Source organism: Chryseobacterium sp. R2A-55 (assembly GCF_021401085.1).
Taxonomy (GTDB): domain Bacteria; phylum Bacteroidota; class Bacteroidia; order Flavobacteriales; family Weeksellaceae; genus Kaistella.
Genome location: NZ_JACBFP010000004.1, coordinates 115,344 through 173,014, shown reverse-complemented (window position 1 = coordinate 173,014; position 57,671 = coordinate 115,344). Strand labels below are relative to the sequence as shown.

General features: G+C 39.9%; 47 protein-coding genes (2 of these 47 cut by a window edge). 16 read left to right on the top strand and 31 right to left on the bottom strand.

Features of this window, described 5'->3' with window-relative positions; all coding sequences use genetic code 11:
* Together L0951_RS07020 and L0951_RS07015 are read left to right on the top strand one after the other, a co-directional pair.
* Positions 1–125: the final stretch of a LytR/AlgR family response regulator transcription factor gene (locus L0951_RS07020; RefSeq protein ID WP_234110519.1), read on the top strand. Its footprint begins 607 nt before the window's first position; the window shows 125 of its 732 coding nt (coding positions 608–732); its start codon lies beyond the left edge, outside the window; the stop codon is at positions 123–125.
* Positions 126–135: 10 nt separating this feature from the next.
* Positions 136–2,016, top strand: a complete 1,881-nt coding sequence (locus L0951_RS07015; RefSeq protein WP_234110518.1) for a tetratricopeptide repeat protein — start codon at positions 136–138, stop codon at positions 2,014–2,016.
* A 47-nt stretch (positions 2,017–2,063) separates the two neighbouring features.
* On the opposite strand, the gene atpG is transcribed toward L0951_RS07015, so the two are convergent.
* The 8 genes from atpG to L0951_RS06975 all read right to left on the bottom strand — a co-directional run bounded on the left by atpG (position 2,064) and on the right by L0951_RS06975 (position 8,534).
* The gene (gene atpG / locus L0951_RS07010; RefSeq protein WP_234110517.1) at positions 2,064–2,921 is read right to left on the bottom strand and encodes an ATP synthase F1 subunit gamma; all 858 of its coding nucleotides are present in this window, start codon (positions 2,919–2,921) and stop codon (positions 2,064–2,066) included.
* 89 nt (positions 2,922–3,010) lie between these two features.
* Positions 3,011–4,588 carry a F0F1 ATP synthase subunit alpha gene (gene atpA, locus L0951_RS07005; RefSeq protein WP_234110516.1) on the bottom strand — a complete coding sequence of 526 codons (1,578 nt, stop codon included), beginning with the start codon at positions 4,586–4,588 and terminating at the stop codon, positions 3,011–3,013.
* Positions 4,589–4,606: 18 nt separating this feature from the next.
* Complete coding sequence (atpH, locus tag L0951_RS07000) at positions 4,607–5,146, bottom strand: ATP synthase F1 subunit delta (RefSeq protein WP_234110515.1); 540 nt, start codon at positions 5,144–5,146, stop codon at positions 4,607–4,609.
* 2 nt (positions 5,147–5,148) lie between these two features.
* Positions 5,149–5,646, bottom strand: a complete 498-nt coding sequence (atpF, locus tag L0951_RS06995) for a F0F1 ATP synthase subunit B (protein WP_234110514.1) — start codon at positions 5,644–5,646, stop codon at positions 5,149–5,151.
* A 95-nt stretch (positions 5,647–5,741) separates the two neighbouring features.
* A complete protein-coding gene (atpE, locus tag L0951_RS06990; protein ID WP_048498244.1) occupies positions 5,742–5,936 on the bottom strand; it encodes an ATP synthase F0 subunit C in 195 nt (64 codons plus the stop codon).
* 62 nt (positions 5,937–5,998) lie between these two features.
* Entirely contained in the window at positions 5,999–7,156 is a 1,158-nt protein-coding gene (gene atpB, locus L0951_RS06985; protein WP_234110513.1) for a F0F1 ATP synthase subunit A, read from the bottom strand.
* Between the two features lie 705 nt (positions 7,157–7,861).
* Entirely contained in the window at positions 7,862–8,275 is a 414-nt protein-coding gene (locus L0951_RS06980) for a hypothetical protein (protein WP_234110512.1), read from the bottom strand.
* Positions 8,259–8,534 carry an AtpZ/AtpI family protein gene (locus L0951_RS06975; protein WP_234110511.1) on the bottom strand — a complete coding sequence of 92 codons (276 nt, stop codon included), beginning with the start codon at positions 8,532–8,534 and terminating at the stop codon, positions 8,259–8,261. Before L0951_RS06975 ends, L0951_RS06980 begins: the two co-directional genes overlap by 17 nt.
* Positions 8,535–8,949: 415 nt before the next feature.
* Here L0951_RS06975 and ffh point away from each other — a divergent pair, with 415 nt between their 5' ends.
* A complete protein-coding gene (gene ffh / locus L0951_RS06970) occupies positions 8,950–10,317 on the top strand; it encodes a signal recognition particle protein (RefSeq protein ID WP_234110510.1) in 1,368 nt (455 codons plus the stop codon).
* 80 nt (positions 10,318–10,397) lie between these two features.
* Here the strand turns inward: ffh and L0951_RS06965 are convergent, their stop codons facing one another.
* The 3 genes from L0951_RS06965 to L0951_RS06955 all read right to left on the bottom strand — a co-directional run bounded on the left by L0951_RS06965 (position 10,398) and on the right by L0951_RS06955 (position 12,817).
* Complete coding sequence (locus L0951_RS06965) at positions 10,398–11,009, bottom strand: OmpW family outer membrane protein (RefSeq protein ID WP_234110509.1); 612 nt, start codon at positions 11,007–11,009, stop codon at positions 10,398–10,400.
* Positions 11,010–11,152: 143 nt separating this feature from the next.
* Positions 11,153–11,710 (bottom strand): porin family protein, encoded by a 558-nt coding sequence (locus L0951_RS06960; protein ID WP_234110508.1) that lies wholly within the window; start codon positions 11,708–11,710, stop codon positions 11,153–11,155.
* A 147-nt stretch (positions 11,711–11,857) separates the two neighbouring features.
* A complete protein-coding gene (locus L0951_RS06955) occupies positions 11,858–12,817 on the bottom strand; it encodes a PhoH family protein (protein ID WP_234110507.1) in 960 nt (319 codons plus the stop codon).
* A gap of 127 nt (positions 12,818–12,944) precedes the next feature.
* On the opposite strand from L0951_RS06955, the gene L0951_RS06950 reads away from it, so the two are divergent.
* On the top strand, positions 12,945–13,772 hold the full coding sequence (locus L0951_RS06950) for an S-adenosyl-l-methionine hydroxide adenosyltransferase family protein (RefSeq protein WP_234110506.1): 828 nt from the start codon (positions 12,945–12,947) through the stop codon (positions 13,770–13,772).
* 74 nt (positions 13,773–13,846) lie between these two features.
* On the opposite strand, the gene L0951_RS06945 is transcribed toward L0951_RS06950, so the two are convergent.
* Together L0951_RS06945 and L0951_RS06940 are read right to left on the bottom strand one after the other, a co-directional pair.
* Complete coding sequence (locus L0951_RS06945; RefSeq protein ID WP_234110505.1) at positions 13,847–16,006, bottom strand: M12 family metallo-peptidase; 2,160 nt, start codon at positions 16,004–16,006, stop codon at positions 13,847–13,849.
* Positions 16,007–16,160: 154 nt separating this feature from the next.
* Positions 16,161–18,314 carry a M12 family metallo-peptidase gene (locus tag L0951_RS06940; RefSeq protein ID WP_234110504.1) on the bottom strand — a complete coding sequence of 718 codons (2,154 nt, stop codon included), beginning with the start codon at positions 18,312–18,314 and terminating at the stop codon, positions 16,161–16,163.
* Between the two features lie 162 nt (positions 18,315–18,476).
* Between L0951_RS06940 and L0951_RS06935 the strand changes: the two genes are divergently transcribed.
* From L0951_RS06935 to gldG, 3 genes are read left to right on the top strand one after another with little or no spacing between them, the layout of a single operon-like run.
* On the top strand, positions 18,477–19,022 hold the full coding sequence (locus L0951_RS06935; protein WP_234110503.1) for a CopD family protein: 546 nt from the start codon (positions 18,477–18,479) through the stop codon (positions 19,020–19,022).
* Positions 19,023–19,076: 54 nt separating this feature from the next.
* Positions 19,077–19,805: an ABC transporter permease subunit gene (locus L0951_RS06930; RefSeq protein ID WP_234110502.1), complete on the top strand. Its 729-nt coding sequence runs from the start codon at positions 19,077–19,079 to the stop codon at positions 19,803–19,805.
* Between the two features lie 11 nt (positions 19,806–19,816).
* A complete protein-coding gene (gene gldG, locus L0951_RS06925) occupies positions 19,817–21,472 on the top strand; it encodes a gliding motility-associated ABC transporter substrate-binding protein GldG (RefSeq protein WP_234110501.1) in 1,656 nt (551 codons plus the stop codon).
* A gap of 92 nt (positions 21,473–21,564) precedes the next feature.
* Here gldG and L0951_RS06920 read toward each other — a convergent pair whose 3' ends face one another.
* The 11 genes from L0951_RS06920 to L0951_RS06870 all read right to left on the bottom strand — a co-directional run bounded on the left by L0951_RS06920 (position 21,565) and on the right by L0951_RS06870 (position 38,442).
* Positions 21,565–21,993 (bottom strand): DUF4268 domain-containing protein, encoded by a 429-nt coding sequence (locus L0951_RS06920; protein WP_234110500.1) that lies wholly within the window; start codon positions 21,991–21,993, stop codon positions 21,565–21,567.
* A 149-nt stretch (positions 21,994–22,142) separates the two neighbouring features.
* On the bottom strand, positions 22,143–25,004 hold the full coding sequence (gene polA / locus L0951_RS06915) for a DNA polymerase I (protein WP_234110499.1): 2,862 nt from the start codon (positions 25,002–25,004) through the stop codon (positions 22,143–22,145).
* A 201-nt stretch (positions 25,005–25,205) separates the two neighbouring features.
* Positions 25,206–25,784 (bottom strand): phosphatase PAP2 family protein, encoded by a 579-nt coding sequence (locus L0951_RS06910; RefSeq protein ID WP_234110498.1) that lies wholly within the window; start codon positions 25,782–25,784, stop codon positions 25,206–25,208.
* Between the two features lies 1 nt (position 25,785).
* Positions 25,786–26,106, bottom strand: a complete 321-nt coding sequence (locus L0951_RS06905) for a twin-arginine translocase TatA/TatE family subunit (RefSeq protein WP_234110497.1) — start codon at positions 26,104–26,106, stop codon at positions 25,786–25,788.
* 44 nt (positions 26,107–26,150) lie between these two features.
* Complete coding sequence (locus tag L0951_RS06900) at positions 26,151–28,646, bottom strand: cation-translocating P-type ATPase (RefSeq protein WP_234110496.1); 2,496 nt, start codon at positions 28,644–28,646, stop codon at positions 26,151–26,153.
* A 107-nt stretch (positions 28,647–28,753) separates the two neighbouring features.
* Positions 28,754–29,977 carry a TCR/Tet family MFS transporter gene (locus L0951_RS06895; RefSeq protein ID WP_234110495.1) on the bottom strand — a complete coding sequence of 408 codons (1,224 nt, stop codon included), beginning with the start codon at positions 29,975–29,977 and terminating at the stop codon, positions 28,754–28,756.
* Between the two features lie 99 nt (positions 29,978–30,076).
* A complete protein-coding gene (gene secD, locus L0951_RS06890; RefSeq protein ID WP_234110494.1) occupies positions 30,077–33,004 on the bottom strand; it encodes a protein translocase subunit SecD in 2,928 nt (975 codons plus the stop codon).
* Between the two features lie 278 nt (positions 33,005–33,282).
* Positions 33,283–34,053: a LuxR C-terminal-related transcriptional regulator gene (locus tag L0951_RS06885; protein ID WP_234110493.1), complete on the bottom strand. Its 771-nt coding sequence runs from the start codon at positions 34,051–34,053 to the stop codon at positions 33,283–33,285.
* 148 nt (positions 34,054–34,201) lie between these two features.
* Positions 34,202–35,563, bottom strand: coding sequence for an oxygen-independent coproporphyrinogen III oxidase (gene hemN, locus L0951_RS06880; protein WP_234110492.1), 1,362 nt, complete (start codon positions 35,561–35,563; stop codon positions 34,202–34,204).
* A 90-nt stretch (positions 35,564–35,653) separates the two neighbouring features.
* Positions 35,654–36,685: a WD40/YVTN/BNR-like repeat-containing protein gene (locus tag L0951_RS06875; protein ID WP_234110491.1), complete on the bottom strand. Its 1,032-nt coding sequence runs from the start codon at positions 36,683–36,685 to the stop codon at positions 35,654–35,656.
* 71 nt (positions 36,686–36,756) lie between these two features.
* Positions 36,757–38,442 carry an amino acid permease gene (locus tag L0951_RS06870; RefSeq protein ID WP_234110490.1) on the bottom strand — a complete coding sequence of 562 codons (1,686 nt, stop codon included), beginning with the start codon at positions 38,440–38,442 and terminating at the stop codon, positions 36,757–36,759.
* Positions 38,443–38,656: 214 nt separating this feature from the next.
* Between L0951_RS06870 and L0951_RS06865 the strand changes: the two genes are divergently transcribed.
* The 7 genes from L0951_RS06865 to L0951_RS06835 all read left to right on the top strand — a co-directional run bounded on the left by L0951_RS06865 (position 38,657) and on the right by L0951_RS06835 (position 45,585).
* Positions 38,657–39,265, top strand: coding sequence for a Crp/Fnr family transcriptional regulator (locus tag L0951_RS06865; RefSeq protein ID WP_234110489.1), 609 nt, complete (start codon positions 38,657–38,659; stop codon positions 39,263–39,265).
* A 72-nt stretch (positions 39,266–39,337) separates the two neighbouring features.
* Positions 39,338–39,649 carry a rhodanese-like domain-containing protein gene (locus L0951_RS06860; RefSeq protein ID WP_234110488.1) on the top strand — a complete coding sequence of 104 codons (312 nt, stop codon included), beginning with the start codon at positions 39,338–39,340 and terminating at the stop codon, positions 39,647–39,649.
* Between the two features lie 5 nt (positions 39,650–39,654).
* Positions 39,655–40,089 carry an OsmC family protein gene (locus L0951_RS06855; RefSeq protein ID WP_234110487.1) on the top strand — a complete coding sequence of 145 codons (435 nt, stop codon included), beginning with the start codon at positions 39,655–39,657 and terminating at the stop codon, positions 40,087–40,089.
* Between the two features lie 149 nt (positions 40,090–40,238).
* Complete coding sequence (pnuC, locus tag L0951_RS06850; RefSeq protein ID WP_234110486.1) at positions 40,239–40,901, top strand: nicotinamide riboside transporter PnuC; 663 nt, start codon at positions 40,239–40,241, stop codon at positions 40,899–40,901.
* A 106-nt stretch (positions 40,902–41,007) separates the two neighbouring features.
* On the top strand, positions 41,008–41,784 hold the full coding sequence (dapF, locus tag L0951_RS06845; protein WP_234110485.1) for a diaminopimelate epimerase: 777 nt from the start codon (positions 41,008–41,010) through the stop codon (positions 41,782–41,784).
* A gap of 37 nt (positions 41,785–41,821) precedes the next feature.
* Entirely contained in the window at positions 41,822–42,859 is a 1,038-nt protein-coding gene (gene mltG / locus L0951_RS06840) for an endolytic transglycosylase MltG (RefSeq protein ID WP_234110484.1), read from the top strand.
* A gap of 179 nt (positions 42,860–43,038) precedes the next feature.
* Positions 43,039–45,585 (top strand): TonB-dependent receptor domain-containing protein, encoded by a 2,547-nt coding sequence (locus tag L0951_RS06835; RefSeq protein ID WP_234110483.1) that lies wholly within the window; start codon positions 43,039–43,041, stop codon positions 45,583–45,585.
* Between the two features lie 85 nt (positions 45,586–45,670).
* On the opposite strand, the gene L0951_RS06830 is transcribed toward L0951_RS06835, so the two are convergent.
* On the bottom strand, positions 45,671–46,837 hold the full coding sequence (locus L0951_RS06830; protein WP_234110482.1) for a proline dehydrogenase family protein: 1,167 nt from the start codon (positions 46,835–46,837) through the stop codon (positions 45,671–45,673).
* Between the two features lie 92 nt (positions 46,838–46,929).
* Between L0951_RS06830 and aroB the strand changes: the two genes are divergently transcribed.
* Together aroB and L0951_RS06820 are read left to right on the top strand one after the other, a co-directional pair.
* Positions 46,930–47,970 carry a 3-dehydroquinate synthase gene (gene aroB / locus L0951_RS06825; protein WP_234110481.1) on the top strand — a complete coding sequence of 347 codons (1,041 nt, stop codon included), beginning with the start codon at positions 46,930–46,932 and terminating at the stop codon, positions 47,968–47,970.
* A gap of 404 nt (positions 47,971–48,374) precedes the next feature.
* On the top strand, positions 48,375–49,031 hold the full coding sequence (locus L0951_RS06820) for a porin family protein (protein ID WP_234110480.1): 657 nt from the start codon (positions 48,375–48,377) through the stop codon (positions 49,029–49,031).
* Between the two features lie 52 nt (positions 49,032–49,083).
* Here the strand turns inward: L0951_RS06820 and purF are convergent, their stop codons facing one another.
* From purF to purB, 6 genes are all read right to left on the bottom strand, one after another.
* Positions 49,084–50,571: an amidophosphoribosyltransferase gene (gene purF / locus L0951_RS06815; RefSeq protein WP_234110479.1), complete on the bottom strand. Its 1,488-nt coding sequence runs from the start codon at positions 50,569–50,571 to the stop codon at positions 49,084–49,086.
* Positions 50,572–50,610: 39 nt separating this feature from the next.
* The gene (gene purC / locus L0951_RS06810; RefSeq protein WP_234110478.1) at positions 50,611–51,330 is read right to left on the bottom strand and encodes a phosphoribosylaminoimidazolesuccinocarboxamide synthase; all 720 of its coding nucleotides are present in this window, start codon (positions 51,328–51,330) and stop codon (positions 50,611–50,613) included.
* Between the two features lie 27 nt (positions 51,331–51,357).
* A complete protein-coding gene (locus L0951_RS06805) occupies positions 51,358–52,059 on the bottom strand; it encodes a DUF3307 domain-containing protein (RefSeq protein ID WP_234110477.1) in 702 nt (233 codons plus the stop codon).
* Positions 52,056–52,661 (bottom strand): SatD family protein, encoded by a 606-nt coding sequence (locus L0951_RS06800; RefSeq protein ID WP_234110476.1) that lies wholly within the window; start codon positions 52,659–52,661, stop codon positions 52,056–52,058. The genes L0951_RS06805 and L0951_RS06800 overlap by 4 nt, the downstream gene beginning before the upstream one ends.
* A gap of 135 nt (positions 52,662–52,796) precedes the next feature.
* Complete coding sequence (locus L0951_RS06795) at positions 52,797–56,489, bottom strand: phosphoribosylformylglycinamidine synthase (protein ID WP_234110475.1); 3,693 nt, start codon at positions 56,487–56,489, stop codon at positions 52,797–52,799.
* Positions 56,490–56,655: 166 nt separating this feature from the next.
* Positions 56,656–57,671: the 3' portion of an adenylosuccinate lyase gene (purB, locus tag L0951_RS06790; protein ID WP_234110474.1), read on the bottom strand. It continues 412 nt past the right edge of the window; only the last 1,016 of its 1,428 coding nucleotides appear in the window; its start codon lies off the right edge, out of view; the stop codon is at positions 56,656–56,658.

The window sequence follows — 57,671 nt, the reverse complement described above, 5'->3', positions numbered from 1 at the left end:
CTTACATTATCAATATGAACAAGGTCCTGGAATATTTGAAGAACGATTCCCACGTAATTCTATGCAACAACATTAAAATTCCAGTTTCCAGGCAGAAGAAAACAAGTTTTCTGGATCATTTCTGAATTCATTGGGATGAGAGCTTTAGCCATCACTATATTTTTTCTGATTCCTGCCTGTCTTCCTTCGCAGCAGAATATCGTGAATATTACCGCCAATTTAAAAGCAGACAATGCTTTCCTTGACAGTACCTACCAGAAAATTTCGGGTGACACGATTTCCCTTCAGAGATTCTTGTCATTAAGCCAGAAAAATAAAAATAAAACTGCCGAATCATTTTTTTTGAATAAACTCGGTGTTTTCTACCGAAATAAGTCCAATTATTCCAGAGCTTTTGACTTGCATCAAAAGGCATTGGAAATTGCTGAAGACACTAAAAATGTGGAACAAACCATTATCAGTCAGAACTTACTGGGTGTCGTTTTTAGAAGGAGGGACGATATAATTCCTGCCATAAAATATCATCAGAAAGCGTTGGAGCTTGCCGAATCTGTCAAACATCCAAACGAAACAATTTTGAGAAATATTGCCATTTCTTGCAACAGCTTGGGCAATGTTTACCTCACCATGAACCAACTAGACGATGCCCTTGAATATTTCCGAAGATCACTTGGAATAGAGGAAAAAATCAACAACCAATTGGGATTAGCCATCAATCACCAAAATATTGGTGGGATTTTCGAAAAGAAAAATGATTTGGAAACCGCGCTGAAAAACTACCGAAAATCGCTTTTTTACAATAAGAGGATCCATTCAAAATTAGGTGAGCTTATTTGCAACAATAGCATTGGAGGTATCTACCTGAAACAAGGCAGATTGGCCGAAGCAGAAAAATACATTTTGCCCACCATCAAAGAATCTGAAGAGATCCAAGATGATTTTTACACCGCACTCTCCTACATTAACACAGGCTGGCTTTTTATGCTCCAGAACAAATCCAAAGCAAAATCCACGATTTTGAAAGGATTGAAGATTTCTAAAAAAAACAACTTCACTTCTTCCACAATCGACGCCTGTGAACTGCTTTCCAAACTTTATCAGAAAGAAAATAAAGTAGATTCCGCATTGATATTCTATAAAATCTTTGCCACGGAAAAAGAAAAGCTCAATAGCGAAAATACGTTTAAAAGCATCAACGAACTTAAAAACAAATATATACTGGAAAAGCGAAAAAACGAAATCAATGAACTGAGAGAAGCGAAAGAAGAGATGATGATCAAAATGAACTCCACCAAGCTCATTTTCTACGTTTCGCTGATCGTGATTATCATGGGAATCATATTTTACTACTTCATGAGCCGGCAGAAACAATTGCGACAAGAGAGAAAAATGCTGCTGATGGAGCAAGACCTGATCAGGCTTCAGATGAATCCGCACTTTATCTTTAATGCCCTGAATTCCATTAAATCCTATATTGTGAAAAACGACACCGAAAATTCTGTGTATTACTTGAACAAATTTGCCAAAATTTTCCGCAACGTCTTAACTGGAATTCAGCAAAAGGAAACCACACTTAAAAAAGAACTTGAAAATGTGGAAAACTATCTGTCTATCGAAAACATGAGATTCGGCGGAACAATAGATTACACCATAGAGATTGATGAATCGATCAACACGGAAGCGGTGAAAGTACCGGCATTTCTCCTACAGGTTTTCGTGGAAAATGCAATTTGGCATGGTTTAGCGATCAAAAAAGACGAAAAAAAACTCAACATAAAAATTTCCAGATCTAATTCCAAAATCTCCATCGAAATCCAAGACAATGGAATTGGCAGAAAAAAATCTGAAGAAATCAACAACACCAATCCCAGTAGGAAAGAATCTCAAGGAATCCTTATTTCGGAGCGTCGGCTCGAAAGTTTTTACGCCAAAGAATACTCGCTTAAAATACTTGATTTAGTTGATGATCAGAACCGAGCAACGGGAACTTTCGTTCAGCTAAAAATCCCTCAATAAAAAAGCACCGAAAAATCCGGTGCTTTTATAGATTTCTTAACGAGTTCTTACGAGTTCTTCAACGCTTCCGCTCCACCCACGATTTCCAAAATTTCATTGGTAATCGCTGCTTGACGAGCTTTGTTGTAGAAAATTACAAGATCATTTTTCAGAGTTTGAGCGTTGTCTGTAGCTTTGTGCATCGCGGTCATTCTCGCACCGTGCTCCGATGCGATAGAATCCAAAACGGATTTGTAAACCTGCGTTTTAATGGATTTTGGAATCAAAACATCCAGGATTTCTTTTGCATTCGGCTCGAAAATATAATCGGTGTTTGCACTTTCGGTTTTTTCAGCCATTGAAATCGGTAGAACCTGCTCGGTTTTCACTTCCTGCGTTGCCGCATTGATGAATTTGTTATAAATCACGAAAACCTGGTCGAATCTTCCTTCCCGATAATCCTTCATCACGTGTTCCATAAAGTTTGAAACCGCTTCGAAACTCATGGAATCAAAAATAGCACTTTGGTTATCGTAAACCGTTCTGTTCTTTTTTACCGCTTCGAATACTTTTTTACCCACCGAAAGAATCTCCACTTCGTGCTGGGTATTTCCGATTGCTTGATTCAGTTCTTTGATTACAGAAGAGTTGAACGCTCCTGCAAGTCCTTTGTTTGAAGTCACCACAATATAGAGAATTTTTTTCACTTCTCTTTCTGCAGCATAAGTTGCCACCTCTTCCAAATCGGTGGTGGAACTCACGTTTTCAATGATTTCCTGAAGCTTTTCGGAATAGGGTCTCAACATGACAATGGCATCGGTCGCTCTCTTCAGTTTCGCTGCCGAAACCATTTTCATCGCGCTCGTAATCTGCATTGTAGAAGAGATCGAAGTAATTCTTCCTCGTATTTCCTTTAAATTTGCCATTATAAAATTTGGTTCAAAGTTTAAGGTTTGAAGTTTAAGGTTTAAAATCTCAACGAAAAAATGGAAACTTTAAACCTCAAACAAAATTTTTAATTATACTTTGACGCTAATTCAGTTGCTGCTTGTTTTAATACATCAGTTACCGAACCGTCAATTTTTCCGGACTTGATTGCAGCCATAGTTTCAGGGTGCTTGGATTTCAAGAATTCCGTGTATTCTTTCATGAATTCTTTTACCCTCTTAACCGGCACATTTCTCAAAAGGTTTTCAGTTCCAGCATAAACCATCGCTACCTGGTCTTCCACACGAAGCGGAGAGTTTACCGGCTGTTTCAGGATTTCAACGTTTTTCTCACCTTTGGAAATAACGGCAAGTGTAGAAGCATCTAGGTCTGAGCCGAATTTGGCAAAAGCTTCTAACTCTTTATATTGTGCTTGGTCAAGTTTCAATGTACCAGAAACTTTTTTCATGGATTTAATCTGTGCATTTCCTCCAACACGAGAAACAGAGATCCCCACGTTGATTGCAGGACGAACTCCGGAGTTGAACAAGTCGGATTCCAGGAAGATCTGTCCGTCTGTAATAGAAATTACGTTCGTTGGAATATATGCAGAAACGTCCCCCGCTTGGGTTTCAATGATCGGAAGTGCAGTTAAGGATCCACCACCTTTAACCAAAGGTCTTAGAGATTCTGGCAAATCGTTCATTTGAGAAGCGATCGTGTCGTCCGCAATTACTTTTGCTGCTCTTTCCAACAATCTTGAGTGAAGGTAGAAAACGTCTCCAGGATATGCTTCACGTCCCGGTGGTCTTCTCAAAAGTAGAGAAAGTTCTCGGTAAGCAACTGCCTGTTTAGACAAGTCATCATAAATAATCAAAGCCGGTCTTCCTGTATCACGGAAATACTCACCGATTGCAGCTCCTGCCATTGGTGCATAAACCTGCATTGGTGAAGGGTCAGAAGCGTTTGCAGCAACAACTACGGTGTATGCCAAAGCTCCTTTATCTGCCAAAGTCTGAACGATTTGTGCTACAGTGGAACCTTTTTGTCCAACAGCAACATATATACAGAATACAGGTTCGCCTGCATCGTAGAATTCTTTTTGGTTAAGGATCGTGTCAATTGCAACGGTGGTTTTCCCGGTTTGACGGTCACCGATGATCAACTCTCTTTGTCCTCTTCCGATTGGGATCATGGAGTCGATAGCCACGATTCCTGTTTGCAACGGCTCATTTACCGGTTGACGGAAAATTACACCCGGAGCTTTTCTTTCCAATGGCATTTCGTAAAGATCACCTGTGATTGGACCTTTTCCGTCGATTGGATTTCCGAGCGTATCTACTACTCTTCCCAACATTCCCTCTCCTACTTTGATGGAGGAAATTCTGTTGGTTCTGTTTACAGTATCACCTTCCTTCACTAATTTTGATTCACCAAGAAGGGCAACTCCCACGTTGTCTTCTGCCAGGTTCAATACGATTCCTTCAATACCGCTCTGGAATTTCACCAATTCACCGTACTGAACATTTTCTAAACCGTACACTAAAGCGATACCATCACCGATGGTCAAAACAGTTCCCACTTCTTCCACATTTGTCTGTGTATCAAAGTTTGCCAACTGCTGTTTAAGGATTGCAGATACTTCTGCCGGATTTATTTCTGCCATTTTATGGTTGTTTTTGTCTTAATTTAATTGAAATTCTTTTCTCAGTTTGTTCAGTTTGGTTCTTACTGAAGCATCCACTTGCTGATCGCCAACTCTTAAGATATAACCTCCCAAGATTTCAGGATTGATGATGGATTTCACGTCGAATTTATTGTCGTGATTCACCAAAGAGGTAGATTTAAGTATGTTATCGATGTTTTCACCGGAAAGTTTTGTGGCGGAAGTCAGCGTAATTCTCTGAACACCGTTCATATCTTCCACTTTGTTGATGAATTCCTGTGCAATCTGCTGCAATTGACTTTCTCTTCCGTGCTTGATGACCAACTGGATGAGATTCTTTGTCACAGGAGAAAACCCTTTGAAAATCTCCACTGCAACACCCAGTTTTTTCTTCACGTCGATAATGGGTGAATTGAAGAAATTCTGCAATTCCTTGGAACCCGAAATGGTTTTCAAAACGTCACCCATTTCCGTAAAAACCGAATTGGTGTTTCCCGTTTCCTGCGTGAAATTAAGCAAACCTTGAGCGTATCTTTTTGCTACTTTACCTGTAAGCATTTTCAGTTCAGATTAGTTTTGTTAAGAATATTTTCCACCAAAGCGTTTTGCGCGCCATCGTTGTCTAGCTTTTGCTTCAAGATAGACTCAGCGATGTTTACAGAAAGTGCGCCGATTTGGTTTTTGATCTCCGCCATTGCTGCAGATTTTTCAGCCTGGATGGACTGCCTTGCCTGCTCAATCATTTTGTCGCCTTCTGCTTTAGCAGCATCTTTAGCTTCACCCACAATTCTTTCCTTGATTTCTCTGGCTTCCTTCAAGATATTGTCTCTTTCCACTTTGGCTTCGCGGATGATGTTCTCGTTTTCTGCCTTTAAATTCTGAACTTCCTGCTTTGCTAATTTTGCCTGGTTCAAAGAATCCACAATCGTCACTTCTCTTTCGTTCAAAGCGTCAAGGATAGGTTTCCAAGCAAATTTTTTCAAAACTAAGATAAGCACGATGAAAATCAGCGACTGGATGATGAATAGACCTGATGAAAAATTTTCTAATAATCCCATAATGAGTTATGATAAAATATTGTAATTGTTTTTAATTTTTTAAAAAATCATCTGCCGTAACCAACCGTTCCCGGCAGATGAAAGTTTTTCACTTCTTAGTTTACAGCGAATAATGCAGCAAACGCAACCCCTTCTACAAGAGCTGCCGCGATCAACATCGCAGTTTGAAGTTTACCAAATTGTTCAGGTTGTCTAGCCATACCTTCCAAAGCAGCAGCACCGATTTTTCCGATACCGATACCTGTTCCGATTACTACTAAACCTGCACCAATGATTTTAGGCATTTCCATAATATATAATTTTAAAAAATTAGTTCGTTTCTGTTATGAGATTAACTCGTGTCTCTTGTCTGCTAATGAGTCAATCCTCCTTCTTCTCCTTCGTGTCCGTGTTCTTCATTTGCCATTCCGAAATACACTGCGGAAAGCATTGTGAAGATATAAGCTTGCAGGAATGCCACCAAAACTTCCAATAAATACAATACGAAAGTAAGGAATGGGAACGCAACTCCGGCGATTACATTTTTAAATACGTAGATCAGTCCGATCAAACTCATCACAATTAAGTGTCCTGCAGACATGTTCGCAAAGAGACGAATCAACAGTGAGAACGGTTTGATGAACATTCCGATCACCTCAATCGGCATCATGATCAGTTTCATTGGCCAGGGCAATCCCGGCATCCAGAAAATGTGTTGCCAGTAATGCCTGTTTGCAGTAAACTGCGTGATGAAGAAAGTGATAATCGCTAATGCGAAAGTAATTGCGATGTTTCCGGTAACATTAATTCCGAAAGGCATCAAACCAAATAAGTTCAAAATCAGGATGAAGAAAAACACGGTCAATAAATAACTCATGTATTTTTTATAATTATGACCGATGTTTGGTTTGGCGATATCGTCTCTGATGAATAGAACGATCGGTTCCAATAATTTTCCGGGACCTGATGGAACTAAAGATTTTTTGTAGTTTTTAGCCATAGAACTAAAAATCCAAAACATCAAAAGTGCAGTAACGATAATCATCAGAACACTTTTCGTGATTGAGAAATCCCATACTTTTTCATTGGTTGCGTGGTGATGTTCATCAAGAGTTAAAGATCCATCGGGATTAGCTTTTAGAATTCTTTCATGGAAAAGTGCGTATTTTGCACCTTTACTTTCCACAATTTCGAATTTATTTCCGTGCGCATCGGTTGTTGGCTGAAAAGCTGAACTCATCATTGTGTGAAGTCCGTTTGCTTCATCATAAAAAATTACCGGAAGCGGAAAACCGATTGGAGTTTCAGTACCGTCTGCGTTTTTCTTTGCCAAAATGGTGAAACTGTGTCCATCCAAAACGTGGTGCTGTTTGAATGCATTCACTTCTTCCATTGATTTCTCTTTTTCAGAAATCGGCGCTTTGGCTTCAGTTTCTTGCTGTGTTGCAGGTGCTTCAGCCGTTTCATGCTGTGCGTTTGCGATAGAAAATGTCGATAAAAAACCTAATACAAGTACTACTCTTTTCAGCATTGATATATCTTATTTTAAAGTTTTGCAAAAATAGGACAAATAATCATAATATGGAAATCAATTTTTGATGATTTTTTTCATTTTTGATTTTCGTAGAAACTTTGAGAATTGACGGATTAAAACTACTGTTTAAAATGTTTCACAAAACAGATTCCCAATCGCTTTCATTGCACATTTAAGACATCCCATTAATGAAAATGGTGAAATAAAAATTGGAAACATTACATATCAATTAAAAGACAGATTTTCAAGAAAATTTCTGCAATCTAAAACTGGGATATCAGAAAAATAAAAACCTGTGACATATTAGGTAATGATCATGATAAAACCTGAATTTATCGACGAATAATATTCCGTGGTCGCAATATGTATTCTTAGAAAAAGAATATCAATTTTATTTTTTGCTGAAGCGGTTCCACTCTTCTTTTCCGCAAAATAAAAAGCAATCGCCAGACAAATTGGTGAAGTGTAAACTTGGAATTTCGAATGGTCAGTTAAACTAGTAATTTTCGCTGCATCAGTAAATATGGGATAATGCCGGTTCAAATCCACAACTAAAATAATGGCATCTAAAAAGAACTTCTCCTCTTAGATTTAAAGAATTCTGATTTCAGTTTTTTCCGGGAAGAAGGTTTTCTAAATTCCGCCATCATTATGAATTTATATGATTAAGATAAAAAGTTTATCCATAAAAATACCAAAATACTAGGACATGTCTTCGGATTCAGCTTGATTATCAACCGATTCCTTGTTTGCAAACTCATTCTGAATCAATTTCACCGCATACAAAGTTTCCAGCAAAAGTGAAATCAGGTAAGGAATAATGAAGTGGACTTTGTAATTGGGAACTTCGCTCAGATGAAGTTTGTTCATTGCCAGAAACATAATCATCAACTTGAACATCACCAAACCCATGAACGCAAAACCGATGTAGGTGGGAAAAATGTTTTTAATGATGGAAAGTATAGTCACCACCGTCACAAAAAGCAGGGTCAGGAAAAGATAATACTTAATGAAAGTCGGCTCTAAACCGATTTTCAGCCATTGCCAAATCCCGAAATGCACAAAAAACATCAAAAAATACAGTATTATATATAAGGTGTTACTTTTTATCTTCATTCTGAATATTTTTCAGTTGGTTTAGTAAATTATAGAAAGCCAGTCCCATCCCAAGCAAACCGATTCCGAGCGTCAAGAGATTACTTTCAATCCCAAAATGGTCATTCAGTTTTTTCCCGCCCCAGAAAGCAAGCCCCATCGTGGCCAACATCTGGAAGACAATTCCGGAATAAACTCCGTACTGCCGCAAACTGTTGCCGGCAAATTTTTTCTCGTCTTCAGGAGTGAAATTCTCGTGACTGGAATTATGTTCGGACATTTTGCAAAAATAGGAATTTAAGTTGGTTTTACATTTTTGTCATTGTGTGAGACGAAACGCGCATTTTGAAATGAGAGTCAAACACAGGTTAAAAGCATTAATATTCTAACAACGAAAAGCACAAAAATAAATGCTTTAGAACTAGAAATACATAAAAATATGTAAGTAATAAGCGCACAAAAGTCAAGAAATCACTGTCTGCTGGCAGACAGGTCCAATTTTTTCTTTTGTGACCCATTAATCGACTTATTTTGCAGACCACTTTTTGTATTTAACTTTTGTGGTTGATTCATTCTGAAGTATTTTGGAGGGTGTGTGCTTTTTACATTTTTAATGGGCATAAGTTGAATCAAACAGCCAAATTTAAACAATTATCCAAATTTTCCCTATTTTTGCAAATCTTAAACAATAAATAATGTTCAACAGTTTACAGGACAAATTAGATAAGGCCCTACACAATATTTCCGGACGTGGAAAAATCACTGAAATCAACGTGGCCGAAACGGTCAAAGAGATTCGCCGCGCCTTGGTTGATGCCGATGTGAACTACAAAATCGCAAAAGATTTAACCAAAAGAGTTCAGGACAAAGCGTTAGGACAAAATGTTTTGACAAGTTTGACTCCCGGACAGTTAATGACCAAAATCGTTCATGATGAATTGGTCGATTTGATGGGTGGAACTCAGGAAGGAATCAATCTCTCCGGAAAACCATCGGTGGTTTTGATTGCCGGACTTCAAGGCTCAGGTAAAACTACCTTTTCCGGGAAATTGGCGAATTACCTAAAACAAAAAAGAAATAAGAAGCCGCTTTTGGTGGCGTGTGACGTTTACAGACCTGCAGCAATCGACCAGCTGAAAATTCTGGGTCAGCAAACCGGAATTCCGGTTTACACTGAAGAAGGTGCCACAAATCCTTCCGCAATTGCAGAAAATGCAGTGAAATTCGCTAAAGCGAACAATCACGATGTGGTGATCGTAGATACGGCGGGACGTTTGGCGATTGACGAACAAATGATGAACGAAATAAAATCCGTTCATTTTTTCATCAAACCAGACGAAACCCTTTTCGTGGTGGATTCCATGACCGGACAGGATGCGGTGAATACCGCGAAAGCATTCAACGAGGCTTTGAATTTCGACGGGGTAGTCTTAACGAAATTAGATGGTGATACCCGTGGTGGTGCTGCTTTGACGATTCGTTCCGTAGTTGAAAAACCAATCAAGTTCATTTCAACCGGCGAAAAAATGGAAGCACTGGACGTTTTCTATCCGGAAAGAATGGCGGACCGAATCCTGGGAATGGGAGACGTGGTTTCCCTTGTGGAAAGAGCACAGGAACAGTTCGATGAAGAAGAAGCAAAAAAACTGCAAAGAAAGATTGCTAAGAACGAATTTGGTTTTGACGATTTCTTAAAACAAATCAACCAGATCAAAAAAATGGGAAACATGAAGGATTTGATGGGAATGATTCCGGGAGTTGGAAAAGCAATAAAAGATGTGGATATTCAGGATGACGCCTTTAAACATATTGAAGCAATTATCCATTCGATGACGCCGGAGGAAAGAAGACGACCTTCCATCATCAATACCCAAAGAAAAAATAGGATTGCGAGAGGCGCCGGAAGAAAAATAGAGGATGTGAACCAACTGATGAAACAATTCGAACAGATGGGCAAAATGATGAAGATGATGCAGGGACCGCAAGGAAAACAGATGATGGAAATGATGAGCAAAGGAATGCCGAAAATCCCCGGAATGGGTGGAAACCTTTTTGGAAGATAATCAGAAGGACGAAATACGAAATACGAAAAATCCCGGATCTCGCGATTCGGGATTTTTTATGGATATTTTTTTTTGTTTCTCTATTTGAAAAACAGTGATACGCCCGCATTGACACCGAAAGTATCTACCGTAGTTTTCACTTTTACTGATTCCACGGTTTCATTGGTTGTGAAGCTGTTATATCCAACACCTAAATCAAATCCAATGCTTGAATTCAGCAAATACACCATTCCACCTTTTGCCCCCCAAAGCAGACCTCCTTTCGTAGTTTCACTGTCATTGTAAAAATCTGTTGAAGTTGCACTTCCGTAACCAACACCAGCTCCCAAATAGGGTCTTACTTTAGTTCCGGTTGCGAAGAAATAGGTTGCATTTGGCAAAACCGCAATCATAGACTGATTTTCTTCATAATTTACGCCAACCATGGAATTCTTGAAAGTTGTTTTGGTAGAAGTGTAACTAAGATCCACTCCGATAGCAAGGTTGCTTATTGCAAAATACCCCACGCTTGGTGTAATAGAAAAAGATGAAACTTTAGGACCGTCGATTGTTTGTCCCTCTGCACTGTATTTGGAGGTAGCAGAATTAAAACCGATTCCTGTTTTACCTGAAACAATCCAGCTTCCTTTTTCCATTTGAGCATTCATAGCCCCACAAAGTGCAAAAGCACCCACTAATAATAATTTCTTCATAGTTTTTTGTTAAGATTAGCGGCAAAAATAAGCAATTTACCTGAAGCGCACATGGAATAATTGAAAAAAATGATCAGGTCCCTCAGATTTAGGCAAAAAAAATACCGCCCCAGTTCTTGAGGCGGTACATTACTATTTTTTGATTATTTTCCAAATTTATAAGCTAAACCTACCTGGAAAACATTGTTTTTTCTTTTATCTCCTCCAGAATTATCTTTGTCAACTTCAGTCATACCTGCAACATATCTTGCAGTAAGCCCGATCTGTGGTGTGAAGAAATAACCCGCACCCAAGCCGATACCGAAATCAAAAGAATTAACAGAATCCTTGATATCTAGCGATTCTCCATCTCCTTTCGCTTTTGCACTAAGCAAGAAGCTGAATTCTGGTCCTGCCTCCAAATATAAATTAGGCAGTGCATTGTACTGGAACATTACGGGCACTGAAATATAATCCAATGCTGCGGTAGCTTTCATATCTTCTTCTTTTATCTTAGCACCTTTACCGCTGTATAGTACTTCCGGCTGAATACTGAAGTTCGTCGCAACAGGCATATTCATGAATGCACCAGCATTAAGGCTTATTCTTGAACCATCTCCTTTAGTAACGGAAGCAACGTTCATACCTGCTTTAAGTCCAAAGGTTTGAGCACTCATTGCTCCAAAAAGTGCCAATGCACCAGCTAAAAATAATTTTCTCATGATTAAAAAATTTTAATTTGTTTCGGCAAATATAAAATCTTTTTTTTAATCCACAAATTTTCCGCTGTTTTTTTTTCATTTTGTTCTTAATAACTATTAAAAGTATGACAAAAACATAATAATAGCTTAATGTGGAAATGTGGATAACTACTCATCTCTCAATCTCTTTTCTTCTTTTCCGTAGGCAGTAATGATTTTCCGCACCACAGGATGCCGCACCACATCTTCTTCGGTAAGGTGCACAAAGCCAATTTCTTCCACATCTTTAAGAATTCGCATGGCTTCTTTGAGTCCGGATTTCTGCTTCATCGGCAAATCCACCTGACTTGGGTCACCGGTAATAATGAATTTGGCGTTCATTCCCATTCTGGTCAGAAACATCTTCATCTGTGCATGCGTTGTATTCTGGGCTTCATCCAGAATTACAAATGCTTCATCCAGTGTTCTTCCGCGCATAAATGCGAGAGGCGCCACTTCGATGACTTTCTTTTCAATAAATCCTTCGAGTTTTTCATGCGGAAACATGTCGCGGAGTGCGTCATAAAGGGGCTGTAAATAGGGATCCAGTTTTTCCTTCAGATCTCCCGGCAAGAATCCCAGACTTTCTCCCGCTTCCACCGCAGGTCTCGTCAGAATAATTCTTTTTACTTCCCGGTCCCGCAAAGCTCTTGCCGCCAAAGCGACACTGGTATAGGTTTTTCCGGTTCCGGCAGGTCCAATTGCAAAGACCATGTCTTTTACCTGGGATTCCTTCACGAGCTTCTTCAAATTGGTGGTTTTGGCCTTGATTACTTTTCCATTCACCCCTTTCACGATGATATCCTGGTCGAAAACCAGTTGCTTTTCATTTTCATCCTTAATTTTAAGGATGTTTTCGATGTCTTTTAAAGTAATGTCGTTATTTTTTGAGATAAAACCTACAATATCGTCCAATTTGGTTTTTAGGATATCCAAAGCATCCTGATTTCCCATGGCGAAAATGAAAAGGTCTCTTCCCGTAATTTTCAGCGTTGGAAAACTGGACTTGATGAGGTTAAAATATTGATTATTGGGCCCGTAAAAGGTTTTTGAAGCAATTCCGGTGATTTCGTAATTCAGTTCAAACATCTATCTTCTGATTGTTTAATATTTTGTTAAAAGTATCAATTTTATTTTGAAATTCAAGTTTTACTTTTCCACAATGGGGGGAAAAAATATTTTTTTGGGTTAAATTTGCCCAACTTCTATTTTTTTAATGGCTATCATTACACTCACCTCTGATTACGGTCTTACTGATTACAGGGTTCCCGCTGTGAAGGGCAAGATTCTGTCTTTGAAAGAGGACATCCAGATTGTTGATATTTCACATGAGATCCAGGCATACGACCTTTTGCAAACGGCTTACATCGTAAGAAACGCCTACTCTTTTTTCCCAAAAGGCACGGTCCACATTATTTCCGTGGACAGTTTTTTTAACAAAAGCAGAAAATCTATCCTGTATAAAGCAGACGGTCACTATTTCATCGCAGCAGACAATGGCTTATTGAGCCTTATATTTTTTGATCAAAAACCAGAGGCGGTTTACGAAATCACTTTAAATAACAGGTTTGATGACGAAGTGACATTTACCTCTACTGACATCTTTGTTCCGGTTGCAGTGCATCTTCAGAATGGAGGTTTACCTGAAGTAATCGGGAGGAAGTTCAAATCTCCAAAACAATTGTCTTTTCCCAAACCGGTATTTAATGAAAACGAACGGATGATCATTGGGGAGGTGATGTATGTGGATAATTTCGGCAATGTGATTTCGAACATCAGCAAAAGCTTTTTTGAAAATTGTGGAATCGGATCCGAAAAGTTCATCATTAAATTTAGAAATTTAGCACTTTCAAAAATACACGACCGGTACACCGCTTTGGTCGGAAACTGGCAAAAAGAACATGAATACCATGGAAAATCAGCCGCGATCTTCAACAATGCCGGATTACTTGAACTTACGATCTACAAAGGAAATGCAAACAGCGGCGCGAAAACACTTTTCGGATTGAAAGTGGGCGAAAACATATTCATTGAATTCCAATAAGCTTTCCGAAGCAAAAACCAAAAACCAAAAGCCAGCTCGTTGCGAACTGGCTTTTATTTTTCTGTGCAATATTTTTATCTGATGATTTTTTTGGTAACTGTTTCTAAGGTAGTGGTTACGCTCACCAAATAGGTTCCTTTGGGATTTCGTGAAAGGTCAATTTTCTCGGAATTACCTCCTGTTTTTGCACCAGACATCATCAGCTTTCCAGAAGCATCAAATACCTGGTAAGAAATTATTCTGTCTTTTGAGGTGATGCTAAACATTCCATTCTGCTCTGTCTTGGCAATTAAAACTCCCTTGTTCAGGTCATTTTCACCAGTTGCCAAGGTCACACATTCAAAAGTAGCCTTCCAACCTGCCCCCACAACTGCCGGATCAGACAGGAACGTCACGGTGATCGCACCTGTAGCATGGGTGGACTGAAACGGACCAGGAATCGTTGTTCCGCTGATGTTACTTCCACCCGCAAATTTCGGAGATGCAGTAGAAGGTCCATCATAAACATTCATAAAGTCGTATCCTTGCTCAGTATCAAATTGGGTGAAAGTTATTTTCATTTTATCTCCTGCATTGGCCGGGTAAAAAGTTTTCGTCAAAGTCTGATTTGGAAAATAATTGGCGTCTGGACCCCCCGGATCGGTAAACATTACTCCGTTGCACCAATTGGCATCGGTCAGAAGCATTTCTTCGACTTGGAACGCTTCGGGACCTGAACAGCCTAAAGTTCCCACCATGATTTTGTAATAGGTTCCTTCCTGTAGATTGTTGACCGTAAAGACCTTATTTGTGGTGGTTCCGTTTTGGATCACCGTTCCGTCCATTTTGGCAACGCGGTATTTCCAGCTAGTTCCGATATTATCCACAATGGTGGCTGTTGCAGAGTTCGCGGTCACATTAGACAGATTAATTCCCGTCACAGTTTGCGGGCAGCTTGTGATACAATTTGTCCCCAGACAACCGCTTGCATTAACTCTACTGCGGATCAATGCCCCTGGTTGTGGTCCAAATCCATTTGCAAAATTAATTCCCACCGAACTAACCAAATGGCAATAACTCATAATCGTTCCCCCTGTCGCGGTTGGAAGCGGACCGTTGCAGCCTTCGTTATTTCCAGACGCAGGACCACATCCGTCAATTGCTGTGTTATTTCCATTCCATGCACATGCGTGGGTGTGCGGCGAACCTAAGTTATGCCCTATTTCATGGGTCATTGCTTCGATATTCCACGAATAGGTCGGAACATTTTGATAAGTTTGGTTTACTCCGGAATAGGAATATCTGTAACTGGTGCAGAGTGCATCAACCCAGGCAATACTGGTGGTAGCTGGATTTCTAAGCAGCTGTGCGACATCTCCGTCAAAGCTTGTTCTTGTATTTCGAAATTGATTCAGAATATTGGATGGTGAACCAGAATAAGGATCAGTACTCGTCCATACATAAACCTGGCTCAAAGCCACCGTAATACCATCATTGGCATAAAGGGTAGCAATGTTGTTATGCATCGCGGTTACCCAGTTCACGGTGGCGGGTATACTGCTTCCATTTTGGGTATAGGGTCCATAACCCGCTTCATAATAGATTCGGACGCAATTATCGGTTGCTTTCGTGGTCATCATATTCGGGTGGTAAACCGGCATCGATTTTTGGTTTTCTATCAGTTCATCGGCGCCGCAAACAAAAGGATTCGCACCTTTGAGCTTCTGGTCATTATAGACAACAAAATCATCAGTGTTCTTCGCTTTGGCAATCACAATGTTTCCAATATTCTTAACAGAAGTTACGCCCACAACATCGTTTTCAAAGAAAGTAACTGCAACCAACGATTCGTTGTCTCCTTTCACAATACCTTGGTAATACACTCCTGGTGAATAATTTACAAATCCCTTGTCAGTATTGACTTTAAAATCATGAGTGAAAAAACTGTTTCTGATCAAATCAACTGTAATGGTAGTTCCTTCAAACGGAAAATCCATTTGCAACGCATCTGGTCTCTCAGTTGTGATTCTTTGGATTTCTGAGCTGGAAAGCTTCATCACGGTGATATCGTCCGCAGCATTTTTATAGATCGCCAATTTCTGAGGCGACTGATCCACCGCAAACGGGCTGTACTTAACGAAGGTTTTTTTTGCCAAATGGGCATTTCTTACCTTTTGTGCGACTGGCTTCAAATCTTGCGAATATCCAAAACCAAAAAATGCCAAACTCAGGCAAATCTGTAATATTCTTTTCATGTTCTTAATTAATTGATTTAAGTATTACAAAAAAAGTAAAAAAAAACGATATCTTATGGATATTTTCCATATTTAACGTTTCCATGAAACCGAACTTCAAAATAAAATGGGCCAAAACTTTCGCTTTGGCCCATAGGAATTCTTAATAATTCTTTTATTTAAGAATCTTCTTGGTCACCGTTTCTTTTTCAGTAGAAACCGTCACCAAATAAGTTCCCGCAGGATAATTGGATAGGTCAAGTTTCTCTTGAGACATTGTGATTTTTGATGAATTTTTCAGGACTTTTCCAGACGCATCGAATACCTGATAAGACAGCAATCTATCTTTTGAAACAATCATAAACACTCCTTTTACCGACGTTTGGGCAATATGTACACCCCCCGCAAAGTTATTTTCACCTGTTCCCAAAGTCAGACATTCGAAATTTGCCTTCCAACCTGGTCTGTTGACAGTGGCGTTTGAAATAAATCTCAAAGTTATTGCACCTGTTGCATGAGTAGAAGTGAAAGGACCAGGAATGGTAGTTCCACTCCAGGTGGATCCAAATCTAGGCGAAGCAGTATTTGGTCCATTGTAAATAATCAAATAATCCGAAGAGGGTTCTGTATCAAACTCTGTAAAAGTGATTTTAAGTTTGTCGTTAGGACTAGTTGGATAAAAAGTCTTGATCCAGCTTTCGCCGTCGGTATAATTGGCATTCGGACCGCCGGAATCAGTTACCAGAACTCCTGAACACCAATCCGCATCTGTGTAAATGAACTGTTTGGATGCGTAGGCTTCCGGTCCGGTACAAGGAGCACTAACCGTGATGAAATAGAAAGTTCCCGGCTGTAAATTGGTCAAATTAATTATTTTGTTGGTCACAATGCTGGATTCTACCACTGTTCCGTCACCTTTGGTCAAAGTATATCTCCAGTTTGTTCCGGTTGGATCGGTGATGGTGGCAGTTGCCGAATTGCTCGTAATATTTGATACGGCAAATCCGGTAACTGTTTGTGCACATGAAGAAACACAATCCGTACCTAAACATCCGCTGCCATTGATTCTACCTCTGATTAAAGCTCCTGGTTGCGGTCCGAAACCATTTGCAAAATTAATTCCCACCGAGCTAACAAGGTGGCAGTAACTCATAATAGTTCCACCTGTTCCTGTTGGAAGCGGGCCGTTGCAGCCTTCATTATTTCCTGAAGCAGGACCACAACCATCAATTGCTGTGTTATTTCCGTTCCATTTGCAGGCATGCGTATGAGGAGACCCCAAGTTATGTCCAATCTCATGCGTCATTGCTTCAATATTCCACGAATAAGTCGGAACATTTGCATAGGAAAAGTTTACCCCGCAGTAGGAATAGTTAGAATTAGTACACAGTGTGTTCAAATAAGCGATACTTGTAGTTGCCGGATTTCTTAGCAATTGTGCGATATCACCATTGAAGGTAGTTCTTGTTGATCGGAACTGCCCAAGAATCACATCTGGTGCACCGGAGTATGGATCATTTGTAGTCCACACCATTACAGAACTTAGCGCCACATTTACCCCATCATTGGCATAGAGTGTGGAAATATTATTGTGCATTGCAGTAACCCAGTTTGTCGCAGTGGTCACATTTGAACCATTTTGCGTGTATGGGCCGTAACCAACTTCGTAATAGATTCTCACGCAATTGTCTGTCAACAATGCCTGCGAAGCCATTTTGGGATCATAGGAAATCTCCGCACTTCGATTTTCGGGAAGATCATCTGTGCCGCAGGTAAAAGGATTTGTTCCCTTCAATTTTTGGTCATTGTAAGAAACATAATCATCTGAGTTTTTGATTTTTCCCAGGACGATGTTTCCTATATCCTTGATGGAAGTCACCCCCATCACTTCGTCTTTGAAAAAACTTACTGCAACCAGAGATTCGTTGTCGCCTTTCACAATTCCGTGGTAATAAATTCCCGGCGCATAATTTGCCGAACCTTTTTCGGTTGTAACGGCAAAATCATGAGTCAAAAAATTGTTTCTCACCAGTTCGAGTGTGAGGATTTTGCCTTCAAACGGAAAGCTCATTTCCAACGCTTCCGGTTTTTCAGAATTCAGACGCTGAATTTCGGTTTTGTTAATCTGCAGTACCGTAATATCTTCTGCTGCCGCCTTATACTGAGCTAATTTTTGGGTGGAAGCATCGGCCTTGAACAGATCATACTTTACAAATGTTTTTTTTGCCGTTTGTGAATTTCTGACTTTTTGTGCAACCGGTTTCAAATTCTGCGAAAATCCTACAGAAAAAATTGCCAAACTGAAACACAATTGGAAAATTCTTTTCATAAATAGTAATATTTAAATATATTTTATCAATCCACAAAAAAACTAAAAATATTTGAGATTATGGACCTCATTTTAGAATTTAACAAAAGTAAATGCTCATTAAGTGGAATCTTCAGTTCAACAGTTCTGCAAAACCCTTATCTTTGCAGCTAAACTTTCCGAATGCTGTATTCAATTATTAAAGCCATTCACATCATTTTCATGGTCAGTTATTTTGCCGGGATTTTTTACCTCGTCAGAATTTTTGTCTATTATAAGGATACGGACGTTTTTGAAGAAAACAAAAAGAAAATCCTGCGGGAACAATATGTTTTCATGGCGAGAAGATTGTGGAATATCATTACCGTTCCTGCTGGATTGATCATGCTTTTAAGTGGTATCACTTTGATTTATTTAAATTTTGGGTTGATGAAAACGCCTTGGTTTCATTTAAAGTTGAGCTTTCTGATTGCACTGGGATTTTATCACTTCTGGTGTTGGAAAAAAGTACTGCAAATCAAAAGATTAGAGGGAAATACTCTGCCGATAGAAAACATCCAGCTTCGACAGGCAAACGAAATCGCGACCTTCATTTTATTTCTGGTCGTTTTCACCGTGATCCTAAAATCAATGGTCATCGAATTCTGGTGGCAATTAATCGCCGGATTTTTCGTTTTGGTATTTTTCATCGTGACGACCGTGAAACTAGTCAATAAAAAGAAAAAATAATTTTTGTAGTGAAGACTTTGAAAACTTAGGTCTTTCCGCTCTCTTTTTCATGCTATGATTGCAATTTTTAAAAAAGAACTTTGGAGCTATTTCGGAAACTGGAACGCTTGGTTGATCATCGGCGCTTTCAGCTTGATCAGCACACTTTTCTTGTTTTTCTTCGAAAATGATTCCAACATATTCGACATTGGATCCGCCACTCTGCAAAGCTATTTTGTACTTGTGCCCTGGTTGTTCATGTTCATCATTCCGGCAATTTCCATGAGAACCTTGGCGGAGGAACAGCAATCCGGAACACTGAGTTGGCTTTTTTCGCAACCTGTAAAAATTTCTGAGATCGTGCTTGGGAAATTTCTCTCCGTTTGGTTAGTTGGGGTTTTTTGTCTGCTTCCATCAATCGTTTATCTTTACACCATCTATGTTTTGGGTGTTCCTGAAGGAAATATTGATTTCGGTGCTACTTTGGGAAGCTACTTCGGATTGGCCGTTTTGACAGCCGCTTTTTCAGCCGTTGGGATTTTGGCTTCTTCCCTCTCGCAAAACCAAATTATGGCTTATTTGCTGGGCGTTTTCCTTTGTTTTATTTTTTATTTCGGGATTGAACAGTTGGCGAGCTACAAACTCTTGGGCGGAGCGGATTACCTGCTTTCCAATCTGGGATTTTATCAGCATTTCTTAGCGTTCACCAGAGGATTAATCGACACCAGAGATGTTTTCTATTTTCTTTTGGTCATTGGAATTTTTCTTTTTTCGGCCAAAGTTTTTGTGCAAAACAAAAAGTAATCTTTAAAAAAATGAACAAAAAAAATATTATCTATATTGTTGTAGCAATCATTTTGATATTGGGTGTTTTCGGAGTGTTTTCGAAACGTTTTGACCTGACTCAAGAAAAAAGATATACACTTTCTAAATCCACGGTGAAAATTTTAGAATCCGTGAAAAAACCTTTGACAGTAGATGTTTATTTAGAAGGCGATTTCCCGGCAAGTTTTCGCCAGCTGCAAAATGAGGCAAAATTTATGCTCGAGGAGTTTAGGAAAATAAATCCGAAAATCGACTACCAATTCATCGACCCGATCAAGACTAAAATGTCGAAAGACACCTTGATGGCGATGGGAATGCAGCCTTCGATCTTACCCGATATGAAGGACGGAAAGATCTCCGAAATCGTGATGTTTCCATATGCAGCGATCAAATACAATTCGTATGGAACTTCCATCCCGCTGATCATCAATCAAAGCGGAATTGACGCCTCCGAACAGCTGAACAAATCCATCGAAAATCTGGAGTACAACTTCGTTTCAGCCATCAAATCCATCACCGAAGAGCACAAGAAAAATATCGGAATTCTGATCAATCAAGATGAGCTTCGCCCGGATCAGTTTCAGGGTTTCATGCATATGGCCCTGGAAAACTACAACGCAGGTCCCATCATTCCCGCAAATACAAAGGAACTTTCTTTGGCAGATGTACCCAAACTAAGGAAAATGGATGCGCTTGTCATCGCAAAACCTAGGAAAGCGTTTACTGACAATGAAAAAGTAATCCTTGACCAATATATCATGAATGGCGGTAAGACATTGTGGATGATCGATGCCGTGAATGCAGAAATGGACACGCTTTTTCAGTCTAAAAAAATCATGGCTTACCCAACTGACACCAATTTAGGCGACTTCTTTTTTAATTATGGCTTAAGGATCAATCCCGGTTTGGTGAAGGACATGAAAAAATCCGCACTGATCCGCATTGTGTCCGGTGAAGTTGCGGGAAATCCGCAATACAGCAGTTTTCTTTGGCCCTATTTCCCGCTTGGAATTGCAGAAACCAAGAATCCGATCACCAAAAACATCAATCCCGTAAAATTTGAATTTCCCACGTCCATCGATACTTTGGGAAGAAAGAATATAAAGACCAACGTGCTTTTTGAATCGAGTGAAAGAACCAGCATCAAACAAGTTCCTAATTTGGTTTCTTTGACCGAAATCGTAAGAACCGATTCGATTGGTGAAATGGAAAGACCGACCACTCCCAAGATTTTTGCGGTGAGTGTGGAAGGTAAATTCAATTCCGCCTATGCCAATAGAAGCGAAAAAAGCAATTATCCAAATTTCAAATCCCAAAGTCCGGAAAACAAAATGATCGTGATCGGAGACGGCGATGTGGGAAGAAACCAGATCTACAAAGGAAATCCGCTTCCGCTCGGCGAAGATCTATTGACCAAACAAACCTACGGAAACGAACAATTTTTGAGAAACTGCCTGGATTTTCTTTTGGATGATTCCAATTTAATGGAACTGAGAAATAGAAACATCGAAGCCAGACTTCTGGACCGAAACCGAATTGAAGACGAAAAAACCGACTGGCAATGGTTTAACTTGCTTCTTCCGCTCGCAGTAATCGGCGCTTTAGGGGGATTGTTTTATTGGTTGAGAAAGAGAAAATTTTCTTAGTGAACTACCTTCGCTGTGAATTTCTCAAATTTAGCATCAGTCTCACTGCAGAAAAGATTCGTAAGCTTCGTTCCCGATAGCTAATACGTATTTCAAACGTCTTTGATGAAATCCTCATATTCCCAAAAAAACCGCTCGAAACCATCCATTTTTACTACAAAAAATTCATAGATTTCCTGCCACGAATTTTTATCAAAAATAGAAACTTTTTCTTTGGTCACCCAGATTCTGGAAATCACCTTTCCATTTTCTAAAGTGTAAAATTCATCTTTCCGGATATCGCCAACTTCTTCCATAAGCATATTTTCCAGTGACCAGATCTTTTCGTAATAGGCATTGCGGTAGATTTCGTCTTTCATTTCAATATCGATGGAAACTTCAGCCTTTTTGGAATCTGCATAAAACTTAAAGGAAAAATCCTTGATTTTGGTATCATACAGTATCCACTTTCTGGGAAAACTCTTCCCGAAAGCAGTCCAGAATTCTTTCCTTAATTTTTGAGCTTCTTCTTTTGAAAACATTTTTTGCAAAATCAATTACGAAAATAGAATTTTGAGCATAGTGGAAAGAACAAAGCGTAAAGAAAACGGTTTAAAAAATCAATATTAATTACGTGATCTACAACAAATTACCAATCCTCAAAAGCTCAGATACTCCAACGCTCGCACTCCTAATGCGCTTCCAGCCAATTATCCCCCACGCCAACTTCCACCAATAAAGGAACCTTCGTGATAATCGCCGATTCCATCTCGTTTTTAATGAGTTCTTTCGCGATTTCTACCTCCTCATTCGGCGCTTCAAAAATAAGTTCGTCATGAACTTGAAGGAGCATTTTGGTCTTAAGGTTTTGCTCGGTCAGCTTTTGGTCGATATTAATCATTGCTATTTTAATGACATCCGCTGCTGAACCTTGAACCGGCGCATTGACTGCTATTCTTTCCGCCAATCCACGAACCACGAAATTCGCAGAATTGATGTCTTTCAAATGGCGCTTTCTATTCAGGATCGTTTCCACATAACCCAGTTCTCTTGCCCGTTTTACTTGTTCCGCCATCCATTCTTTAAGCTTCGGATAGGTAGCGAAATAATTTTCGATCATCATTTTCGCCTCAGTTCTTGAAAGTCCCGTTTGATCAGCCAATCCAAATGCGCCCTGTCCGTAAATAATTCCAAAGTTTACGGTTTTTGCCTGGGAACGCTGGGTTTTGGTGACTTGATCCAATGGAACCTGAAAAAGTTTTGAAGCAGTGGAAGCATGAATATCTTCTCCATTCTGAAAAGCCTGGATCATGTGGTCTTCCTGGGAAATCTCTGCAATTAAACGAAGTTCAATCTGCGAATAATCGGCAGAAATAATCTTGTTTCCCTGGTCCGCCTTAAAAGCTCCCCGGATTTGTTGTCCGCGTTTGGTGCGGATCGGGATATTCTGAAGATTTGGATTTACCGAAGCCAATCTTCCTGTTGCAGCAGTGGTTTGCGAGAAATTAGTGTGAACGCGGTGATCGGTTTTGTCAATCTGTGTGGGCAATGCGTCCACATAAGTTGATTTCAGTTTTTGATAAGTTCTGTACTCCAAAATGAGCGGAATAATCTCATGTTTGGAGGAAAGCTTTTGCAAAACATCCTCTGAAGTGGCGTATTGACCGGTTTTTGTCTTCTTCGCTTTCGGGTCGAGTTCCATTTTGTCAAATAGGATTTCGCCCAGCTGTTTCGGGGAATTCATGTTGAATTCTTCGCCTGCAAGCTCAAAGATTTTGGTTTCCAATTCTTTCAGGTCGTTCTCCAAATCGATGCTTTCTTTTTCGAGCCACTTTTTATCTAAAGAAATTCCTTCCAGTTCCATTTTTGCCAAAACCGTTGACAAAGGCATTTCGACTTTAAGAAACAACTCTTCTAGATTTTCTTTTTTTAATTGTGGGGCAAAAAGTTCGTAAAGCTGAAAAGTCACATCTGCATCTTCACCGGCATAACCCGTTTGCTCCTCCACGGAAACCGCACGCAGCGTTTTCTGGTTTTTTCCTTTGCCAATCAATGTTTCAATAGGCACTGGTTTATAGTTCAGGTACATTTCGGAGAGATAATCCATTCCGTGTCTTCCGTCGGGATTCAGGAGATAATGTGCAATCATGGTATCAAAAACCGCTCCCTGCACTTCGACTCCGTATTGTCTCAGGATTTTGTAGTCGTATTTTAAGTTGTGTGCAATCTTAATGATTTCCTTCTTCTCGAAAAAAGGCCGGAAAATTTCAAGCGTTTCTAAGACTTCCTCGCGATTTTCAGAAAAAGGGATATAGTAAGCCAAACCCTTTTTGTAGGAAAAACTCATCCCGATGAGCTCTGCTTCCATCTCGTTTAATGAGGTGGTTTCCGTATCGAAGCAGACTGATTTCTGGGCGAGAAGGTTTTCCACTAAAATCCGTTGTGCTTTTGGCGAATTTACATATTGATATAGATGGTCATTGTTTTCAATGGTAGATTTCGTGGTCGTTGCATGTTCCAATTCCTCGAAAGTTGCAAAAAGATCCAGCTGCACAGCTCCACTTTTTTCCTCTGGCTTTTTGTCGTAGCGGGTTACTTTATTGGGATCAGTGGTTTCCGCACCATTTGCGGTTGAATTTCCGTTGGCATATTCACCGGTTTTTGAAAATGCGCGATAGAGGTTTTCGTATAATCTTCGGAACTCAATTTCATCAAATACTTCTTTTACTTTTTCAAAATCCGGAGTTTCCAAATCATATTGTTCCTGATGAAATTCAATGGGAGCGTCGCACAAAATGGTTGCCAATTTTTTGGAGAGTAATCCCCGTTCCGCAGAGTTTTCTACTTTCTCCTTAAGTTTCCCTTTCAGTTGGTGGGTGTTGGCCAAAAGATTTTCAATGGAGCCGAATTCTTTCAGGAATTTCAATGCAGTTTTCTCTCCGACCCCTTCCAAACCGGGAATATTGTCTACTGCATCGCCCATCATTGCCAGAAAGTCAATGACTTTTTTGGGATCATCTATATCATATTTTGCATTCACTTCTTCCACACCCAAAATCTCAAACTCGGCTCCTTTCAAACCTGGTTTATAAATTTTGATTTTATCGGTGACCAATTGCGCAAAATCTTTGTCCGGAGTCACCATGTAGGTCATATAGTTTTCCTTTTCAGCTTTGCAAGCGATGGTTCCGATTACGTCATCCGCTTCATAACCTTCCACGCCAAGGATGGGAATGTGCATTGCCTGCAAAATCCGGTGAATATAGGGAACCGCAATCCTGATTGCTTCCGGGGTTTCACTTCTATTGGCTTTGTAATCGGCGAAATCATCGGTTCGCACCGTAGCTTTTCCTACATCGAAAACGACCGCCAAATGGGAAGGTTTTTCCCTTCGAATCAACTCGATCAGAGAATTGGTGAAACCAAAAATCGCAGAGGTATCTATTCCGGTACTGGTCACTCTTGGATTTCTGATCAGTGCATAATAGCCTCGGAAAATCATTGCATACGCATCGATAAGGAACAGGCGTTTGTCGGTATTGTCGTGTGTCATAAGGACAAAGATAATGTTTTTGGATGGAAACCTGAACTTGGAAGAAGGAGGTTTTGCGTGAGGGATTGCAGCGGAAATCCCGCAGTGGCGATGGCTTTAGGGATGGAACGAGGAATTGCAGTGAAAAGCCCGACCCGAGGCGCAGGAATAGCGTTTGCGAGGGGCACGCCCAAATTTAATGCAGTAGGTTTTGTGAAATTACTAGGAAAAATCTCTATGAATCACTTCCTTTTTTTTGATCACCTTTAAAGCCAAAGTAGAGAAAAATCCGCCCAGGAAAAATCCCATTCCGGCTCCCATCAGAATATCCATTGGGAAATGTACGCCGAGATAAATCCGGCTGTAGGAAACCACGAATGCCCAGAAATAAAGGACGTATGGAAGAAATCTATATTTCCTGAACAACAACATGCTCATGAAAGTACCGATAAAAAAAGTGTTGGATGCGTGACTGGAATAAAACCCGAACTGTCCCCCGCACTGCACAGTGCGCATCAAATGGTTTAAACTTGGATCATGACAAGGTCTTAATCTGCCAATTCCGGATTTAAAGATTCCGGCAAGCTGGTCGGAGACCGTAACCCCGATTGCGATGAAAATCAAAATGAAAACTAAATTTCGGAGTTTGTAATTTTTGTAAAGCAGATATAGGAAAATAATATAAAGTGGAACCCAAATCCAGATTCCCGAAACCATGATCCAAAAACGGTCAAAAGGTTCGCTCCCCAAATTGTTGAGAAACAGAAATGCGTCTCTGTCTTCTTGGATGATTTCGTTCATTCTATCTGCTTACCGGTCCTTCGTGTTGGTCGTTTTCGGCAAGGTTTTCTTTTGGTTCTGCAGGTTTTGCCGCTTCTTTGTCCAGCTCGCTCATTGGATTGTAGTCTTTTGCGGCCTGCTTAACTCTGTCGATTTCCCGCTTGATTTCGGAAACGGGATTATCGGTCTCTTTCAGGATTTCGGTTTTCACGTCTTCCATCGCACCGCGCATCTTTCGTACACCCGCGCCCAAATCTCTTGCGATTTGCGGCAATTTGTCGGGACCGAATAAAACAACGATTGCCACGGCAATCAAAAGCATTTCACCTATACTTAGTTCCATAAGGCAAAATTACGAAAGTTTATCAAACAGTTTTTCAAATGCACTTAAATTCTTCTTAAAAGTTTGAAGACATCAAACCACAATACGGAGATGACCGCGGCCGCAAATGCTGTGAGCATCTGCAGGAAATCCAATGGTTCCAATTTAAAAAACAGAGAAACAGGTTTTAAAAATATCATTAATGAAAGGAATCCCAAAGTAATCAGGGTCACATAAATCAATAGATTGTTTTTGTTTTTCATGGTTTCAAAGGTGGTATAAAAGAAAGAACGGTTGCAGAAACTCAACAAAATATTTGAAAAAATCAAAGTGGTGAATACCATGGAACGTGTCAATTCCTCGCTTGCTCCACTTCTCACCGTCATTTGATAGATGAACAAAACTCCTGCTGTAATCGCCAAACCTTGCAGGATACTTACCAACAGTTCTTTGAGATTAAGGAATGTTTCAGTCATCGGTCTTGGTTTTCTGAACATGGTGTTTTTTTCCATCGGCTCGTTTTCGTAAACGATGGAGCAAGTGGGACCCATCACCAATTCAAGGAAAATCACATGAACAGGCGTGAAAATCTGAGGATAAATCCAGCCTAAAAACAGCGGTAACGAAACGGTTAAAATAATCGGGATATGAATAGAAATAATGTATTGAATGGCTTTTTTGATATTGGTATAAATCCTTCGTCCGGAAGCGATCGCAGTGACCAGGTTATCCAGGTTATCATTGGTTAAAACTACCGAAGCGGCAGCTTTTGCGATTTCGGTTCCTTTTTTACCCATTGCCACTCCGATGTGGGATGCTTTCAGAGCGGGACCGTCATTCACGCCGTCTCCCAACATGGCGACCACTTCTCCATTTTTCTTTAAGGCATTGATGACTGCGAGTTTTGCTTCGGGGAACATTCTGGTAAACAATGCCTGCTTTTCTGCTGCCATTCGGAGTTCGGCATCTTGCATTTGAGCAATTTCGGCACCGGTTACGGAAAGTGAAGCATTATGGATTCCCGCTTTTTCCGCAATGGTTTTGGTGGTTTCCGCATTGTCACCGGTGATGACTTTTACCTTGATTCCGGCATTATAGATATGTCTGAAAACTTCCTGGATTCCCTTTTTCGGCGGATCATAAAATACAACAAAGCCCAAAAATTCAAACGGTAAATCCTGCTGTATTTTTGGCAAATCGCTTCCTTCAAAATGGCTTTTGCCCACTCCCAAAACGCGATAACCCTGTCTTCCGAACTCTTTGATTTTGGCTATCAAAATTTCTTTTTCCGATTCGGTCAATTTTGAAACATTCAGAATTGCTTCGGGAGCACCTTTTGCCGCAATGATTCTTTCTCCATTTTCATTTTCGAACAGGTGCGTCATCATGGGCGGAACTCCGCTTAAAGAGTATTCGTGGAACATTTTGAACTGGTTTCGAAGGTCTTCTTTATGGGAGTTATTATATACTTCATGAAGCGTTTTTTCCATCGGGTCAAAAGGAACCGGCTCGCTGGACCACATCGCATAACTGATCAGTTGGGAAATTTCGGGATTACTGAATTCATCTTCTGTATAGTTTTTTTCCGTTTTGAAATCATAAACAGAGTTCAACTTCATGGAATTTTCTGTGATGGTACCGGTTTTATCTGTACAAATTACAGTGGTGCTTCCCAAAGTCTCCACAATCGCACTCTTTTTGATGATAACTCCCTCCCGCATCAGTTTCCAGGCTCCCAAAGCCATAAAAGTGGTAAACGCTACTGGGATTTCTTCGGGAAGAATAGACATTGCAAGAGTTAATCCATTTAAGAGACTGTTCACAAAATCACGGGTATGGTAATAATTGAAAACACAGACCATCAAAAAAACAACTATTCCAACGATGGCCATACTTTTTACAAACCGTTCGATCTGAATCTGAAGCGGTGATTTTTCGTCCTTGACATTCTGCAAGGAATCCCCTATTTTGCCTAACTTGGTTTCTTTACCAATTTTCTCAACCAGAAAGACCGCTAATCCCGAAACGGTCAAAGTTCCGCTGTAAACCAGGTTGTCATCCGAATCTTTTGACTTAAAAACGGAAAAACTTTCCCCGGTTAATGGAGCCTCATTGACGGAGAAATCGTTGCTGTGAAGAATTCTCCCGTCTGCATTGACCATTTTACCTTCTTCTGTAATGGCCAAATCTCCCACCACAATTTCATGCGTGGGAATCTTGATTATTTGAGAATTCCGGATGACCTTGCTTAAAGGTTCATTGAGTTTTTCCAGTTCTTCGAGGGCCATTTTGCTGCGGTTGTCCTGGTAAAAAGAAATCCCTGAAACCGCGACGATCGCCACAAACATAAAAATGGCTTCACTGTAATTCCCGACGATTAAATAAATAATAGTGATGATGATCAGCAAAATCAGCATCGGTTCTTTTAGAATATCCAACAGAAGCGAGAACCAAGTTGATTTCTTGGTTTCGTTCATTTTATTTTCACCAAATTTTGCTCTTGAAGCCAGAACCTGTCCGTCTGTGAGTCCGGTTAAATTTTCGGGAATATTAACATCCATTGTAGAGAAGAAATTTAAAGAATAAAGTTACCGAAAATAAACTGAAAATCCCTCTACAATGCTTTTAATCATAGAATAGAACGCACCAAGTATTCCAGATATTTTTGCTAGTAATGGCCTTTATTTTTAAAGACAAAATACACAATCACTGCACTAATCGTCATCAGCAGAAAACCAAGAAAAAACGGCGCACCTGCAAATTTAAACGGTGCATCATCATGGGTAAAATAAAAGAACGTATTAGTCATCAGGGGCGGACCTACAATGGCAGTCAGACTGATCAAACTAGCCAATGCACCCTGTAACTCTCCCTGTTCATTTTTTGGAACCTCAGATGAGATCACGGACTGCAAAGCCGGACCGGCAATTCCACCCAATCCATACGGTATCAGAAATGCAAACATCATCCAACTTTGGCTTGCAAAAGCAAATAAAACCATTCCGATGGCATATAATGTCAATCCATAAAAAATACTTCTTTCGTCACCGATTTTTGGTTGAATTAACCTTATTAAATATCCTTGAACCAATGCTGCCATGAAACCTGAAACACCGAGTGAAATCCCGACCAACCTCTCTGTCCAATTAAATTTGTACATGGTGAAAAAAGTCCAGTTGGTCTGAACTGCATGACCTGCGACATATACGAAAACCAGTGCGGCAATCAAACCCAAAATCTGGGGATACCTTTTTAGCCGAAGCAAAGATCCGACAGGATTGGCACGTTTCCAATCGAATGGACGACGATGCTCTTTGTCTAAACTTTCCGGCAAGATAAACAATCCATAAAGAAAATTAACCAAACATAAAGCAGAAGCTGCATAGAATGGAATTCTGGCTCCGTAATATCCCAAAACCCCACCAATAACCGGTCCGATAATGAAACCCAAACCGAATGCGGCACCAATCATCCCAAAATTTTTGGCGCGGTCCTCATCCGTTGAAATGTCTGCGATATAGGCACTTGCTGTAGTGATACTCGCTCCTGTAACCCCGGAAAAAATCCTTCCTACGAAAAGCCAGAAAATGGTCGGAGCTATAGCCTGGATGAAAAAATTGATGGAAAAACCCAAGAGTGAAAATAAAATAATCGGCCTTCTTCCGTATTTATCGCTTAAACCACCTAAAACAGAGGCAAAGATGAACTGCATTCCGGCATAGACAAAACTCAGCCAACCACCATACTGCGATGCAACGCTCAAGTCCGGATTATGAATGAGCTCACGGATTAGAGTCGGAACCACGGGAATCACAATACCCCACCCTGTAATATCAATCAGTAAGGTAATAAAAATGAATCCTATAGCTGCTGACTTTTGGTTTTTTTTCATTGCGGTTGCAGAGATCGATTTTCAGGAAAGTTAAAATTAGAAAAATTTAAGCAAAAAAATATCCCTCAAATAAGGGACATTTTAAATTGTAATAGAAAATTATGCTTTTTTCTTTTTGTCGGTAGTTTCACGGTCGGTGGTAGTTCTTCCTTTAACATGAACGTGATCTTCTTTTCCTTTTTCCTTCAGGCAGTCATAAGCTATTGCCGATGAAATAAAAATGGAGGAATACGTACCAAACCCAATACCGATTAACAGTGCAAACATGAATCCTCGCAAATTATCACCACCAAAAATGAAGATGGCCAAAATTACCAAAATCGTGGTGAAAGAGGTATTAAATGTTCTACCTAATGTGCTTGAAATAGAGTCGTCGAAAAGTCCGGCCAGGGTAAGTGCTTTCTTCTCGCGCAGATATTCCCTAATCCTGTCGAACACGATTACCGTGTCATTAATGGAGTAACCGAGCACCGTAAGAATCGCCGCAATGAAATCCTGATTAATTTCCATGTTAAACGGCATATATTTATGAAGCAGGGAATACGTTCCTAAAATAATCACAGCATCGTGGAAAAGTCCAGCAACCGCACCCAATGAGAACTGCCATTTGCTGAATCGGAACAAGATATAGATGAAAATTCCTCCGAGCGCTGCAATTACCGCCAATGTACCGTGGGTCTTAATATCGTCTGCAACGGTTGGTCCCACTTTCGCAGAGGAAATAATTCCTGCATGGTCTTTATCTGCCTGTTTAAATTCTTGCAAAGTCATATTTGCAGGAAGGTATTGTTTTAATCCTTGGAACAGTTTCTCTTCAATAGTTTGGTCAGCTTTCAGAGATTCATCGTCAATCAGATAATCGGTTGAGATTTTCAGCTGATTTCCTGTACCGATTGTTTTAGCTTCTACCGCAGAGTTTTTACCGTCTTCTGTTGCGAAAAGCTTGATTAATCCGTTTTCTACTTTATCTACATCGACCGGTTTGTCAAATTTCACGACATAGTTTCTACCACCGGTGAAGTCGATTCCGTATTTGAATCCGTTTACAGCAATTGAAATTAAACTGGCCACAGTAAGAAACAATGAAATCATGTACGCAAATTTTCTTTTACCGATGAAGTCGATCCAAGTATATCTGAAAAGGTTTTTTGTTGGCGGAGTCCACACTGAAAGGTGTTTTCCTTTATTCAATCTTTGGAAAATCATCACCCTTGATAACAATACTGAAGTAAAGAAGGTCATCAGGATACCGATAATCAAAGTTACCGCAAAACCTTTAATTGGACCAGTTCCGAAAACATAAAGAACAATTGCCGTCAAAATCGTGGTGGAGTGACCATCAATAATCGCAGAAAGCGCGTGTTTGAAACCGTCTTTGTAGGCTTCTAGAATATGTTTACCTGCGAAGAGTTCCTCCTTCGTGCGTTCATAAATGATTACGTTTGTATCTACCGCCATCGCCATGGAAAGTACTATACCCGCGATACCCGGAAGCGTGAGCGTTGCATCCACCGAGTCCATAATTCCGAAGATATAGAAAAGGTTGATCACCATTGCAATCACCGCATAAATTCCGGCTCCCCCATAATAGAAAATAATGTAAGAAAGCAATACGATAAACGCAATAAAGAATGAAAGCATTCCTGCATCAATGGATGCTTTACCCAAAGAAGGTCCCACTACATCCATCTGCACCACTTTCGCGCTTGCAGGAAGTTTACCGGCACCCAAAACATCTACCAAATCCTGCGCTTCCTGCTGAGAGAAGTTTCCGGAAATCTGCGTTCTGCCATTTGGAATTTCGTTAACAACGTTTGGAGCAGTATAAACCACGTTATCCAAAGTCACCGCAACTGGCTTGTTGACATTCTTCCCTGTCAAGGTTTTCCAGTCTTTTGCACCTTTGGAATCCATCTGCATATCGACCACTACTCTTCCCAGTTCGTCATAGTTTACGCGGGCAGATTCCACAGCGCCGTCAACCGGTGCTTTTTGATTGATATTTCCACGAATAGCATATAAAACCAGGTTATTTTGATCGTTTGCATCCGGTTTATATCCCCACATGAACTGGGTATATTTCACGTTTGCCGGTCGAATTTTTTTAGCAATTGTCGAATTTAATATTTTGTTTACAGCCGCAGTATCGGAAAGTTTAATATTCCCTACTCCGTTTGATCTCAAGGTACTCAGCTGCAGCAAGTTGATCAGGTTGGTTCCTTTTGCTACCCCTATCGAATCGCCCTTTGCAGCGATAACTGTGTTGAGTTGCTCAAAGTAGGGCAAGATTTCCTGAGGTTGCTGCACTTCCCAGAATTGCAGTTTAGCTGATGTAGAAAGCATTTTCTTCACTCGGTCCACATCTTTAATTCCAGGCATTTCTACAGAGATTCTACCGGTACCCGGAACACGCTGTACGTTTGGCTGGGTAACCCCCATTTTGTCGATACGCGTTCTGATTACTTCATAAGCCGATCCCTCGGAAGCCGAAATTTTTCTTCTTACAATATTTTTAACCTGCTCATCGGTAGAGTTGAATTTGATTTCGCCAAGATTGGTATTCCCAAAAATCTCAGGATCTGCAAGTTTCAGGTTGGCTCCTTTAGCTTTGTTGACTTCATCAAAAACAACGAAGAAATTCTCAATATAGCTTTTGGTTGAATTTTTTTGCACTTTGTCGGTTTGGTCCAAAGTTTCCAGTAAGATTGGATTGGTAGAATAGTTGGTCAAATCGTTGATCAAATCTCTCTGGTTAATTTCCAAAAGCGCATTAATACCTCCTTTCAAATCGAGACCAAGTTTCATTTCCCGCTCTTTCGCTCTGGAATAGTAAAGCTTTGTGAAACCAAGATTCAGGGTATCCTTGGAGAGACGTTCCATCTCTTTCTGGTATTTCACAGGATCAGTTCCCGCAATTTGAGTAGCTTGATTTTCAATTTTACTTGCGTACCAAGTTGGTAATAATTCATTAAGACAGATCAGTCCCAAAACAACCGCAACCAGCGTAATAAGTCCTTTTCCTTGCATTGTTAATAGTTTACAACATTTTAATTATAGTCGGCAAATATAATGATTTTCAATAGAATTAAGAATAATTAACTTATCATTTTTAATTTTTCTCCCGGCAAAGTCAAAGTGGCTGCAAGGAAAGTATTTGCAGGGGAATATCAAAAACAAAGGCTGCACTGAACATAAAGACCGCCTTTATGTTACCGAAACTCTTTAAATATCAGTCAATCAATACAACAAAAATGCACCGCACAAACCCTGACCGCAGTATTTTTTCTGCAAAAAGATAAGAAACCTCAAACCAATCCTTCTTTTATTACTTTAATAATCAGCTCATTGGTAGAATTTACTCCGGCTTTTTTGAGAATACTTTTGCGGTGAGAACGAACGGTGTGGATGCTGATAAAACAGCTTTCTGCAATTTCATCAGTGCTGAATCCTTCACAAAGTTTCTTTACGATTTCTCTTTCTCTGTTTGAAAAAAGCTCCAATGTTTTTCTAGCTGCAGACTCATCAATTCTAATATTGATAAAAGATGGTTCTCCTTCCAAACCAATGAATGAAAGTCTTGGTTCTCCCGAGTCTTTGAGATGCGAAATTTCAGTATGGATGCCAAATGATTTTGAAACCTCTCCTCTTTCTGAAAAATTAAAAGGTACTACCTGATGAAGAATTCGGATGTAATTTCCATTTGCATTTTTGATTCGAAAATCTTGGCTTGCCTTATATTTATTTAGTTTTTCAACAGGAAGCGAACCAAAAAACTCGCTTACTTTTTTCTCAAACCCTACAAAATACGGCAAATCTTCCGGATGCAATGCCTCAAAAAAAGCCGGAACTGTGAACGCATTGGGTTCAATTCCCAAGATATCCTTTATCGAATCATCCACATAATCAAAACTACCTTTTCCCAGATCAAAAATGTAGTAATAATAAGGACCAACGTGAAATACAGCATTCAGTTTTCTAGAAATATCCCCCACTGAAATGCTTTCGGGGTGCGCTGCTCCTCTGGAAACGTTCTTCCAGATTTCCAATGCCTGATGATAATACGGCAAAAACTCCATGACCAATTAAATTTTTTCTAAATATAATTGATTTATTTTTAATATTCAGAAAATGATGTTTCGCTTGATAATAAAGAGTCGGACGATTTCAAAATACTTTTCGAAAAAATCAGCTGTTGGGATTCAGTACCAAACCACTTAAAAAAAATCAAATCGTCATTGAGAAAATTCTGGTCTCCGGTTGATTTCTGATCAGTCTCAAGTCAAATGCCATCGCAACGTTTCGGGTAAAAGCACGGCCTTTTTCAGTTATTTGAATGGAATGATCCGAAATCTCCACCAATCCGTCCTCCTTCATTTCCTGGAGATGACGTTTCACGTTTTCTATTTCAGGGAACACGGTTTCTAGGTCCCAGAAAGTTTCCAATTGACACATGATATTCAGGATATGCTTTCGGATGATCAAATCTTCTTGATTCAAGATGTGACCTTTTACTACGGGAAGAATTCCGTCATTGACCAATTTCTCGTATTGCTCTACCGATTTTTCATTTTGTGCAAAAGCATACCAAGAATCGGAAATTGCGCTCATTCCCAAACCAACCATCAGTTGGGTCTTACTTGAAGAATAACCCATGAAATTTCGGTGGATTTTTCCGTTTACAAGAGATTGATAAAGGTCGTCGTGCTCCAATGAAAAATGGTCCATTCCTACTTCCAGATAACCAAGTTCCTCCAGAAGTCGCTTTCCGTTTTCGTAGAGTTTTCGTTTTTCTTCACCACTCGGCAAATCGTTTTCATCAAATCCCCTTTGTCCGTTTCCTTTAATCCACGGAACGTGTGCATAAGAATAGAAGGCAATACGGTCTGGTTTCAGTTCCATGGTTTTTCTTATCGTGTTTTCAGCTTTCTCCCAGTTGTGGAAAGGGAGTCCGAAAATCAAATCGTGTGAAACACTGGTATAGCCTATTTCCCGTGCCCAATCCGTTACTTTTTTCACATTTTCAAAAGGTTGGATTCTATTGATCGCCTTCTGAACTTGCGGATCATAATCCTGAACTCCGAAACTCACTCTTCGGAATCCCAAATCATACAAAACCTGAAGGTGCATTTTCGAAGTATTGTTCGGATGTCCCTCAAATGAAAATTCGTGGTCTTCGGCGATTTCAGCTTTTTCGAAAAGTCTCTCAAGCAGCATTTTCAGATTCAATGGCGAGAAAAAAGTTGGAGTTCCACCACCCAAATGAAGTTCCTTGATCTTCGGCTTTTTACCATTGAACAATTCCAGATAAAGATCCCATTCCTTCAAAACGGTTTCCAGATAAGGAGTTTCCACATCGTGGCGTTTGGTGATTCTTTTGTGGCATGCGCAAAAAGTACAGAGCTGCTCACAAAACGGAAGGTGCATATAGATTGAAATCCCCTCAGAATCATTGGTCTCGTTGAATGAACGAATCACCGATTCTTTCCATTTTTCGGTTGAAAAAGTTTCTTGATCCCAAAATGGAACGGTTGGATAGGAGGTATAGCGCGGTCCGGGAATATTGTATTTATCGATTAAAGAATTCATGAGATTGGTGCAGGTTGCAATTGGTGCAAGTTGCAGGGTGCAAAAATAGGGAATTTATTTCTCGTTAAAAGGTGATAAAAATTGGTTTTGTCAATATGAATTTGTGAGTTTCGCTTTCACAATCCGATCTTTCCCCGCAAAAACCAAGGTATTCTGATCAATCCATTCGCAAACAAAGAGCCCTTTTTCCTCGGAAATCGTCTTCCAGGTTTTTCCGTAATCACTGGAAAACTCGATGTTTTGGTCGCCTACTGCGATGATGTCTTTGCCTTTTGATTTCGGGCGGATTTTTACGCAGGTTTTGTAGCCGCCGTTTTTTCCGGATGCCTGGATTTGCCAGGTTACGCCGCCGTCATTGGTGGTCGCGATATTGTCGATGTTTGCGGATTGATTGGTGTAATCACCACCCACTGCAATTCCGAATTTTTTATCATAAAAATCGATGGAGTAAATTCCCTGAGAGGAAGTTCCCTGTATGAAGGGGGTGTTATAAACCTCCCAAATCGTTGGGTTTTTCCAGTTGAATTTGAATATTCTCGCTTTGGATCCGCCGGTTGCGATCCAAACCCAGCCTCCTGTCATTGCAATATTGGAATTGCTTGCCGCGAAATGAGCTTCTCCAGTGAAATACTTAGGCAAAACCAGTTTCTTATTGACCATGTATTCTCTACCAGTATATAGCAAGAAAATTGGTGACCCCATCTTGTTTGGATCACTAATGGCAAATCCTCTGTCTCCTTTATCAAACTTAAATGCATCAAAGAAATATTTGTTTTCATGCTGTACTGGGACGAGTCTACTATGGATTTCTAAAGTTCTTTTGTTAATGGTAAATTGATGCGGAAGTGAATCAATATCTATCATGCTGAATTCCTTTGAACTTTGCGCCAAAGTTCTGAATTGCAATTTCTTGTCAGAAAGAACCAGTTGTTTTTTATCTACAGAATCCTTCAAACTCACATACCCAAACTTGGCATCAGTTCCGGAATACCAAACTTTTTCATTGTAAATCTGGAGTGCACGAATGCTGATTCTGTCTTTTAGTAAGGTTTGAAAGTCCAGTTTTTGAGCGTTTCCCAAATTCAAAGAAAAGAGAAAAACAGTAAAAATAAAATTTTTCATTCAGAATACTTTCTTCAAAAATAAAAAATTCCCGCCGAAAATGGGCGGGAAGGTTAAGTTTATAATAATGCTTATTTCCTGTTCTTGAAAAAGTAATATCCGTAGAAGAAGATATGCAGCACAATCATCACTTCGGAAAAAACCACCAAGCCACCGTCGTCAATCTTATCAGCAATTGCCGCCTGATGATGGAAGTAGGTCAGAAATATCAAAATCAAAGTTAGCGCTCCACCACAGATCGCGGAGATTCTGTAGTTTTTTGGATCATTTGTGGTATTGTTTGTTTTACCCAGGAATGAGTTCTTGATTCCTCTCCACAAATAAACATCAAGTCCGATCATCATCCAGATTACCAAACGGATCCAAGTATCAAAAGGCAGGAATGCCATCATTCCGAAACAGGTAAGTACACCCAAAATCGGAATCAAGGGAACCAGAGGGGTTTTAAAGGCTCTAGGTGCATCGGGTTGCGTTTTCCTCATTACGATCACTCCGATACATACGAGGATAAATGCGAATAAAGTCCCGATAGAGGTCATCTCGCCCACTACTCTTCCCGGAATAAATGCCGCAAATAAACTCACGAAAACGAGGAAGAAAATGTTGGATTTGAATGGGGTCCGAAACTTTTTATGAACCTCACTGAAAACTTTAGGCAGCAAACCATCGTGGCTCATCGAATAGAAAACACGGCTTTGTCCCATCAACATTACTAAAATTACTGAGGCATAACCCAAAAGAATTGCAACGATAATAGAAGTGTTTAACCAAGGATACTCAGGAACTATGGTTCCGTTTACCACCGTTCCCATCGCCTCAATCGCAATTGCGACCGGTGCTAAATGGTCTGAACCACCTCCTGCTGTAAATTCTTTGTAATGAACAACCCCCACCATTACGTATGCAAAAGCAATATAGAGCACCGTACAGATTAAAAGTGAACCCATGATTCCGATCGGCATGGCTTTTTTAGGATTTTTTGTTTCCTGTGCAGCGGTAGAAACCGCATCAAAACCGATATAGGCAAAGAAAACCACCGCCGCGGCTCGAATAATTCCCGACCAACCATATTCACCAAACTTGCCCGTATTTTCAGGAATAAGTGGCGTTAAGTTTTCAGGTTTTACATATTTATAACCCACTACTATGAAAAGAATCACAATCGAAACTTTTAAGATCACAATACCAATATTTACCCAGGCAGATTCGCTGGTTCCTTTAATCAAAATCAAAGACATCACCACCACGATGAAAACTGCCGGAAGATTGATAAGCCCGGCTTCTCCAGCTGCACCCACATCAAATGGGGTCATCAAAAGCCGCTCCGGAAGATTGACTCCGAAACTGCTAAATAGTTTTCCGAGATATCCCGACCAACTTGAAGCCACTGTAGCGGCTCCCACCGCATATTCCAAAACCAAATCCCAACCGATGATCCATGCTATAAACTCTCCCATTGTGGCATAGGAATAAGTGTATGCGCTACCTGCAACCGGAATCATGGATGCGAATTCCGCATAACACAATCCCGCAAAAGCACATCCTAAAGCTGCGATAATAAATGAAATCATAATTCCGGGACCCGCATAATTTGCGGCAGCAATTCCCGTGATTGAAAATAATCCCGCTCCAATGATGGCTCCGATTCCAAGCGCGACCAATGCACCAGAAGTCAGCGTCTTTTTTAGTCCTTTTTCAGATTCTTCCGCTTCTGCGAGAAGTTGGTTCAAAGGTTTCGTTCTCCAAAGATTCGACATGTTTTTTTTATTTTAAGATTTCCAAAAATATAAAATTTTGGCAATGATTAACTATTTAAACATAAAATTCTTTTTTTAATAAACAAAGATTGATACGCATTTCGCTGATTTTCATGCAAAGTAAAAATCATTTTTTTTTAATGATCTCCCCCATTTTCAATCGGCAATGGATCGATTCCTGTATTTTTAACCTAAATTTTATTATCTTTAAACCATGGTTCTAAACGATATTTTTCAGTCTGATCTGCAAAAGGAGATTTCAAACGCCGGTTACATAAAAAAATTCCGGGCAGGCGACATCATTGTGGACATGGATTCCTACATTAAGAATATTCCGGTGGTAATTTCGGGAAGCATCAAAGTGATCAGAACCGAGGAAGACGGCCGGGAAATCCTGCTCTACTATCTGACTTCCGGAGAAAGTTGCATCGTTTCGATTCTGGCCGGAATGAAAAACGAAACTTCAAAAATCAAGGCAATCGTGGAAGAAGATGCAGAAATCATGATGATTCCCGCCGATAAAGCCAAAGACTGGGTGAAAAAATATCCTGAATGGACCGATTTCATCTTTAACCTTTATCAAAAACGTTTCGAGGAACTTTTGGATATCGTCAATTCCGTGGCATTTCAAAAAGTGGATACCCGTCTTCTACAACTGATCCGCCAGAAAACGCAACTTTATCAATCCAGGGAAATCTCGGTCACCCATCAGCAATTGGCAGATGAGCTCGGAATCACTCGGGAAGCAACAAGTCGGGTTTTGAAACAAATGGAAAAAGATGGACTGCTACAACTTTCCAGAAATAAAATTCGGCTTCTGTGATGTTGGTTACGGTATAGGTTTTTCGGCAGATGTAATTTTGCGGTATAATATTTCTAAAAACACCCAGAAATTATGTTAGACACCATTAAAAATCTTTTCGGATTGCAGAATACCGATTACGCTGAACTCGTTAAAAGCGGGGCAATTATCTTGGATGTTCGTTCCAAGGGAGAATTCGCTTCCGGACACATCAAAAACTCCATCAACATTCCGGTTGACCAGCTTCAAAATAATTTGTCCCGACTCAAGGACAAAAACACATGCATTATTACTTGCTGCGCTTCGGGAATGAGGAGTTCCTCCGCACAAAATATCCTGAAAAAAGCTGGCTACACAAACGTTCACAATGGAGGTGGTTGGATGAGTCTCAACAATAAAATCTAAAAAAAATGGAACCACACTTTTATAACGTCGATATCCACTGGAAAAATGACCGAAAAGGCGAAATGTCTTCACCTGAACTTACCGAGAAATTAGACGTGGCAACACCGCCGCAATTCCCGAAAGGAGTGGAAAACATCTGGTCACCGGAACATCTTTTCACTTCCGCAGTGGCAAGTTGTTTGATGACCACATTTCTAGCGATTGCAGAAAATTCAAGATTGGAATTCACAGATTTTGAATGTAAATCTTCAGGAAAACTGGAGCAGGTAGAAGGAAAATTCCTAATGACGGAAATTATCCTGGAGCCGACTGTAACCATCAGTAATCCCGATGATCAGGAAAAAGCAGAAAGAGTGCTGCATAAATCCGAAGCAGCATGCCTGATCTCCAATTCCATAAAATCAAAGGTCTCCCTGATTCCAAAGATCAGGATTTCATAAACCAACATTAGTCACTTTTCATCCATTGGTTTAATTTTGAAAGTCTGTCTCCATTTCGGGAGCAGACTTTCTTTGATGAAAAAGTGCACATTAGTCAACCTCATGCTTCTTCGCGGGAAATCTCAAATCAAAGAATTATCTTTGAAACCATGAATTTCCAAGACCTTTTCCTAAGACCATATGAGTCTTACTCTGCTTTTCAAATTTTTCTAGAAGCAGTCGCTACTTTTTTCGGAATTGCGAGTGTTTATTTTTCCATTAAGAAAAATATTTGGGTTTACCCGACAGGAATAGTTTCAACCGCACTTTACGTTTACATTCTGTTTAATTTCGGGCTTCTTGGTGACATGATGATTAACTTTTATTACACCGTGATGAGCGTTTACGGCTGGATTTTGTGGGCAAGAAGTTCCGAAGACCACATCCACGTGGAAGTTTCTTGGGCGAAAACCAAGGACTGGCTGATTGCGGGAATTTTGCTCGTGGTGAGTTTAGTTCTGGTCACAGTGGTTTATTACTACAAACCACTGATCGACAATCATTTTTCCATGGAGCATGTCAATCTCGGGCTCTATCATTTGGATTGGGCAAACTGGCTGGATATTTTGACTACTTCTATTTTTCTGGTTGGAATGTGGTTGATGGCGAAAAGGAAAATCGAAAACTGGATTTTCTGGATTATCGGCGACATTATTTGCATCCCGATGATGATTTACAAAGGATTAGGCATTACATCGGTTCAGTATTTGGTTTTCACTATAATGGCTTTCATAGGCTATTTTGAATGGAAAAAGAATCTAAAAACCAATTGATTCCTGCACATTTTGTGATTAATTTAACTTTGACCCACCCGAAGTTTTTGCCTTAATTGACTAACTTTGCAAACCCAATCAAATAGCGGGTTTACCGTACTTTCTTATGCAGAATACCATTGAATTTTTTAAATACCAAGGAACCGGGAATGATTTCGTGATGATTGACAATCGTGACCTACAGTTTCCAAAAGATAAGTCAATCATTGAAAAACTGTGTGACCGGCGTTTTGGAATCGGCGCTGACGGACTGATTTTACTTGAAAACGATGACGAGACAGACTTCAAAATGGTCTATTACAATTCCGATGGAAATGAGAGCACCATGTGCGGAAACGGCGGACGGTGCATTGTAGCATTTGCCTATTTTCTGGATATCTTCGAGGAAAAAACCACATTCCAGGCAATAGATGGTTTGCATGAAGCTGAAATCGTAAACGGGATCGTGAAACTGAAAATGAGTGACGTGAACACCATAAAAAACAAGGATGAAAACTTCGAGTTAAACACTGGTTCTCCGCACTTTGTGAAGTTTGTGAATGAGGTTGAAAACTATTCAGTCTATAAAAATGGTAACGAAATCAGAAATTCTGCGACTTATAAGGACGAGGGAATCAATGTGAATTTCGTGGAACAGATTTCAGAGGATGAAATCTTCGTGAGAACTTATGAAAGAGGAGTGGAAGATGAAACCTTCAGCTGCGGAACCGGAGCCACGGCTTCTGCCCTGGTTTTCTTAAAAGGTAAAAACAAGGTGGAAGTGCGTGTGAAAGTTTTAGGGGGAAATCTGAAAGTTTACGCTGAACAGGATGGAGATTCCTTTAGAAATATTTGGTTAGAAGGTCCCGCGAAACAAGTTTTCAAAGGAAAAATAGATTTGTAAAGTTATTTGTCGATTATTCGTCAGTGATCGTTTAAATATGAGAAAGGGTTGTTCACTTTTTGCGGTTATCATGTTAATTATTCTGCTGTTGGGCGGATTTTTTGGCTTTAAATATTACCTGAAATACTTCGGTAACAACGTGGCAAAAGAAGGGTATATCCTGATTCCACATTCCGCAAACTTCAATTCTATTTTGGATTCCATTTCGCCCTATATCAAGAACCGAGAAAACTTCGTGGAAGTGGCTAAAAGCAAGAAACTCAATGAGTTTTTCAATGCAGGACGATACCGGATCAAATCCGGAACCAGCAACACGGACCTGGTCAACATGATCAAAGCAGGAAACCAGACCGAAGACACCTTCAGAATCGGCGACTTCTACACGGTTTATCAGATGTTGGGAAAAGTGACCAAAAAAACCGAACTGGATTCCCTGAAATTCGCCAAAGACCTTAATCAGATTGCCTCTGAAAAAGGGCTCTCTACTGCTGAAGACTTAAAAAAATATTTCTTCATCGATACCTATAATTTTTTCTGGACGGTTACGCCCAAAGAATTTTTCAAAAAATTCGAAAAGGAATACGACGGCTTTTGGAATGAAGATCGGATTGCAAAAGAAAAAGCATCCGGTTTTACCCGTGACCAGATATACGCTTTAGCCTCCTTGGTTTACAAAGAAACCGGCGGAAAACCTGATGAGATGAAAACGGTGGCCGGACTTTACATCAACCGTTTCAGAAAAGGGATGAAATTGCAGAGTGATCCAACGGTAATTTATGCCGTGGCTAAAGCAAACAATTTCAAAGGTGCACCAATTAGAAGGGTTTTCTACAAACATTTGAAAGTCCCATCACCTTATAATACCTATGCAAACGCAGGAATTCCACCAGGACCGATTTGTGTGGTCGATAAAAATTCGGTCGATGCCGTCTTAAACGCAGAAAAAAATGACTACATCTATATGTGCGCAAATCCGGCTAAATTAGGTTTTCACAAATTCACGGCAGATGCCGCCGAACATGCCATTAACGCAAAAGAATACCAAGATTGGCTCAATGCCAGAAACATTAAATAATTCATGTAGGACCAATCTTCACATTTTTTTGAAAATCCAAAATTTAATGGGTGAAAAATAAATCTATTTATCTAATATTCAAAATTTTAACAATAAAATTATCACTTTAACATTTTTTAGACCACCATTTATTTTAACATTCATCAAAAAAAATCATCAAAGATTTATAAACTAAAAATATGAACGAACGTATTGAGATTTCTTCAATAATAATGAAGAGGACTTTAGGATTAACACTTGTATTGGGAGCGGCAAGTTTCGCCTTCGCACAGCAGAAGGTAAATGTATCCGGAAAAATTGTTGATCAGCAAAATCAGGCAGTTCCCTATGCTTCAGTGACTTTTGGAAACAAAGCCAACAAACAACTGAGCGATGCCACATTGACCGATGAAAAGGGAAGTTATGAAATTGCTCTAGTTCCCGGAAATTATGACGTCACCATCGAGGCGATCGGTTATAAAAAAATGACGAATAACAGACAGATTTCCAATGCCGGAAATTTGGGCAGCTTCAAAGTGGAGGCCGAAAGTTCTGGTCCGCTCACTAAGACACAAGACATTCAGGGTGTAACAATCGTGGCGACCACAAAACCTGTAAAAGTGGAAATCGATAAAAAAACCTACGACGTGAAAAGCGATTTAACCGCGATCGGAGGAAACCTGCAGGATGTGCTCCAAAATGTGCCGTCAGTTTCTGTAGATCCGGACGGAACCGTTTCCATGCGTGGAAGTTCGAATGTGAAGTTTTTGGTGAACGGAAAACCTTCCGCATTACTTGGACTTGATGATGGCGCAAACGCTTTGCAATCCATTCCTGCGGATCAAATCGACCGGATTGAGGTCATTACCAATCCTTCCGCAAAATTTGAAGCGTCTGGAACTGCGGGAATCTTGAACATCATTTTGAAGAAAACCACCAAAATGGGCTTTAACGGAAGCGTGGTGGGAACTTTGGGTTATCTGCCCAGAACTTCGCTCAACACGAATTTAAGCTGGAAAAAAGGAAACCTCACCTGGTTCTTAAACGGTGGCGGCGGTTACACGGAAAGCAAGGGAAAAAACTGGACCAATACCAGGTTTACTAATCCTGACAGTGATGGAAATATAGCAAAATACCAAATCAGCGAAAGTAAAAACATCAGCAGAAATTACAACGCCACTGCAGGATTAGTTTACGATATCAATAATAAAACATCGATGAATGTTTCCGGAACCATCAGAACTTCTGATGGAGAAAATCACCAACCGCTCAATTACACTTATTTTCCTGCAACCGGAGCAACTTATTACGGTTTGCGGAGTTCAGACGGGAACAGTTCCAACACTGGAATTCAGGGGGATTTCGGATTTGACAGGAAATTAGATGACAAGGGACAGAACATTTCCCTTTCATTAAGTCTGCAAAGAAACCAATCCCAGGGAAATTCACTGATATCACAATCTACTAAAGATGTTTTTGAACTTTCAAATATCACCGACCAAAATACTTTAAATAAATCCATCGTCGGGAAAATTGACTATGAACTTCCTATTGGCGAAAATTCAATGTTTAATGCAGGTTACAAAATTGACAACAATAACAACGATTACCAATATGCGGTTCAGCAAAAAAATGCGGGAGACCTGGATTATCACTTTCTTCCAAGATATACCAACACCACCAACTATTCTGAAGTAGTCAATGCGGTTTATGCCCAGTTTAAAAGCAAAATCGGTGATTTCGGTTATCAGCTTGGTTTAAGGGATGAATACTCCAATATCAACATTGACTATAAAAATCAAACCGGTTTTGATGATAAGGTCACCAAAAAGAACTATAATGGAATTTTTCCGAGCGTTTTTCTAAGTTATAATTTCGCCAAAGACAATCAGTTATTACTCAATTATTCGCGAAGAATCAATCGACCAAGATCATGGTTCCTGGTTCCATTCATGTCTTATAGTGACAACCAGAATATTTTCAGTGGAAATTCTGACTTGAACCCGTCTTATGTTGATTCATTTGAATTGGGATATAATTTTTCAAAAAAGAAGTTTTCGTTCAATCCGGTTATTTATTTTCGAAACGAAACTGATGATGTGAAAATGACATTAAGTTATGTGAATGACCCTTACCTCAATAAATATGTTTTCCTGACCCAGCCGCAAAACCTGGGAATTGACCAGAGAATAGGATTTGATTTGAACTATACTTATGATCCGTTTTCCTGGTGGAGAATCATGGGGGAATTTGATGTCTATCGATACAAGACCACCGGAGATTACTTCTATGATTCACCAGATCCGCAAAATCCTGCCAATATGATTACCAGTCATGTATCATATGACGGGACAGGAACTTCAACCAGAATCAGAATGTCAAATACCTTCAAGTTTAGTAAGACATTCAGTGTGCAACTGATGGGAAATTACCGCGGAGCACAGGTTGAAGGTGCGAATAATTCAAAAGAAATGTATTTTGTGAATTTGGGGGCTACCAAAACCATCTGGAAAGGAGACGGAACCATTGCCTTCAACATTCAGGATATTTTTGACACCAGATCGAGGAACGTGATTCAAACAGGAAACGGATTTACACGGGAATCCTTTATGCAATGGTCACCAAGACAGTTCTCTCTTTCCCTCACCTACCGTTTCAAACAGGGTGAAAAAGTGGATCAGCCGAAAAGGAAAAAAGATATCAACTCCAACGACCAAGGTGGAGAGGATCAAGGTCCACCCATGTAATTTGAATTCTGAAATTAGAATTAAGAACAAAAAAAATCAGTTCCAATTGGGAACTGATTTTTTTTGCATTGATCAACGCGAAAAACTATCTCCTTCGTCGTTCAAGTTCTTTCCCGATCAAACCCAGCTCCCGACCTGTTTGTCCAGCAACAGAAGTGTTTTCCTGGGCTCTTCTGGTCAGATATGGAACAACATCTTTCACCGGTCCATAAGGAAGATATTTTGATGCATTGTATTTTTTTTCGCCGAGATAGTAGGTAATATTGTCGCTCATTCCATACAACTGCCCGAAATAGATTTGAGGGTGGTCATTTTCCAGACCTCTTTCACTCATTTTGTCCATCAAAAGTTCGGTGGATCGTTCATTATGCGTTCCAAAATAGCCGGAAACGCGATCTAGATTATTCAAAACAAAATCAATTGCCGCATTATAATTATCGTCGGTTGCCTCCTTTGTTGGCTGTATTGGGTCGGGATAATTCATGGCTGCTGCACGTTCGCGCTCTTTTTCCATATAGGCTCCGCGCACAAACTTATATCCCAGGAAATAGCCTTTTTCCTGAGCACGTTTCAGGTCTTCTTCCAGATATTCAATTCTTCCGGTTCTATACATTTGAAGCGTGTTCCACACGATCGCTCTTTCCTTGTTGTATTTCTCCATCATCGAGTTCACCAAATCGTCAACGGTATCCTGCATTTGGGTTTCTTCGGCATCGATCATCAACACCACATTTTTTTCGTGGGCAAGTTTACAGACCTCGTCATATCTTCTCTTAATATTTTCCCATTCCTGTTTTTCACTGGAAGTCAATTCCTTGCCGCTTTGAACTGCGGTGTATAGATCCAACTTCCCGAAACCGGTTGGCTTGAAAACCACAAAAGGAATCGCCGGATTTCCTTCTGCAAACTTGATATTCTGCTTGATTTCCTCGCAAGTCTGATCAAATGTTTGTTCCTCTTCCTTACCTTCAATAGCATAATCAAAAATACTTCCGATGTGGTGCTTGAACAGTTTTTTCACCACTTCCATGCTTTTTTCCCGGGTTTCACCCCCCACGAACTGTTCGAACAAAGTCTGCCGCACAATTCCCTGCACGAAAGGGAAATTATTCTTTACCGTGAAGTTCAGCATTCCAATTCCTAAATTGGTGACAGCCGGATTTTCGATGGCCTTAAACATCCAGTACGCCTTTTTCAGCTGACCTGTAGTTTTGTCCTGAAAAGCGATTTGAGTATCGTTGAATATTGACATGGTATGGAAAAATTATAATCTCACAAATTTAATGATACTGATTGACGTGATGAAACTATATTAAAGTTTAATTTTGTGATAAATTTCAGTAAATGATCAGCTACCTAGACCAAGATTTTTCGCAACTCAATAATTTCCTCCAGGTTCTAAAACCATCGAAACTCCTCATCCTGGTTGATGAAAACACGCATGAATACTGCCTTCCAACGCTTCTGGGAAATCTGGAAACCAAAATCCCTTTTGAAATCATTGAAATTGAAGCCGGGGAAGAATTGAAAACCATTGAAACGGCAACCCAGCTTTGGGAAATCCTTTCAGAATTTGAAACCGATAGGAAATCCCTCCTGATCAATCTTGGCGGCGGAGTAATCACTGATTTAGGCGGTTTTGTGGGATCTACCTATAAAAGAGGAATCAGGTTTATCAATATTCCCACTACGCTTTTAGGAATGTGCGACGCCTCTATCGGCGGAAAAACCGGAATCGACCATCAGTTTTTAAAGAATATTGTCGGGACCTTTGCCGAACCGGAAATGATTTTCGTTTACCCGGAATTTTTGAAAACCCTGACTTTTGAAGAATTACGGAGCGGATTCGCCGAAATGTTGAAACATGGATTAATCGCTGACGAAAAACACTGGAAAGATTTGATTGCTATTGAACATTTAACGCCAGAAAATATTGCTCCATACATTGAAACATCCATGAATATTAAATTGAATGTTGTTGAAAAAGATTTCAGGGAACAGAACATCAGAAAAACATTGAATTTCGGGCATACTTTCGGACATGCTTTTGAAAGTTATTTTCTGGAAAAAGGCAACCCAATTCTCCATGGCGAAGCAGTGGCAATGGGAATGATCTGTGAAACGCAGCTTTCATACCTGGAAAACCTGATCTCTGCAGAAATGGCGGAATACATCATTACCCAAATCAAAAAATTCTATCCCCTTCAGAACATCGATAATTCCACCAAAGACCAATTAATTTCATTAATGATGAATGACAAGAAAAATTCTGACGGAAAAATTAACTTTTCCCTGCTTACCAAAATTGGCGAATGTAATTTCGATCATGCTGTCCCTGAACAACATCTAATTTCCACATTACATTTTTTTCAAAATTTATACTAAATTTTAATTTCTAACGTTTGATGATTTTTTTATGTTTTTGACTTATTTTTGAGTCGAAAGGCATATGACTTTTTCGCTAACCGGCAAAAATAAGCTGATAATTCACAGCAATCTACCTGGATGAAAATTTTTAAATAATTCTCATTTATGCATTTTTTTTCAAATGTATTATATTGATTATGAATATTTTCAATAAATTAATCCCTTAAACAACTGTTTAGTTCTTTTCCAAAGTTCTATTTTTTGGCACAACATTTGTCTAACTCTTCCCGTAAAACAAATTTAAAATTGCAGAAACTTAAGACCATTTTAGTGGATGTATTTGAACATCAATTTTCATTTCAGCCTTAAAATAAAATTATGGAATCTGCAAAAATAATTAGAAAAAATTAAAATTTAGAATTATGAAAAAGTTATTTTTAAGTGCAGCGATCGCACTGAGCTCATTGGCAATTGCACAAACATTTGGGATTAAAGCAGGTATGAACGTGTCCTCATTGTCAAAAGATGCATCAATGGATGATGCGAAATCTAAAATCGGATTTAATGGTGGCTTATTCATGAATGCACCTATTGCCGAAAACTTCAGCATTCAGCCTGAATTGATCTATACTCAGTATGGCAATAAAGCGACCACCACAAATAGCTATACCACCGGTACCAGTTCTGTGGTAGAAAAAACAACCGGCTCCACCAATTTAGACTACATAGCGCTTCCTGTCATGTTCCAATATAATGCGACTCCGCAGTTTTATTTGGAAGCAGGTCCGGAATTTGGTCTGTTGATGAGCGGCAAAGTAAAAGGAGACAGAACTGTGACTACCACAACCGGAGCAACTACTACCACTTCCACTTCTGCAGTTTCCACAGATATCAAAGACAATCTGAATAGCTTTAACTTTGGGGTTGGATTGGGAGCAGGATATTATTTCACTCCTAATCTGGGATTGACCGCAAGATACGTAGCTGGATTGACCGATATAGCGAAAGACAGACCAAGCGGAAGTGATGCAATTAAAAACAATGTGTTCCAGGTTGGTTTGGCCTACAAATTCAAATAAAAAAACACTTATTCAACTAAATCAAAAGGTTGGGAAAAATTCCCAACCTTTCTTATTTGAATATTTCCTCATCATCTCCTTTCGGAACGGGATATTTCTCGGTAAAACATCCAAAACAGTGATTGCTGCTTCCCAGGATTGTGATTAAGTTTTCCATACTCAGAAATTCCAAAGAATCTACGCCGAGATATTCTCTAAGTTCCTCAACACTCATGTTTGCAGAAATCAGATCATCTTTGGAAGGCGTGTCTATTCCAAGATAACATGGAGCGATAATCGGCGGCGAAACACTTCGGAAGTGGATTTCTTTCACTCCAGCCATTCTCAGGATTTTCACCAATCGTTTTGAAGTGGTTCCGCGAACGATAGAGTCGTCAATGATGACCACTCTTTTTCCTTTAATTTCGGAAATAATCGGATTCAGTTTCAAATTCACGATTCGTTCGCGCATATCCTGTGTCGGCACGATGAAGCTTCTTCCCACATATCTGTTTTTAATCAAAACTGGCCTAAAAGGAATCCCGGATGCGATCGAAAAACCAATCGCCGCAGGAACACCGGAATCCGGAACACCAATCACGATATCCGCTTCCACCGGCGCCTGTTCCCAGATTTTCATTCCGGACTTTTCACGGACTTCATGCACATTGATTCCCTCCAAAGTGGAATCGGGTCTCGCAAAGTAAATATATTCGAAAGCGCAAATATTTCTCTGGCAGTCCTCGCGAACCATGAAGCTTTGCAGTCCAGGTTCGTTTTCATTGGTATAAACGATTTCACCCGGTAAAATATCTCGAACATATTGTGCACCTACCGCGTCTAAAGCGACCGTTTCCGAGGCAGCTACGAAAGTCTTCTCATCAATCGCACCCAAAACCAGCGGACGAATCCCATGAAAATCCCTGAAGGCAAAAAACTTGTTCCTTGTCATTCCCACTACGGAATAAGCTCCTTCTATTTTTTCCATGGTCGCCTTGATTGCTCCTCTTAAACCCAAATCCAAATTCTTTTGAATCAGTCTTAAAATCACTTCAGAATCCGAAGTCGCCTTAAAAACGACACCTTCGGCTTCAAGTTCCGCCTTGAGACATTTCGCATTGGTCAGATTTCCGTTATGTGCGATGGAGAGTATGATTTGGTCATATTCGTTCTTTGCGAAAAACGGTTGGAAGTTGTACTTTTTCTTGTCGCCCGCCGTGGTGTAACGGGTATGTCCGATTGCAGAATTTCCCATGAAGGTTTCCGGTTCACGGATATCTTTGTAAAAGTCCAGCACCAAACCTTCATCTTTCAGGTTAAAGATCCGCCCCTGGTTCATCACCGAAATTCCGCATGCTTCCTGACCACGGTGCTGCAGCGCAAAAAGCCCAAACTGCGACAGTGAAAAAGTATCCAAATCATTTTCAGAATACAATCCAAAAATTCCACATTCCTCGGAAGGTGCATCAAAGGGATCATCTGATTTCAGCAGGTTTCTACCATAAGTTCTGGATTTGAACTGGTCTAAATAATCTTGTTTTTGTTTTTGTAAATCTTTCATTTTCTTCACCCAATTCGATTTATCTGGGTGTTTTTAAATTTATTTGTCCAATATTTTTTTTAAACGTTCATAGATTTCCACGTATGCTTCGGTCACTTCACCCAAATCACGTCTGAATCTGTCTTTGTCTAATTTTTTCATCGTATCCTTGTCCCAAAGCCGGCAAGTATCGGGTGAAATTTCATCAGCCAAAATAATTTTTCCGGTTGAAGTCTTTCCCAATTCTATTTTGAAATCTACCAATATGATGTTCATTTTATCAAAAAGTTCAATCAAGAGCTCATTGATATCGGCAGTGAGTTCATACATTTCATCCAGTTCCTCATAAGTTGCCGCACCCAGGAAAACCGCGTGATGATCATTGATGAGCGGATCTCCCAATTCATCCTTTTTATAACAAAGGTCAAAAATGGTCACCGGCGATTTGATTCCTTCTTCCACGCCTAATCTTTTTGCCATGCTTCCGGCTGCATAATTTCTTACCACCATTTCAAGCGGAATAATTTTTACTTTTTTGACCAGCTGTTCCCTTTCGTCGAGTTTTTTGATAAAGTGAGTCGGGATTCCATTTTCCGCCAGATATTCAAAAATTAAGGTGGTGATTGCATTGTTCATTTCGCCTTTTAAGTCAAAACTTCCTTTTTTTTGAGCATTGAAGGCAGTTGCATCGTCTTTGAAACGCACGATAACTTCTTCGGGATTATCGGTTTCAAAAATTTGTTTTGCTTTTCCCTCGTAAAGCATTTTACCTTTTGTCATTTTTTGCTTTTTATTATTTTTTACTTTTTAAATTTGCACCAAAATTCCCACCAGAACAGCGATTCCAAAGCTCAGCAATGTCCCGATCAAAACGTATTCAGTGAGTTTTCTCTGTTTCGCCTCGGCCAAATCGCTGAACCTAAAAACCGATTTCGCGGCGATCATGAAACCTACTCCTTCCCAATGATTGACGATGATGAAGACGAAAACAAGAAGCCTTTCTAAAATTCCAATATATTTTCCGGCATTAACCAATGATTCTGTCTGAATCTTGCTGTGATCCACAGTTATTGGAGTCCAAATTGAAATAAGTGTTTTGATGATAATTGAACTTGGAATCGTGAGAAAAATGACCGCCGTAATGAGTTTCAGGTTTTCATTGTTGAAGAAATCTTCCCATTTGAAATAGGGAAAATAAAATACTGACAATATGACGATGACCAATATATGCAACAGTTGATCAACAAAAAACCAGGTTCGTTTGGTTTTTGGAGTTTGATACTGCAGTTTGGCGATATCTATTAAATAATGGGTGATCCCAATGATTAAAGCGATCCACCAAAGTTGGATATTCCACAAAACAACCAAAACCAGTGCGATATGGATTAAAATATGAAAGTAGAGAAATTTGCTTTTCCCTTTTTTCAGCTCTTTGTTGGCGACCCAAGAATTCGGCTGGAAAATGAAATCCCCGAGTAAATGTGCCAATATGAGTGCTATGAAAATCATTTCAGTTCTGCTATTTTTTTTCTGAAATATTGATCGGTTTCTAAAATCAAATCTAAATTCGCCCTCTTAATTCTTTGACTAACTGATGATTGTGTAATTCCAAACATCTTCGCGATTTCTTCCTGACTGATTTTTGGATTTTTCAGGATCATTAATGCGATCTCTGCGGAAACTACTGTCCAGTTGTCCGCAGTCAAAAGCAACCATTTGAGAATCAAATTAAAACCACGGTCAAAATCACCGTATTGTGATTGGATAGCAAGGTTTATTTTGCTTTCTTTAATCCGCTCCAAATTCCGACCGGAATTGACAAATGCAGTTCCGCTTGACTGCGAAATTTGATCAGTTTTGAATTCCTGTGTTCCCAAACCAATGGACAAACGCACATCCAAACCTTTAATGGTTTTTATTTTTGCCTTGATCTGAAGCGCTTTTAATAAAGCGTTTTCAGCTTTTGGAACTAAGATTTGGAATTCATCACCACGATAAATTTCCCATACTTTTGGGTTCTTCTTTCCTAAAACATCTTTCAATGCATTAAACCAAACTTCTGGTTGAATGCTTTGCGAATTGATGATGTCACCTGTTATTACCGATTTCATTTTTCAAATATAAGCAAATTTACTTATATCAATCAATTATTAGCGATTTTGCTTATATTTTAATTTATTAGCGATTTTGCTTATATTTCTGTGTGCAAGCGAAATTGCCGATCCAAACCGAAAAGACCCGGTTCTTTACCTAAAATACTCTACCCCGTTTTTGAAAATATTATGGTAATTGGCATTCGGAATATTCTTCAGCAAACCTGCTGCAAATCTTTCGGTATGCCCCATTCTTCCGTAAATTTTTCCTGATTTTGAAGTAATTCCCTCAATTCCGAAAAGTGAATTATTCGGGTTAAATGGCATTCCATGGGCAACTTTCCCCTCAAAATCAATGTATTGCGTTGCGATCTGCCCGTTCTCATACAACTCCCTGATTACCTCTTCAGAAGCCATAAATCTCCCCTCTCCATGGGAAATGGGAATGGTGAAAACCCGATCCTTTGTCCCATTCAACCACGGTGAATCGTCATTCACCACTTTCACATCCACCATTTGGGAAATATGCCGTCCAATTGCATTATGTGCCAAAGTCGGCGAATTTTCATTCGAATCCCGGATTTCCCCATAAGGTAGAAGTCCAGATTTCACGAGTGCCTGAAAACCGTTGCAAATCCCAAGAATCAATCCATCTCTTTCCAGGAATCGATGCACCGCATCTTTCATTTTTTCATTTTTCAGCACATTCACAATGAATTTTGCGGAACCGTCCGGTTCGTCACCCGCAGAAAAACCGCCGGAAAAAACCAGAATTTGCGACCGGTTAATCTCCGAAATCCACGCATCCAAACTTTCGTTCAATAACTGATGATTGAGATTGATTAGAGGCAAACTCGAAACATCTGCACCTTCTTTTCGGAAAGCGTTCTGGGTTTCGTACTCGCAATTGGTACCCGGAAAAACCGGCGCAAAAACTTTTGGTTTTGCAATCCCGTGTTTTATGATTTCAATCTTGCGAGGCGTTATGGAATTGGATTCTTCATCGATTTCCACAATAATTCTATCGCTTTCTTTCGTACGGAAAAGTTCTTCAAACGTTCCCGTCCATACCTGAAGTAAATTTTGAATATCAAATACTAAACTATTTATTTTAAGCTGTTTACTACCTTTAACTTCACCAATTGGTTGAAGAAGTTCAAAATCTAAATTCTCCACTGTTTCCACGATCAGACTTCCAATACCTTTATTTAAAAGCAGATTCTCCTCCAGTGAAATTTCAGCCCCTAAATGATTGCCGAAACTCATTTTCGCCAAAGCAACCGCAGCTCCACCTTCCTTAATCGTTTTTACGGAAACAATTTTCCCAGACTTGATATTTTCATGAACAAAATCAAAAATCGATTTCAATTCTGCATAATTCGGCAAACCGTTTTTCTGAGGCACATGTTTGTACCAATACAATCTGTTTCCCGCTTTCTTGAATTCCGGTGAAACGACATTCTTCTTTTCCCCGTTTGCACAGGCAAAAGAAATCAAAGTAGGCGGAACATTCAAGTCCTGATAAGTCCCGCTCATCGAATCTTTTCCACCAATTGCGGCCAGTTCGAAATTCATCTGCGCATCATACGCTCCCAAAAGCGATGCGAGTGGTTTCCCCCATTTTTCGGGATTAGTGCCCAATTTTTCAAAATATTCCTGAAAACTTAAGCGGATGTTTTTATAGTTCCCGCCCATCGCTACAATCTTGGCAACACTTTCTACCACAGCATTTGCAGCTCCAATCATGGAGTTTTGTGAAGAAAGATCCGCATCAAAACCCCAACTTGCAAGTGAAACCGTTTCGATATTTTCAGCATTCAAAACCGGTAAAGTCTGCGCGCTTCCCTCCATTTCGGTCAACTGGTATTTTCCGCCAAACGGCATTGCAACGGTGGTGGCTCCAACTGATGCGTCAAACATTTCGGTCAGACCTTTTTTCGAGGCCACATTTTTTTCTGAAAGTGCTTTTAAGAAACGTTCTTCATTAAAGCATATATCTTGATTTTCAATCGTTTGCAAATGCGAGATGGTTGCATCCTGTTTTTTTGCGCAACCATTTGTATCAAGGAATTCACGACTCAGATCCACAATTTTGTTTCCCTGCCAAAACATCTGCATCCTTCCGGAATCGGTTACTTTAGCCACTTCCACCGCTTTGATATTTTCATTTTCACAAAAGCTGATGAATTTTTCTTTGTCTTTTGCCTCAATCACCACCGCCATTCTTTCCTGGGATTCTGAAATGGCAAGCTCCGTTCCGTTCAATCCTTCGTATTTTAAAGGAAGTATATCAAGGTTAATTTCTAATGAGTCGGCGATTTCGCCGATTGCCACGGAAACTCCACCCGCCCCGAAATCGTTGGATTTCTTGATTAAAGTAGTCACTTCCGGATTTCTGAACAACCGTTGGATTTTTCTTTCTTCCACTGCATTTCCTTTCTGAACTTCAGTAGAGAGCGTGTGAATCGAGGTTTCGTCCTGCTCTTTTGAGCTTCCTGTCGCACCTCCCACACCGTCTCTTCCGGTTGCACCGCCGAGTAAAATCACAAGGTCGCCATTTGCTGGTTTTTCCCTTCGCACCCAATCTTTTTTCACGGCACCCACCACGAAACCAACCTCCATTCTTTTGGCTTTATAACCATCATGGTAGATTTCATTGACCAAAGTCGTCGCCAAACCAATCTGGTTTCCATAAGAGGAATAGCCGTTTGCCGCCTGTTTCGTGATGGTTCTTTGTGGAAGTTTTCCCGGAAAAGTTTTAGAAATCGGTTCCAAAACGTTCGCAGCTCCTGAAAGCCGCATTGCCTGATAAACGAAAGCGCGTCCCGAAAGGGGATCCCGAATCGCACCTCCCAAACAGGTGGAAGCGCCACCGAATGGTTCGATTTCTGTAGGGTGATTGTGGGTTTCATTCTTAAAGAGCAAATACCAAGGTTCTTTTTTACCGTCAAATTCGGCTTCAATTTCTATCGTGCATGCATTGATCTCATCAGAAACAACCAGGTTTTCCAGTTTTCCGGTTTTGTGGAAATATCTGGAACAAACCGTGGCCAAATCCATTAGAGAAATAGGTTTCGATTCGCGACCGAGGAATTTTCTTTTCTCCAGATAATCGTTGAAAATTGCATGCAAAGTGTGTTTGAAATCACCTTCAAACTTAATATCGGTTAACTCTGTTTCAAAAGTGGTATGTCGGCAATGATCGCTCCAATAAGTGTCTAGAACTTTGAGTTCGGTTTCGGTGGGATCTCTTTCCTCAGATTTGAAGTAATTCTGGATAAATGCCAAATCATCCAATCCAAAAGCGAAACCGTTGTTCTTATAAAATTCCTCCAATTCGGTTTTTCCGAAATCTTTAAAACCTTTATGAACAATCACTTTATCAGGAATTGCTTCCGCCGGAATCTCTAATTTCGTCAGATCTTTTTCCTGGGATTCCACTTTATTAATGAGGTGGTTTTTGATTTTTTCCAAATCATTTTCAGTAATCCCAAAAAGTTCGATCAGTTTTCCACTTCGCACTTTTGAGTTTTCATTTCCGGTCAGCAATGCAATGCACTGTTCAGCGGAATCTGCTCTTTGATCGTATTGACCTGGAAGAAATTCGGTGGCGAAATAAAATTTTTTCGCGGGATTTTCGGAATGAACGATATCTGTCACCCGATCTACAAAAGTGTTGAAAATGATTCGGCTCAGATCAAGTTCATCCACCCCAAAAATATCGTAAATATTATAGATTTTAACATTTTGGATTTCGGGGACGATCTCCTTTAGCTCATTATAAACCTTTGGACTTTCTACATCGAAAATTCCTTTTTTTTCTACGAAAATTCTTTTTTCAGACATTATATTTGATGTCGGTGCTTTGCACCTTTTTTATTTTTCTGTTTTATTCAAAGGGTTTCACCCTTTGCTTTTAATGGTGCCACCTCGTGGCTATACTCCTTTGAAACTTTGTCAAAGATTACATATTTAACAAAGTAAAAATGCAGACAAAACCGCCTGCATCCATCTACACTTTTAAATCTGCCTCCAAACCAATTAGGTCCGAATATTTGTTCAGAAGGGGCTGAACTTCATTCTCGATAAACTCCTGGGTCTGGACCGGTGCAAAACCGATAAAGTTTTTCGGATCCAGCACTTCCATGATTTTGGATTTATCCATTTTCAGGGAATGGTCGTTCATAATCCTCTCAATCAAATCATTTTCTTTGCCTTCGATTTTCACTTTTTTGCTCGCCTCCATCGAGTGAACGCGGATGGTTTCGTGGATTTCCTGCCTGTCTCCTCCCGCTTTTACTTCCTCCATGATGATGTATTCGGTCGCCATAAACGGAAGCTCATCCATAATATGTTTGTGGATTCGGTTTTCGTAAACCACGATTCCATTCATGATATTATTCCAGATCAAGAGCATTGCATCCACCGCCAAAAAAGCTTGCGGAATCGTCAATCGCTTGTTGGCGGAATCGTCCAGAGTTCTTTCAAACCACTGTGTTGAAGCCACCATTGCGGAACTTGTGGAAAGCGATATCACGAATTTGGCAAGTGCGCCGATTCTCTCAGAACGCATCGGATTCCTTTTATAAGCCATCGCAGAAGAGCCAATCTGGTTTTTCTCGAAAGGTTCCTCGATTTCCTTCAAATTCTGCAACAAACGTAAATCATTCGTGAATTTATGGGCTGATTGCGAGATATTCGACAATAATGCAACGACTTTCGCATCAATCTTTCGGTCATAAGTCTGGCCGGAAACCGCGAAAACTTTTTCAAAGCCGAAACGTTTTGAAAGTTCCTTATCCAAATGTTTTACTTTGGAATAATCACCATTGAAAAGTTCCAGAAAACTTGCCGCAGTTCCGGTAGTTCCTTTTACGCCGCGGAATCTTAAGGTTTCCAGAAAAAATTCCAGTTCCTCAAAATCGAGGATCAGAGACTGAAGCCACAAAGTCGCACGTTTACCGACCGTAGTTAACTGCGCCGGTTGATAATGCGTAAAACCGAGCGTAGGCAAATCTTTATATTTAA

What these genes read in the sequence shown, in the direction of transcription:
- L0951_RS07015 (WP_234110518.1), top strand. Translation starts at nt 136, where the DNA reads ATGAGAGCTTTAGCCATCACTATATTTTTTCTGATTCCTGCCTGTCTT.
- atpG (WP_234110517.1), bottom strand. Translation starts at nt 2,921, where the DNA reads ATGGCAAATTTAAAGGAAATACGAGGAAGAATTACTTCGATCTCTTCT.
- atpA (WP_234110516.1), bottom strand. Translation starts at nt 4,588, where the DNA reads ATGGCAGAAATAAATCCGGCAGAAGTATCTGCAATCCTTAAACAGCAG.
- atpH (WP_234110515.1), bottom strand. Translation starts at nt 5,146, where the DNA reads ATGCTTACAGGTAAAGTAGCAAAAAGATACGCTCAAGGTTTGCTTAAT.
- atpF (WP_234110514.1), bottom strand. Translation starts at nt 5,646, where the DNA reads ATGGGATTATTAGAAAATTTTTCATCAGGTCTATTCATCATCCAGTCG.
- atpE (WP_048498244.1), bottom strand. Translation starts at nt 5,936, where the DNA reads ATGGAAATGCCTAAAATCATTGGTGCAGGTTTAGTAGTAATCGGAACA.
- atpB (WP_234110513.1), bottom strand. Translation starts at nt 7,156, where the DNA reads ATGCTGAAAAGAGTAGTACTTGTATTAGGTTTTTTATCGACATTTTCT.
- L0951_RS06980 (WP_234110512.1), bottom strand. Translation starts at nt 8,275, where the DNA reads ATGAAGATAAAAAGTAACACCTTATATATAATACTGTATTTTTTGATG.
- L0951_RS06975 (WP_234110511.1), bottom strand. Translation starts at nt 8,534, where the DNA reads ATGTCCGAACATAATTCCAGTCACGAGAATTTCACTCCTGAAGACGAG.
- ffh (WP_234110510.1), top strand. Translation starts at nt 8,950, where the DNA reads ATGTTCAACAGTTTACAGGACAAATTAGATAAGGCCCTACACAATATT.
- L0951_RS06965 (WP_234110509.1), bottom strand. Translation starts at nt 11,009, where the DNA reads ATGAAGAAATTATTATTAGTGGGTGCTTTTGCACTTTGTGGGGCTATG.
- L0951_RS06960 (WP_234110508.1), bottom strand. Translation starts at nt 11,710, where the DNA reads ATGAGAAAATTATTTTTAGCTGGTGCATTGGCACTTTTTGGAGCAATG.
- L0951_RS06955 (WP_234110507.1), bottom strand. Translation starts at nt 12,817, where the DNA reads ATGTTTGAACTGAATTACGAAATCACCGGAATTGCTTCAAAAACCTTT.
- L0951_RS06950 (WP_234110506.1), top strand. Translation starts at nt 12,945, where the DNA reads ATGGCTATCATTACACTCACCTCTGATTACGGTCTTACTGATTACAGG.
- L0951_RS06945 (WP_234110505.1), bottom strand. Translation starts at nt 16,006, where the DNA reads ATGAAAAGAATATTACAGATTTGCCTGAGTTTGGCATTTTTTGGTTTT.
- L0951_RS06940 (WP_234110504.1), bottom strand. Translation starts at nt 18,314, where the DNA reads ATGAAAAGAATTTTCCAATTGTGTTTCAGTTTGGCAATTTTTTCTGTA.
- L0951_RS06935 (WP_234110503.1), top strand. Translation starts at nt 18,477, where the DNA reads ATGCTGTATTCAATTATTAAAGCCATTCACATCATTTTCATGGTCAGT.
- L0951_RS06930 (WP_234110502.1), top strand. Translation starts at nt 19,077, where the DNA reads ATGATTGCAATTTTTAAAAAAGAACTTTGGAGCTATTTCGGAAACTGG.
- gldG (WP_234110501.1), top strand. Translation starts at nt 19,817, where the DNA reads ATGAACAAAAAAAATATTATCTATATTGTTGTAGCAATCATTTTGATA.
- L0951_RS06920 (WP_234110500.1), bottom strand. Translation starts at nt 21,993, where the DNA reads ATGTTTTCAAAAGAAGAAGCTCAAAAATTAAGGAAAGAATTCTGGACT.
- polA (WP_234110499.1), bottom strand. Translation starts at nt 25,004, where the DNA reads ATGACACACGACAATACCGACAAACGCCTGTTCCTTATCGATGCGTAT.
- L0951_RS06910 (WP_234110498.1), bottom strand. Translation starts at nt 25,784, where the DNA reads ATGAACGAAATCATCCAAGAAGACAGAGACGCATTTCTGTTTCTCAAC.
- L0951_RS06905 (WP_234110497.1), bottom strand. Translation starts at nt 26,106, where the DNA reads ATGGAACTAAGTATAGGTGAAATGCTTTTGATTGCCGTGGCAATCGTT.
- L0951_RS06900 (WP_234110496.1), bottom strand. Translation starts at nt 28,646, where the DNA reads ATGGATGTTAATATTCCCGAAAATTTAACCGGACTCACAGACGGACAG.
- L0951_RS06895 (WP_234110495.1), bottom strand. Translation starts at nt 29,977, where the DNA reads ATGAAAAAAAACCAAAAGTCAGCAGCTATAGGATTCATTTTTATTACC.
- secD (WP_234110494.1), bottom strand. Translation starts at nt 33,004, where the DNA reads ATGCAAGGAAAAGGACTTATTACGCTGGTTGCGGTTGTTTTGGGACTG.
- L0951_RS06885 (WP_234110493.1), bottom strand. Translation starts at nt 34,053, where the DNA reads ATGGAGTTTTTGCCGTATTATCATCAGGCATTGGAAATCTGGAAGAAC.
- hemN (WP_234110492.1), bottom strand. Translation starts at nt 35,563, where the DNA reads ATGAATTCTTTAATCGATAAATACAATATTCCCGGACCGCGCTATACC.
- L0951_RS06875 (WP_234110491.1), bottom strand. Translation starts at nt 36,685, where the DNA reads ATGAAAAATTTTATTTTTACTGTTTTTCTCTTTTCTTTGAATTTGGGA.
- L0951_RS06870 (WP_234110490.1), bottom strand. Translation starts at nt 38,442, where the DNA reads ATGTCGAATCTTTGGAGAACGAAACCTTTGAACCAACTTCTCGCAGAA.
- L0951_RS06865 (WP_234110489.1), top strand. Translation starts at nt 38,657, where the DNA reads ATGGTTCTAAACGATATTTTTCAGTCTGATCTGCAAAAGGAGATTTCA.
- L0951_RS06860 (WP_234110488.1), top strand. Translation starts at nt 39,338, where the DNA reads ATGTTAGACACCATTAAAAATCTTTTCGGATTGCAGAATACCGATTAC.
- L0951_RS06855 (WP_234110487.1), top strand. Translation starts at nt 39,655, where the DNA reads ATGGAACCACACTTTTATAACGTCGATATCCACTGGAAAAATGACCGA.
- pnuC (WP_234110486.1), top strand. Translation starts at nt 40,239, where the DNA reads ATGAATTTCCAAGACCTTTTCCTAAGACCATATGAGTCTTACTCTGCT.
- dapF (WP_234110485.1), top strand. Translation starts at nt 41,008, where the DNA reads ATGCAGAATACCATTGAATTTTTTAAATACCAAGGAACCGGGAATGAT.
- mltG (WP_234110484.1), top strand. Translation starts at nt 41,822, where the DNA reads ATGAGAAAGGGTTGTTCACTTTTTGCGGTTATCATGTTAATTATTCTG.
- L0951_RS06835 (WP_234110483.1), top strand. Translation starts at nt 43,039, where the DNA reads ATGAACGAACGTATTGAGATTTCTTCAATAATAATGAAGAGGACTTTA.
- L0951_RS06830 (WP_234110482.1), bottom strand. Translation starts at nt 46,837, where the DNA reads ATGTCAATATTCAACGATACTCAAATCGCTTTTCAGGACAAAACTACA.
- aroB (WP_234110481.1), top strand. Translation starts at nt 46,930, where the DNA reads ATGATCAGCTACCTAGACCAAGATTTTTCGCAACTCAATAATTTCCTC.
- L0951_RS06820 (WP_234110480.1), top strand. Translation starts at nt 48,375, where the DNA reads ATGAAAAAGTTATTTTTAAGTGCAGCGATCGCACTGAGCTCATTGGCA.
- purF (WP_234110479.1), bottom strand. Translation starts at nt 50,571, where the DNA reads ATGAAAGATTTACAAAAACAAAAACAAGATTATTTAGACCAGTTCAAA.
- purC (WP_234110478.1), bottom strand. Translation starts at nt 51,330, where the DNA reads ATGACAAAAGGTAAAATGCTTTACGAGGGAAAAGCAAAACAAATTTTT.
- L0951_RS06805 (WP_234110477.1), bottom strand. Translation starts at nt 52,059, where the DNA reads ATGATTTTCATAGCACTCATATTGGCACATTTACTCGGGGATTTCATT.
- L0951_RS06800 (WP_234110476.1), bottom strand. Translation starts at nt 52,661, where the DNA reads ATGAAATCGGTAATAACAGGTGACATCATCAATTCGCAAAGCATTCAA.
- L0951_RS06795 (WP_234110475.1), bottom strand. Translation starts at nt 56,489, where the DNA reads ATGTCTGAAAAAAGAATTTTCGTAGAAAAAAAAGGAATTTTCGATGTA.